Origin of the sequence: Streptomyces sp. ISL-66 (assembly GCF_018614135.1) — a bacterium.
GTDB lineage: Bacteria > Actinomycetota > Actinomycetes > Streptomycetales > Streptomycetaceae > Streptomyces.
Map to the genome: position 1 here is coordinate 1 of NZ_JAGGOW010000109.1, position 48,490 is coordinate 48,490.

Consider the following 48,490-nt stretch of genomic DNA (forward strand, 5'->3'; position numbering starts at 1 on the left):
GGCCAACGCCGCCGCGCGGGCCGTCGCCGACGCCCGCCCGCAGGCCCCCGCGCGTGCCGCGCGCGGAGCCGAGCGCGACGGCCTCCAGGGCCTGCCCGACGTCAGCGAGCGGACCCGCGCGAAGATCCCCGCGGACGCCCGTCAGCTCGTCCTCGTCACCGGGAAGGCGCGGGACTCCTCCGAGTCCACCGCGGCCCTGTACACGCGCCCGGCGGCCGGGGCCGACTGGGCGAAGAGCGCGAGCTGGCCCGCGCGGAACGGGGCGAAGGGCTGGTCCACGGAGCGCACGTACGGGGACCTGACCTCCCCAGAGGGAGTGTTCGCGCTCACCGACGCGGGCGGGCTGCTGGCGAAGCCGCCGGGCACGAAGTTCCCGTACGACCAGGACGACTCCTTCGTGGCGACCGGGCGCGGGGTGGAGGGCGAGTCCCTGCGGGGTTCCTTCGACTACGTCATCGCCATCGATTTCAACCGCAAGCCGGGGGTGAGCCCGCTCGACCCGACGAAGCCGGAGGGCGAGGACAAGGGCGGCAACATCTGGCTCCACGTGGACCACGACGGCCCCTCACAGGGCTGCGTGGGCATCCCGAAGGACGCGATGAAGAAGGTCCTGGAGACCCTCGACCCGGCGGCGAAACCGGTCATCGTGATGGGCCCGAAGGGCTTCTGAGCCGCCGCATCCGACCGCCCCCGCATCTGACCGCCGTCCGCATCCGACCGCCGCCCGCATCCGCCCGCCGCCGGCCCGCCCGGCCGGCCCGTCACGTCACGGATTCGGAGTCCTCGATCAGCGCTCGGAGCGGTCGCGCTCCAGCTGTTGTCCGGTCCGTGCCGCCGCTCCCGGGCCCGCCCGCCGCCTCGCGTCCTGCCGGCCGTCTTGCCGGCCGTCTCGTCCGCCCCCTTGCCTGACGGACCGTCAGCTATGACGATGGCCCGGCACCGGTATGACGAATCGGCAGGCGAGGACGAGGCGGTTACGGCCCATGGCGCGCGTGTTTCCGGAAGGTCGGCTGGTCTACGGGATGCAGCTCCCGATCCAGTCGCAGAGCACCATCTACGCCGAGCCCTGGGAGGCGGCGGCCGGCGCGGCCGATCTCGCCGCGGTCGCGCGGGCGGCCGACCGGGCCGGCTTCGGCTACCTCGCCACGTGCGACCACGTGGCCATCCCGCGGCGACTGGCCGGCCCCATGAGCACCGTCTGGTACGACCCGGTGGCCACCCTCTCCTTCCTGGCGGGGATCACCGAGAACGTCCGGCTGCTGAGCCACGTGGCGATCCTGGGCCTGCGCCACCCGCTGCTCAGCGCCAAGCAGTACGCGACCGTCGACCACCTCTCCGGCGGCCGGCTGATCCTCGGCGTCGGCGCCGGGCACGTGCAGGAGGAGTTCGAGGTCCTCGGGGTCGACTTCGCGGGCCGCGGGGCGGTGCTCGACGAGACCCTCGACGCCCTGCGCGCGGCCCTCGGGCCGGAGGAGTACCCGGAGTTCGAGGGCGAGCTGTTCTCCTTCAGGGACCTCGGGCAGCTGCCCCGCCCCGCCCAGGCGCGCATCCCCGTCTGGGTCGGCGGATCCTCGCCCGCCGCCGTCCGCCGGGCCGCCGTGCGCGGCGACGGCTGGCTTCCGCAGGGCGACCCGCGCGACGAGCTCTCGGGGCGGATCGCCCGGATCAAGGAGCTCCGCGAGCGGGCCGGGGTCACCGGCCCCATCGAGTTCGGCGCGATCACGGAGCCGCTCTACGTCGGCGAGCCCGGCTGGGACACCGGCCGCCGCACCCTCACCGGCAAGGCGGAGGCGCTCGCCGAGTCGCTGCGCGCGTACAAGGCGCTCGGAGTCGACCAGATCCAGGTCCGCTTCCGCAGTCGCGACCGCGGCGAACTCATCGACCAGATCACGGCGTTCGGGTCCGAAGTGGGCCCCCTACTCAACGACTAGCCACTTAGGGGCAACGCATGGGCAAGCCAGGCAAGCTGGACGGACGCGTCGTCATCATCACCGGTGCGGCGCGCGGCCAGGGCGAGCAGGAGGCCCGCCTCTTCGCCGCCGAGGGAGCCAAGGTGCTCCTCGGCGACGTACTGGACGAGCAGGGCGCGGCGGTGGCCAAGGACATGGGCGAGGACCGGGCCCGGTACGTACGGATGGACGTGAGCCGCGAGGAGGACTGGGCGGCCGCCGTCGCCGCGGCGAAGGAGGCCTTCGGCCCGGTGAACGGCCTGGTCAACAACGCGGGCATCCTGCGCTTCAACGAGCTGACCTCGACGCCGCTGGAGGAGTTCCAGCAGGTGGTCCAGGTCAACCAGGTGGGCGCCTTCCTCGGCATCAAGACGGTGGCCCCCGAGATCGAGGCGGCCGGCGGCGGCACGATCGTCAACACCTCCTCGTACACGGGCCTGACGGGCATGGCCTACGTGGGCGCGTACGCGGCGACCAAGGCGGCGATCCTCGGCCTGACCCGGGTGGCGGCGCTGGAGCTGGCGGCGAAGAACATCCGGGTCAACGCGATGTGCCCGGGGGCCGTGGACACCCCCATGGCCAACCCGGGGCTGCTGGACCCGGAGAACATGACCGACGAGGCCCGCGACGCCATGGCGGAGCTCTACAAGCGCGTGGTGCCGATGGGGCGGGTGGGTCGGCCCGAGGAGATCGCGAAGCTGGCGCTGTTCCTGACGAGCGAGGACTCCTCGTACATCACCGGCCAGCCCTTCGTGATCGACGGTGGCTGGATGGCGGGCGTCAGCATCTTCTGACCGGGGCTCATCTGATGGGGCGTCAGGTATTGACGCTCCGGCCCCCGCGATGGAACAGTCGTGACATCGAATCTGACGCCACGTCAGAAAGAGAAGGACGGTGAACCCCCTTGGAATTCGGGCTCTTTGTGCAGGGATACGTGCCTGAGGCGCGGTCCAAGGTCGACCCCGAGGCAGAGCACAAGGCGCTGATCGAGGAGACCGAGTACGTCATTCAGGCGGACAAGTCCAACTTCAAGTACGCCTGGGCCTCCGAGCACCACTTCCTGGAGGAGTACTCGCACCTTTCGGCGAACGAGGTGTTCCTCGGGTACCTCGCTCACGCCACCGAGCGCATCCACCTCGGATCCGGCATCTTCAACCCGCTGGCCCCGGTCAATCACCCGGTCAAGGTGGCCGAGAAGGTCGCCATGCTCGACCACCTCTCCAAGGGGCGCTTCGAGTTCGGCACCGGCCGCGGCGCCGGCAGCCACGAGATCCTCGGGTTCCTTCCCGGCATCGAGGACATGAACGGCACCAAGGAGATCTGGGAAGAGACCATCGGCGAATTCCCCAAGATGTTCCTCCAGGAGGAGTACGAGGGGTTCCAGGGCAAGCACTGGTCGCTCCCGCCACGGAAGATCTTCCCCAAGCCGTACGGCAAGGCCCACCCGGCCATGTGGTACGCCGCCGGCTCGCCCTCCTCGTACGCCATGGCCGCCAAGAAGGGCCTCGGCGTCCTCGGCTTCAGCGTCCAGAAGGTCTCCGACATGGCCTGGGTGCTGGAGCAGTACAAGACCGCGATCCAGGAGGCGAAGGCCATCGGCGCCTTCGTCAACGACAACGTCATGGTGACCTCGACCGCGATCTGCGCCGAGACCCACGACAAGGCCGTCGAGATCGCCGTCAACGCCAACATGAACCGCTTCCAGTCGCTGGTCTTCCGCTACCACGACACCTTCCCGCGGCCCGAGGCCATCCCGGAGTGGCCCGAAACGCTGCCCGAGTACAACGCGGAGATCATCGAGCTGCTGATCGCCGAGGAGCTGCTGATCTGCGGCGACCCGTCCGAGGTCCGCGCGCAGTGCAAGCGCTGGGAGGAGGCCGGCGCCGACCAGCTCTCCTTCGGCCTGCCGACCGGAGTCTCGTACGAGGACACGATGACCACCATCAAGCTCATCGGCGAGCACGTGATCCCGCACATCGACACCGACCCGGTCCACCGCACCACGCGGTTCCGCGAAAGCGCGTAGCCGCCCGGGGAACGGGGGCGGCGTCTTCCCGGACCGCCGCCCCGCAACCGGCCCCGGCCGGAGGTCGTACGGGGCCCGCGGCCCCCGGACCCCCGACCGGGGCCCTCGGCGGCCCACCCCGCGCCACCGCAAAATCCAGCCCCGCCGGCGTTTGAGGCGCGGGGTCTGGGGCGGAGCCCCAGGAGCGGCGCCGCACACGCACCCCGCACCCCCGCACCCCGCACCGCTACGCGAACACCGGCAGAAGGGACGTCATGCTCGACCACCTGATCAAGGGCGCCACCGTCGTGGACGGCACCGGCGCACCCGCCCGCATCGCCGACGTCGGCCTGCGCGACGGCCGGATAGCCGTCATAGCCCCGCCGGGAACCGTCACCGAAGAGGCCCGGACCAGCGAGGACGCGACCGGCCTCGTCCTGACCCCCGGGTTCATCGACCCGCACACGCACTACGACGCCCAGCTGTTCTGGGACCCCTACGCGACCCCCTCCATGAACCACGGAGTGACCACCGTCGCGGGCGGCAACTGCGGATTCACCCTGGCGCCCCTCAACCCGGCCCGCCCCGAGGACGCCGACTACACCCGCCGCATGATGAGCAAGGTCGAGGGCATGGCCCTGGCGGCCCTCGAAGAAGGCGTCGACTGGACCTGGTCCACCTTCGGCGAGTACCTCGACGCGCTCGACGGCCGGATCGCCGTCAACGCCGGGTTCATGGTCGGCCACTGCGCGCTGCGCCGGCACGTGATGGGCGAGGACGCCGTCGGCGGACAGCCCACCCCCGAACAGATGCGGGCGATGCTCGACCTGTTCCACGACGCCATGAACGCCGGTGCCTGGGGCCTGTCGACCACCCAGTCCTCCACGCACTCCGACGGCTCCGGCGCCCCCGTGGCCTCCCGGCACGCCCGGCCCGCCGAACTCCTCGCCCTCTCCCGGGCGGTCTCCGAACACGAGGGCACCCAGCTCGAAGCCATCGTCGCGGGCTGCCTCGACCAGTTCGCGGACGAGGAGATCGACCTCTTCGTCGAGATGAGCGCGGCCGCCGGACGCCCGTTGAACTGGAACGTCCTGACCATCGACGCCTCCGTCCCCGAGCGCGTGCCGCGCCAGCTCGTCCCGAGCGAGCGCGCCCGCAAGGCGGGCGGCCGCATCGTGGCGCTCACCATGCCGATCCTGACGCCCATGAACATGTCGCTCGGCACGTTCTGCGCGCTCAACCTCATCCCCGGCTGGGGCGAGGTCCTCGCCCTGCCCGTCCCGGAGCGGATCGCGAGACTGCGCGACGCCGGCGTACGGGCCGAGATGCTGCGCCGCGCCGACAGCAAGGAGGCCGGGGTCTTCCGGCGCCTGGCCAACTTCGGGCGCTACGTCATCGGCGACACCTACAGCGAGGCGAACGAGGGCCTGTCCGGCCGCGTGGTCAACGACATCGCGGCCGAACGCGGCCAGGACGCCTTCCACTGCCTGGTGGAGATCTGCGCCAACGACGACCTGCGCACGGTGCTCTGGCCCATGCCCACCGACAACGACCCGGCGAGCTGGGCACTGCGCGCCGAGACCTGGCAGCACGAGGACGTCATGCTCGGCGGCTCCGACGCGGGCGCCCACCTGGACCGCATGTGCGGGGCCCCGTACACGACCCGCTTCCTCGGGGACTGCCTGCGCGGCCGCAAGCTGGTCCCGCTGGAGCAGGCGGTGCGGATGCTCACGGACGACCCGGCCCAGCTGTTCGGGCTGCGCGAGCGCGGCCGGATCACCGAGGGGTTCCACGCGGACCTGGTGCTCTTCGACCCGCAGCGGATCGAGGCCGGACCGGCCACGCTCGTGCACGACCTGCCGGGGGACAGCCCGCGGCTGGACGCGCGGGCGATCGGCATCGTGTCGGTGCGCGTCAACGGCGTGGAGACCATCCGCGACGACGAGATCACGGGGGCGGTCCCCGGGATCGTGCTCCGTTCGGGCCGGGACACGAGGACGGTGAGCACCCGATGAGTCCGGGACGGCCCCAGCGGCTCTACATCGGCGGCGAGTGGGTCGAGCCGGCCGGTGGCCACTACGAGGTGGTCAACCCGGCGGACGAGTCCGTCGTCGGCCTGGCCCCCGAGGCCTCGCGCGCCCAGGTCGAGGACGCGGCGCGCGCCGCGGCCGAGGCCTTCGGCAGCTGGTCGCGTACGAGCCCCGAGGAGCGGGCCGCGATCCTGGACCGGGCCGCCGACATCATCCAGCGGGAGTACGAGCCGTGGGCGGCCCTGGCCCGGGCGGAGACGGGCGCCCCGACCGCGATCGCGCGCGGCATGCAGGTCGGCGTGGGCGTGGCGCGCTTCCGCCGGTACGCGAAGGGCGCGTTGGAGCCGGTCGAGCGCGGACTGCCGCCGCAGGTCACCGAGGCGGGCCCGATGGGCGCGGCGAGCGTGCTCGGCGCGCTGGAGGTGCGCCAGCCGGTCGGGGTCGTCACCTGCATCACCTCGTACAACAACCCGTGGGCCAACCCGGCGGGCAAGGTGGCCCCGGCGCTGGCCATGGGCAACACGGTGGTCGTCAAGCCGGCACCGCAGGACCCGCTGTCGGTGTTCCGGATGGCGGACGCCCTGCACGAGGCCGGGGTCCCGGCGGGCGTGGTGAACGTGGTCTGCGGCACCTCGGTGGAGGTGGGCGAGGCGGCCGTGGACTCCCCGGACGTGGACATGGTGTCCTTCACCGGTTCCACCGGCGTCGGGCAGCGCATCGCCGAGGTCTGCGGGCGCACGATGAAGCGGCAGCTGATGGAGCTGGGCGGCAAGGGCGCGGCGATCGTCCTCCCGGACGCCGACCTGGACGCGGCGGTGATGGGCATCGGCACCACCTTCTCCTTCTACTCCGGGCAGATCTGCACGGCTCCGACCCGGGTGATCGTGCACCGCTCGGTGTACGAGCAGCTGGTGGAGAAGCTGACGGGCTATCTGGCCTTCATGAAGGTCGGCGACCCGGCGGTGCGGGGCACGGTGGTGGGCCCGGTCATCTCGGCGGCGCACCGGGACCGCGTGGAGTCGTACGTGGAGCTGGGGAAGAAGGAGGGCGCGCGGATCGCCTTCGGCGGCGAGCGCCCGGTGGTCGGGGAGGGCGCGGCCGCGGGCAAGGGCTTCTACGTGGCCCCGACCCTGCTGGTCGACTGCACCAACGACATGCGCGTGGTCCGGGAGGAGATCTTCGGACCGGTCGTCGTGGTCGTCCCCTTCGACGGTGACGGCGACGGCGGCGAGGACGAGGCGGTGGCGCTGGCCAACGACAGCGACTTCGGCCTGATCAGCTACGTGTGGTCCGGGGACGCGGCGCGCGCCTTCCGGGTGGCGCGGCGGCTGCGGGCGGGCGGGGTCGGCGTCAACACCATCGGGCGGAACATGGAGGCGCCGTTCGGCGGCTTCAAGCGCAGCGGGGTGGGCCGGGACGTGGGCTCGTACGCGCTGCACGCGTACAGCGAGATGCAGTCGATCGTCTGGTCGGGCTGACGGCTGCGGGGCTGCGGGGCTGCGGGGCTGGGGGCGCCGGGGCGGGATCCGAGTCGGTGAAAGTCACACGGGAAAGCTTGGAAACGCCCAAAACGGACATGGCTGCGGTTTCCGCATATCGGAAGGTGATGTCCGCTGCCTGTTGAATCGCGCCCGGATGTGAAATGAACCTTGTATTGCGAGCTCGTTAAGCGTTTTCGGTTCAAGTTTCAAAGGCCATTCCGGCTGGATCTATGTGGACTCAAGTCCTCCAGATGTGGAAAACGCAGCGTCTACCGTCCTTCCCATGACACAGCTCGACGTTCGGCCCCCGGTCGGTGACCCGGTAAGCGGCGCCGCCCCCGAGGGCGGCGCCGACGGTGATGTCCGCGGCAAGGGCCTGGGCAAGGGCTCCGTCGGCCTGGTGGGAAGCGCCGTCATCGGCATCTCCACCGTCGCCCCGGTCTACTGCCTGACCTCCACCCTCGGCTCCACCGCCGGCGAGGTCGGCGTCCAGATGCCGGCCGTCTTCCTGGCCGGCTTCCTCCCGATGCTGCTGGTCGCCTTCGCGTACCGCGAGCTCAACAAGGCCGTGCCGGACTGCGGCACCTCGTTCACCTGGACCGTGAAGGCCTTCGGTCCCCGGATCGGCTGGATGTGCGGCTGGGGCCTGGTGATCGCCACGATCATCGTGCTCTCCAACCTGGCCGGCGTCGCCACCTCCTACTTCTGGCTGCTGGCCGGCGAGATCACCGGCAACGCGGCGATCTCCGCCCTCGACGACGACAAGCTCGTCCACATCACCACCTGCCTGACGCTGATCGCCGTGGCGACCGCCATCAGCTACCGCGGCATGACGGCCACCAAAGGCGTCCAGTACGCGCTGGTCGGCCTCCAGCTCGTCGTCCTCGCGATCTTCGTCGCCATGGCCTTCCAGAAGGCCTCGGCCGGCACCTTCGACACCGGCCTGGACTTCTCCTGGCAGTGGATGAACCCCTTCGCGGTCGAGTCCATGGCGGCCTTCACCGCCGGACTCTCGCTCTCGATCTTCATGTACTGGGGCTGGGACGCCTGCCTGGCCACCAACGAGGAGACCACCGGCTCCGAGAAGACCCCCGGCCGGGCCTCGCTCATCGCGATGCTCGTCCTCGTCGGTTCGTACCTCGCCACCGGCATCGCGGCGCAGATGGCCGTCGGCTCCGGCACCGTCGGCTTCGGCCTCGGCAACCCGGAGACCTCCGGCAACGTCTTCGCCGCCCTCGCCGGCCCGGTGATGGGCCCAGCGCTCGGCATCCTGCTCTTCGTCGCCGTCCTCGCCTCCGCCACGGCCTCGCTCCAGACCACCTTCATCCCGGTGGCCCGCACCGTCCTGGCCATGTCCACCTACGAGGCGCTGCCGGCCTCGTACGCCAAGGTCCACCCGAAGTTCAAGACCCCCGGCCGCGCCACCGTCATGGCGGGCGTCGCGACCGGTGTCTTCTACACCGTGATGACCCTGGTCAGCGAGAACGTCCTGACCGACACGATCTTCGCGCTCGGCCTGATGATCTGCTTCTACTACTCCCTGACGGCCTTCGCCTGCGCCTGGTACTTCCGCGGCGACCTGCGCACGTCCGCCCGCGACCTGTTCTTCAAGGGCGTCTTCCCGGTCCTCGGCGGCCTGCTGCTCGCCGTCGTCTTCTTCAAGACCCTGATCGACATGTGGAACCCGTCGTACGGCTCCGGCTCCACGGTCCTCGGCGTCGGCAGCGTCTTCGTCATCGGCGTCGGCCTGCTGGCCCTCGGCCTGGTCGTCATGTTCGTCACCGAACGCCGCAGCCCGGCCTTCTTCCGCGGCGAAGTCCTGACGAAGTCCACCCCGGCCCTGGTCGTCGAGGACTGACCCCACCCCCTCCGCCCCTTTGCCGTGTCATGCCCGTGGCCCCGGATCGATCCCCGATCCGGGGCCGCGGGGCGTCGTGGCCCGCTTGCTGGACTCGGCCGACATCCCGTCGAGCCATCTGCCGGGAAGCCGACACCGCATCGTGCGACTCGCCGACGTCCTCGCGTTTCAAGAGCAGCGGGCACGCCGCCGAGAGGGTCGTCGACGTATCGCCGAGGCGGCGGAAGACGCTGGGCTGTCGTACTGAACGGCCTGAGCGAGGGGGTTCCGATGCGTGTCTTCGTCGATACGAACGTGCTGTTCCCGTTCTCCGACAGGGCGCGGCTGGGCGTCCGGGTCCTTGACCCGGACACGTACCTCTGCGAGCTGCACGCACAGTGGCCGAAGGAGGTCTTCGCCACCGTGACCGGGTTGGCGGCGGGCAAGCGGAACCCGCCGTTGACGTTCGGCGACGTCCTGGCCAGGCTGGGCAAGGCGGGGTGGACGCGATTCGCGGACCGACTGGGGCTGACCGGTGACCCGTAGCGGCGTGGGGTCGTTGGGCGGGGCATGAACGCCATCAAGCGCAGCCTTGCCGCACTGGTCCTGTCCGGGGGAGCGGCCCTCGCCCTCACCCCCGCCGTCGCGCACGCCGCCGACGAGCCCGCCCTCCAGGGGCCCCCGATCACCCAGCGCGTCGGCGAGATCGTCGACCACCCCGGGGGCGCCGTCAGGGACGCGAAGACGGCGGTGGAGGTCACCGCCTCGGCCGCCGGGTCCGCGTCGAAGGCCACCGACGCCTCGCTCGCCGGAGCCGGGACGGCCCTGTCCGCCGGCCTGCCGAAGACGCCGAAGGTGAAGGCCGGCTGAGCTCAGGCCGTACTCGCCGAGGTCTTCGGGGTCGCCGGGGTCTCCGAGGTCGCCAGGGTCTTCGGGGTCGCCGGGGTCTCCGGGGTCCGGGTCACCAGCACCAGCGGGATCTCCCGGCCGGCCGCCGCGGCCGCCGCGTCCCGGTACGCCGCGTACGAGGGCATCGCGGCCACCACCACCGGCCACAGCCGCTCCGCCTCCGCCGGGGTCGCGGGGCGGGCGGTCGCGGGGAAGGTCTCCGTGCCGACCTGGAGGGTGACCGCCGGGTCGGCCACCAGGTTCAGGTACCAGGCCGGGTGGCGGTCGGCTCCGGCGTTGGACGGTGTCAGGACGTACGCCGCAGCCGCCCCGGTGCGCTCCCGGGCGGCCCCGGCGTCGTCGCCGACCGCGTCCGTGCCCGTGTCGGCGCCCGTGCTCGCGTCCGGGCCCGTGTCCGTGCCCGTGCCCGTGCCCGCGTCCGGGCCCGTGTCCGCGTCCGGGCCCGTGTCCGTGTCCGTGTCCCGTACGTACGCCAGTGCCGTGCGCCGCAGCACCCTGGAGCGGCGCCCCCGCGTGGTCAGCAGCAGATCGCTGATCCCGGGGCGCGGCTGCCCGCCGGTCTCCTCGAAGCGGCGGATGTGGTCGGCGACCCAGGGGTTCGGGCTGTCGGTGCGGGCGGGAAACCGGGCCGGGGCCGCATCCCGGGCCGTGTGCGCATCCCGCGCCGTGGCCGCATCCCGCGCCGTGGCCCGGGCCGTGGGACCGGTCATGAGGCCGTCACCCCCGCGTGCACGTGGTGCACGGTCGGGGACAGGGCCTCGTCCAGGACCGCCCGCGCGAAGTCCGCGTTCGTGATCCGGGCCTCGGCGTCGGCCGCCGCGAAGGCGTAACCGTCCCGGGGGTCCTCCTCGGCGGTGAAGTCACCGGCCGGGCTCAGGACCGCCCAGTCCAGGCCCGCAGGCGCGGCCGCCCGCAGGGCCTCGGTACCGGCCGCGTGGCCGACGTAGAACTCCCGCCACTCCTGCGGGTACCCCGGGGTGTCCATCAGCAACGCCCCGGACTCCGTGGGCAGGACCGACGCCAGCCCGACGGACACGAGGCGCCGTACCCCGGCCTCGGGCAGGCCCGCCGCGAGGGCGCGGGCCGCCGCCGGGAAGAACGCGCCCGGGACGGCCCCCATGTCGTACACCGCCGCGACCGCCACGTCGTGCCCGGCGGCGAGCCGCGCCACGTCCGCCGCCGAGGGGACGTCCCCGTCGCCCCGCCCCGCCTCGGTGACCTCGTACCCCCGCGCCCGCGCCTCGGCGACGACGGCCCGGCCGACGCGGCCCCGTGCGCCGAAGACGATGAACTTCCCGGATTCCTTCTGCTTCTGCGTCATGCCACGGACCCTAGGGGGAGGGCTGGTTACCGATCGGATACCGGCCTACGGTGTGGATCATGACGCAGACGCCGCCGCTCACGCCCCCGTCTCAGGTCCCGGTCCCGCCCCTGGACCCGGAGATGTTCGACCCCGTCTGCCCTTCGCCCTTGGTGCCGTTCAAGATCGGCGACAAGTGGGCCACGCTGATCCTGCGCTGCCTCCAGGACGGCCCCCGCCGCTTCTCGGAGCTCAAGGTCCCGCTGCGCGAGATCACCGCCAAGTCCCTGACGCAGTCATTGCGCGGACTGGAACGGGACGGCTTCGTGGCGCGCACCGAGTACGAGGGCCCCGCGCGCCGCGTCGAGTACGCGCTCACCCCGCTGGGGCGCGGCCTGCTGGGCCCGCTGGACGCGGCGTGCGAGTGGACGCGCGAGCACTGGGACGAACTGCTGGACGCGCAGGAGGCGGGGGGCGCCGGCGGCGACTCGGCCTAGGGCCTGTATCCGGTGCTGCCGCAGCCGCTCGGGATACGGCCCGGCCGACCAGCCGATCGCTCCCGCTTCCCTCCTGCTCCCGTTCTCGATGTGTCGTACACCCAGTCGTACAACCATCAGCGCGGCTGGTGGGTCTCGTACCGCGAAAGAACGTTTCCCAGGGGGTTTTGTCTGTGAAGTTGTCCCGGATCGCCGCGGCGGTCACCACTGCCGCTCTGGCTCCTGTCGTCCTCATCGCGTCACCGGCCTTCGCCGCCGGCGAGGAGACCGCCACGGCCACCCACCCGACGTCTCCGACCGCACCCGACCGGGCGGCGGGAGACCAGGCCGACACGGACCAGGCCGGCAAGGACCAGGCGGAGCAGGACCGCAAGACCATCCGCGCGATCATCGCCGATCCGATGGCCAGCCAGTACATGAAGGAAGCCGGTCAGAAGGCCATGGCCGAGGGTCCCGCGGCCATGCGGAAGTTCATCGAGACCGACCAGCACAAGATCCGCCTCGACGACTACCGAGTGCTGATCGGCCGCCTCCTGAACGGTGCCGGTCCCGGCCTCAAGGAAGGCATCAACCAGCTCCTCCGGAACGACAGCGGGAACCTGGAGCAGCTGCGCCGCTTCTACGAGGTCACTCAGCACGAGCTGCGCGACGACGACAACAAGGTCGACATCTCAAGGCTGATCGGCGCCGGCGGCTCCCAGGTGAGGGAAGAGGGCAAGAAGGCCCTCAAGGGCACTCCCGCCGACCGCACCGCCTTCCTGCAGACGGGGCGGTACCTCGCGCAGGCCTCCGACGACCGGGTCGAGCTCGCCCGCATCGACGAGGCCTGGGACGGCCCCATCCTGAGCAAGGAGATCGGCAAGCTCCTCAGGGGTTCCGCGACCCCGGCCGAGCTGCGCCATTTCCTCGAGGTGACCCAGTACACGCTGCGCGACGAGGACAACCGCATCGCGATCGCGCAGATCCTCGACGGCGGGGGCACGGAGCTGATCAAGGCCGGCCGCGCCGCGCTGCACGGCACCGCCGCCGACCGCACCGAGTTCCTGAAGACGGGCCAGCACGAGGCCCGCGCCAAGGACAAGAAGGCGCAGCAGGAGAACGGCAAGGACCAGGGCAAGGACCAGGGCAAGGACCAAGGCACGGGCCAGGGCACGGGCCAGCAGGGCCAGAACAACGCCGGAACCGGCACCGGTTCGGGCGCTGGCACCGGCACGGGCTCCGGCTCCGGGACGACCACCGGCAACACCGCCGTTACGCCCCAGGGCGGCAGCGGCGCCCACCTCGCCGCCACCGGCGCGGGTGACTCGGCTCTGATCGCGGGCGGTGCGGGCACCGCACTCGTCGCCGGTGCGGGCCTCCTGCTCGCCGCGCGGATGCGCCGCGCCGCTTCCGCGCGCTGAGCCGACGGCCGCCGACGGTCGGGGACCGTCGGCGGCCGGACACGTGCTCGGTGGGCCGACGGAGTCGGCCGGTAGGACCTCGTCCTCCGGGACGACCGCGCACGCCCGGCCGGGAGGGCGCGATCGGCTACTTCCAGGGGTCCTCGAAGTCGTACGCGACACAGCCCAGCTCCCCGCAGCTGCGTATGCGTGTCCCTTAGGCCCTCGATGCCCTTGCCGATGTCCGCCCAGCCGGCGGCGGACACCTCCTCGGCCCGCTCCGGTTCCATTTTCGGTATGGCGAGGGAGGAGGCGGCGGCCACCTGGTGCAGGCCCGTGTCGAGCAGTTCGAGGGCCTTCGTCCACGATTCCATCGTCTGCGCGTTGGGGATCCGGGCGTACGCCTTGGCCTCTTGCAACTGGGTGGAGAGGAAGCTCAGGTCGATGACGTACTTGCCCGCCTCATGGTCGGCGTACACGCTCCTCGCCGCCGAGATCGTGAGGTTCACCCGTTCTTTGCCGCCGGACTGCCACCACTGGATGACGCCCACGCCGCTGGGCGTCGGCGCGGGCGCGGTGTAGGTCGGGGCGGGCTTGAAGCTCACGTGCGTGTCCGGCGGCTTGCTCTCGGGCTCACCGCCGCAGCCGGCGAGCAGGATCGAGCCGACGGCGGCCAGTACGAGTAAGCGGGCACGCATGCTTCCCCCAAGGGTGGTCGGATACTGCTTCGAGTCAGTCTTTGCGTCCGGTCGCGGCGACGGTGACGCCGAGACCGATCATCGCGAGCCCACCGGCCCCGCCGATCGCGGAGAGCCGCTGCGGCGACCGCGAGAACCAGCTACGGGCGGTCGCGGCGACCATGCCCCAGGCGCTGTCGCAGACCACCGCGATGAGGTTGAACACCAGCCCCAGAAGCAGCATTTGGGCCGTCACGTGGCCCTGGTCGCGGTCCACGAACTGCGGGAGGACGGCGGCGAAGAACACGATGGTCTTGGGGTTGGCCACCCCGACGGCGAACCCCTCCCACAACGACCGCCACGTCCCGTACTCGGCCCCGCCCGCCCCGAACTCCGCCTGAAGGGTGCGCCGCTGCCGGAAGGCCTTCACCCCGAGGTACACGAGGTACGCGGCGCCCGCGAGCTTGAGCGCGGTGAACACGATCACCGACCGCTCCACCAGAGACCCCACGCCGAAGGCCACGGCCACGACGAGCACGTAGGCACCCAGCGTGTTCCCGGCCACCGTCGTCAGCGCCGCCCGCCATCCCTGGGACAACGCCCGCCCGATGACGAAGAGCACGCTCGGCCCCGGAATGACGATCAGCAGCAACGACATCGCGGCGAAGGCGAGCAGTCGGTCGATGGACACCATGCGGGTCATCGTTCCGGACGGGTGCCGGGCAGGGAAGGGGTTTTCGGGTGGGGATGGTGGCGGGGCGGGGCGGGGCGGGGCGGGGCGGGGGTGTCGGTGGGTGTTGGGCTGAGGGGCTGGCGGGGGTGTTGACGGCGACTCGGGAGGCCGGGGCTTTGGCTGCGGCCTATCGGGTGCGTTGATGGTCCCTGGGGGCGTCCCGGAAGTCCAGCGTCCTTCCGGGGTGGGCCGGTCCGTCAAGAGCGCTCCTCCTTCGTCGTCGCGTCGCTGCGTGATGGCCTTCGGCCACTCTTGACTGACCGACCCACCCCGGAACGCCACAAGACTTCCGGGATCCCCCCGGGGGATGGCCTGGGGGTGACAGACGGAGGGACGGCCGTGGCCAGGGATGTGCGGGCCTGGTCCCGCCGGTCAGCCGAAGGTTTCTCCGGTCGGGACCGCCCCGCCTGCCCGGGGCCGGGGGCGCGGGACCCCCGGGACACCCCCACGGGGCCCATCGAGGCCCCTTCCCGGCGCTCCGCCCGCCAACCCGCACGAGAGGTCGTTCCAGTGGTCATCTGGGGCCCTGAGGCGCGTCAGATCGCTACACAGTTGCTGTCGGCTCAGCGACTGCGGCCCGGCAGGGGCTGGACATAGGCCGCCCGCCCTGGGAAAGCGTCTGAGGTGATGGGGCGGCGACAAGGCCGGCCGTGGGAGCCGCGCGAACCGCCGACCTGCGGGCGAGCCGCTTGTACCGCGCCTGCGGCCGGTCTCCTCGTCGCCTGACTACCGCAACCGCCCACCGTGCCGCCCACCGTGCCGTGTGCCGCCTGCCGCCTGCCGCCTGCCGCCTGCCGCCTGCCGCCTGCCGTGTGTGCGGCCGTTCACCAGCCGAGCCCCAGACGGTGGTCAGTCGCTATGCCGAGAGTGACCGTGTAGCGATCTGGCGCGCCTCAAGGCATCGGAGGGCGGTCTTGTCGTCCTGTTGTGCGGGTTGGCGGGCGGAGCACCGGGAAGGGGCCTCGATGGGCCCCGTGTGGGTGTTCCGGGGGTCCCGCGCCCCCGGCCCCGGGCAGGCGGGGTGGTCCTGAGCGGCTGGGGTGCGGCTGACCGGCGGGACCGTGGCATTGAGGGCTGTGATCCGGCCGTCCCTCCGTCTGTCATCCCCAGGCCATCCCCCGGGGGGATCCCGGAAGTCTTGTGGCGTTCCGGGGTGGGTCGGTCAGTCAAGAGTGGCCGAAGGCCATCGCGCAGCGACGCGACCGAAGGGAGCGCTCTTGACGGACCGACCCACTCCGGAAGGACGCTGGACTTCCGGGACGCCCCCAGGGACCGTCAACGCACCCGACAGGCCGCAGCTCAGGCCCCCGTGACTCCGCTTACGAACGTGGCCCAGGAGCCGGGTGTCACCGCCAGTTCGGGTCCGGCGTCCACCTTCGAGTCCCGGATGTGGACGGCGTCGGTGCAGGCCGCGACTTCGACGCAGTTGTCACCTTGACTACCGCTGCACGTGGACTTGTGCCAGGGCAGGGCGACCTCGACGCAGCTGCCGCTGTAGCTCGACTTCTGCCACGACAGGGCCACCTCCACGCAGTTGTCGCCCTCGCTGCCGCTGTAGCTGCTCTTGAACCACCGGAGTCCGGAGCTGTTCACAGGGATCCTCGCAATCGCATCAACAGGCCCGCACTGTCCGCGGGATTGAGGGCCTGGATGCGAAGTTTGGCATACCGCTGGTGGAGCACGCTGACGTCTTTCGGGTCATAGATGACCCGGCCCGTCTTCTGGCCCTCGCTGTACCCCAGCCACTCGTGATCCTCGGTTTCGAGGAGACAGAAGGTGCCATCGGGGCCCGCGTGTACCGGGCTGACCGTCGGCATGATCTGGAGATCAACATTGGGTAACCTGCCGCACTCCAGCAGGTGGTCGATCAGCTCGCGCGTCACCTCCGGGCCACCCGTCTGCCGCTCGATCACCGCCTGCTCGATGATGAAGCTGAATGCGATGAACGGCGTCCTGCGCAGCAGGGCCTGGCGGCCCAGCCGGAGAACGACGCGGGCCTCGGCGTCCTCCGGTGTCGCCAGCGGGGGTACGTCCCTGATCTGTGCCCGCGCGTACGCCTCCGTCTGGAGCAGGCCGGGGATCGAGCGGCACTCGTACGTGTTGAGGGCGATCGCCCGTTCCTCCAGCTCCGCCCACAGCCGGAACCACTTCGCGAGCCCCCGCCGTCGGGTCAGCTGGTTCGCCGCGATGCGGATGACGCCGAAGGCGTCCAGTTTCTCCTCCACCCGGTCGACGAACTTCGTCGACGGGTGACGGCGGCCCTGCTCCACGGACCCGATGTACTGCACCGAGTAGCGGATCAGGGGAGCGAGCTGTTCCTGCGTCAGGCCGGCCCGTTTGCGGAAGGCCTTGACCGTGTCGCCGAAGTTCCTCAGGTCGGCGTCGGGCTCGACCTCGCCGTCACCGCTGTCATCGACCCTCGCCATGGAGGTCACCTCCCCGCAGCTATGTTCACTGTCGGTGACCGAGACTGTCCAGAGCGCGAACTCGTACAGTTGAAAAGTAGCGGTTCGGTTGCTGTGGAACACCCCCCTTACCGCGGGACGTTGTCCTCATGACAGCGCCCTCAGGATCCCCCGCATCCCTCGTACGCGTGTTCACGCAGCGTTTCACCTGCACCCGTCGCGGTGCCCGGCTGGCCCGCCAGTTGGCTCTTGTCGAGCTGCACGGGTGGGGCGTCGCCGACCGCACGAGGCTCTCCGAGGAGGCCGGGCTCCTCGTCGCCGAGCTCGCCGCCAATGCCGTGACCCAAGGGCGGGTCACCGGACGGGACTTCGAGCTGCGGATCACCCTCTTTTCCGGGACCCTGCGCATCGAGGTGTCCGATGCCCGCCGTGACCGGCGACCGGTCGTGCGGCCCCGTTCGTACCAGGCGGGCGGCGGCTACGGGATGAGGATCGTCGACGCCGTCGCTGCCGACTGGGGGTCGTGGACCGGGTGGTCGGGAAGACGGTCTGGGCGGAGTTGAAGCGCTAGGGCCCTTCTCCGCCCGGACGGTTTCGGCTCAGTAGCTGGTCGGGAGGTAGGTGTGGCAGTAGCCGTCGCCCGCGCTGCGGCCGCTGTAGTACGGGTCGCCCTCGAACATCAGCATGTCGCCGGTCTTCGGGCCCACGATGCCGTCGGGGTTCAGGCTGCCGCCCGTGCCGTTTTGGACGCCGACGACGGCCTGGCGGGTCTTCGGGCCCCATACGCCGTCCTCGGCGACCTTGGCGACACCCCAGTAGCGGCCTCGGTCGATCGCGTAGTTGATCATGTGCTGCACGCACCACACCGCGTGGGTGTTGTTCGTGTAGCCGTTGCCGATGTACGGGGCGGTGGTCGAAGCGCTCGCGCTGCCGGCCGTCATCACGCCGGTGAGCAGGGCGGCGGACGCCGCGAGCACGGCGATCTGGGAAGTGAGCTTCCTGAACATGCGTGTCTCCTGTGGCAGTCGGAAGGTCAGCAGCCGCGCGAGATCTGCTTGGTGCCCACGTACAGGTCGCCCCCCCAGTTGAGGTCGACCGTCGTGCCGCCTCCGCCCGTCGTGTTCGAAGCCCACACCGCGTATCCGTTCTGGTTGTAGAGCACGAAGTTGCCGTCCTGCTGGTACGTCGCGTGGTTGGCGCCCGATCCGTAGGTGTTCGTTGCCCAGCACGGCGTGCGGGTGACGTCGCCTTGGGTCGGGTCGCCGCTGATGCGGTACTCGACGAGGTTGCCGTCGGGCTGCATCGTCACCAGCCAGAAGGTGTTGCTGCCGGTGGTGCGGATGATCGAGTCCCCCACGTTGAGGGTCTGGCCGCGGTACAGGGCAGATGTGACGTTCGCCGCCGAAGCGGTTCCGGCCAGGCCGACGAGGGATGCGGCCGCCGCAGCGATCGCGATGAGCATTTTGGTCGTCTTGCGCATGGAGTTCACGAATCCATCCCCGTTGATGCCGTTGCCACGCCTGCTCGTGGCCGGCTTGATGGAACGAGCATGGGCGAGGCCTCCAACGGGCCTCCAACGGGCCACCAACAGGGAACTAGCCGGGGCGCCTGTTGTGCGCACCCGCACCCGCACCCGCCCCCGCCGCCGCAGCCCCCGCCGCAGCGTCAGGGCGCGGCGGGGGAGGCGGCGGATCCGGTCAGTGGGCCGGCTCACGCAGGGGACGTGCTCCCGCCGTGCGCGGAGATGTCCCGCCACCGTGGGAGCCGGTCGTCCGGGGTCTCCGGGCTCGAGAAGTGGAACGGGACTCCCAGGTGGGCCGCGAGGGCGGTGCCGGCGCGGGTGGCGGCGGCGTGCGGACGCAGGGGGCCGGGGTCGGCGCCCTCGGCTTCGAGGGCGCGGGCGCCCGTACGCCAGTAGACGGTGGCCAGGTGGTGTTCCCCGGCGGGTTCCTCGGTGAGGGCTTAGAGCACCACGAACCAGTCGTGCACGGTGTCCCCGTCCCAGACGGCCTCGACCGCCGCCACGCGCGCCGGGATGTCGGCGGCGCGGGCGGCGAGGGATTCCAGGTCGAGCGGGGAGTCGGGGGTCCGGGCCACCTGGTCGCCGAAGTGCGCGTAGCGGGCCGAGACGAGCTCTTGGGCGAGGTTGAGGCCCACGCCCTGGGCGCGGCCCGCCTCCCACACGATGCGGACGGCGTGCAGCGGCCGGTCCTGGAGGACGTACCCGTCCGCCTCCCGGCGGATTCCCTCCGGGAGGCGCTCCCACCAGTCGGTGCCGTCGGCTCTGTCGGTCATGGCGATGTCTCCGGGACGAAGAGGCTGACCTGGTACGTGGTCGGGTGCACCAGGCGGCCGCAGGAGGTGTCGATCCGCAGCAGGTTCGGGTCGCTCACGGTGCCCTCGGCGGAGAGGCGGCGGATGTACGCCCGCAGTTCCGCCTGGTCTCCCGTCGAGAACAGCGGCTCCCAGCGGCCGGGGGTGTCCGCCGTCCGCCGGTGGGCCCGCTCCCCGCTGCGCTTGCGCTTTCGCTGTCCCGGCATGAGGTCATTCTCCGGGCGTGCGGGCGGCGTTGACCAACGGGTTTCGCGCGGGTCCGGGGGCAGCGGTTCGAGCATCCGGAGTCCGGAGTCCGCCGGTGCGGAGGTCCGGACGCCCGGCCGATCGGATCAGAGGAACTGGGCGAACTGGTCGAGGATGCCGAGGATCTCCGACTCGCCCGCCGAGGGGAGCTGGAGGACGACCTCCTCGATGCCCAGGTCCGTGTAGTGGGCGATCTTGCCGGGGCTGGGCTGGACCGCGTACGGGACCACTTGGAGGGATTTCGGGTCGCGGCCGGCGGCTTCCCAGACTTGGCGCAGGACGGGCAGGGACTCCGTCAGGCCGCCGCCGCCGATCGGGAGCCAGCCGTCGCTGTGGTCGGCGATGGCCGCGAAGAGCTTCGGGCCGGCCTGGCCGCCGATCAGGGTGCGGGGACCGTACAGCGGGACGCCCGGGGCGAGTTCGCGCGGGGCCTGGACGGGCTTGGGGTGGGCGGAGCTGGCCCGGACGGAGGAGAACTCGCCCACGTACGCCGTGGGCTGCGGGGACCACAGTGCCCGCATCAGGGCCATGTGGTCGCGGACCAGTTCGCGGCGGGTGCCCCACTCGACTCCGTGGTCGGCGGCTTCCTCCACGTTCCAGCCGTAGCCGATGCCGAGGGTGAAGCGGCCGCCGGACAGGTGGTCCAGCGTGGCGATCTGCTTCGCGAGGTCGATCGGGTCGTGCTGGGCCACGAGCGTGATGCCGGTGCCGAGTCGGAGCGACTCGGTGACGGCGGCCGCCTGGCCGAGGGCCACGAAGGGGTCCAGGGTGCGGCCGTACATCTCGGGGAGCTCGCCGCCCATGGGCGCGGGCGTGACGCGGGCGGCCGGGATGTGGGTGTGCTCCGGGAGGTAGAGGCCGGAGAACCCGCGTTCCTCAAGGGCGCGGGCCAGGCGTACGGGAGAGATCGTGCGGTCGGTGAGGAAGACGGTCGTGGCGATCCGCATGTGCGCTGGCACCTCCGAGACGTGGGAGGGCCACGGTACGGCTTCGCGTGCGAGGAGGGCAGGGGCGCGTGTCGGCCAGGCCCGGGCGGGCCGGGGACCGCCGAGGCCGTGCCGCCGGGCCGGGCAGCGCGCGCCGAGACGGTGCCGCCGGGCCGGTGGCCGAGCCGGAGGCCGCCGAGGCCATGACCCCGAGGCCATGACGCCGAGGCCGGGCCGGAGGCCGCCGGGGCGGTGTCGCCGCCGGTCAGCCTCGGGGGTAGCGGGTCAGCCAGCCCGGGGAGGAGAGGGACGGGCCGTGGAGGGCGGGGCCCTGGGTCATCTCCAGGGCGAAATCGTCGGCGAGCTCCAGAATCGTGGCGCGGCCTTCGAGCTCCGCGAGCCAGCCCGCCGGAAGGGCGGTCTCGCCGTGCTGGGCGCCGAGCAGGGCCCCGCACAGCGCGCCGGTGGCGGTGGAGTCGCCGCCGTGGTTCACGGCGAGGCGCAGTCCGTGGGCCACGTTCTCGGCGACGAGGGCGCAGTACACGGCGATGGCGAGGACCTCTTCGGCGTCGCGGCCCGGATGGCTGGATAGCCCGGCGTGGTCCTTGCCGGGGGACAGGGCCTCGACCGTCTTCGGGGACGGGGCGCCGAGGGTGACGGCCGCGAGCGCGCGTTGCAGGGCGTCGGTGACGGGCTGGTGGCCGGGGCGGGCACCGAGCAGGCCGAGCGCGCGCTGGACGGCGGAGTCGAGGGACTCGCCCCGGGTCAGGCCGTGGACGATGACGGCGAAGGCACCGGCCGAGAGGTACGCCGTGGGGTGCCCGTGGCTCTGCGCGGCGCATTCGACGGAGAGCTGGAGGACGAGGGCGGACTCCCAGCCGACCAGCAGTCCGAAGGGCGCGGAGCGGGTGGCGGCGGCCGCGTCCAAGGAGGTGGGGTTCTTCGGCTGGTCGGGGGTGCCGAGGAGGGGGTCGGCGAAGCCGGTCAGGCAGGCGCGGGCGGGGTCGCGGCGGGTGTAGAGCCACTCCTGTTGCGCGAGCCAGCCGTTGTCCTGGCGGCGCTCGTCGGGACCCCAGTCGTGCTGGGTGGCCGCCCAGCGGAGGTACGCGCGGTGGACGTCGGTCGGCGGGTGCCAGGCGCCGGTGTCCCGGCGGACGTGGGCGCGGATGAGGCCGTCGACGGTGAAGAGGGTGAGCTGGGTGGCGGCGGTGATGCTGCCCCTGCCCTGGCCGGGGGGCACGTGGCCGTGGTTCAGGCCGTGGCCCTGGCCCTGGCCTCGGCCCTGGCCCTGACCTCGGCCCTGGCTCGGGGTGGCCGGTTCCGTCAGGCCGGCCAGGCCGTGGGCTTCGTGGATGGCGTCGAGCGTGAGGGCGGCCACGGGGGCGCCGAGGGCGTCGCCGAGGGCGGAACCGAGGAGGGCTCCGCGGACGCGGCTGCGGAAGTCCTGCTGCTCGGCGCGTCCCCACAGACCGGTGGTGACGGCGCTGCGACCGCTGAGGGTGTCTCCGGCGGTGGGGCCGGTGGCGGGACCGAGGCCGGTGTCCGTGCCGGTGCCCGTGCCCGTTCCCGCCGTGGGGAGGGGGGCGGCCGTGCCGGCCAGGCCTTGTTGCGTCCCGGACGTTTCCGTCGCCGTGTCCATTCCGATCCCCCCGGACTGCCCGCGCGTGCTCTCGCGTGCTCTGGCGGCACTGTAGTGGACAGGATCGGTCGGGTCCGGAAGTAGTCGGTCATGCGGCGGGTATCCGGGCCGGGAACGGCCGGATCCAGTCGGTCCCGACGGGGGCCTTTCGGGGCCTGCTCCCGGCCCGGGGGCCGGCCCCCGGACCCGCGCTGGCGGGGCCAGGGGCCGATCCCTTCGGCCGACCCCTTCCCGTACCCGTCAGTCCAGGACCGGGAGCAGTTCCGGCAGATGGCCGTCCGAGGCGCGGGCCGCCGCCTGGCGCTCCTCGGCGACCTCGCCGTAGAGGGTCGTACGGGCCTTCGCCGGGCGGCCCGCCGCTCGCGCCACCGCGATCAGGTCCTGGACGGACTTGTACGAGCCGTAACTCGACCCCGCCATGCGGGAGATGGTCTCCTCCATCAGCGTGCCGCCCAGGTCGTTCGCCCCCGAGCGGAGCATTTCGGCCGCGCCCTCCGAGCCCAGTTTCACCCAGCTGGTCTGGATGTTGGTGATGTGCGGGTGCAGCAGGATCCGCGCCATCGCCGTCACCGCCCGGTTGTCGCGCACCGTCGGACCGGGGCGGGCGATGCCCGCCAGGTACACGGGGGCGTTGGTGTGGATGAAGGGCAGCGTCACGAACTCCGTGAAGCCCTCCACCCCCTTCGCCCGCGCGTCCTGCTGCATGCGGGCCAGCGTGCGGAAGTGGCCGAGCCAGTGCCGGGGCTGGTCCACGTGCCCGTACATCATCGTGGAGGAGGAGCGGATGCCCAGCTCGTGGGCGGTGGAGACCACGTCGATCCAGTCGGCCGTGGGCAGCTTCCCCTTGGTGAGGACCCAGCGGACCTCGTCGTCCAGGATCTCCGCCGCCGTGCCCGGGATGGAGTCGAGGCCGGCCTCCTTGGCCGCCGTCAGCCAGTCGCGCACCGACATGCCGGTGCGCGTCGCGCCGTTGACCACCTCCATGGGGGAGAAGGCGTGCACGTGCATGCCGGGGACCCGGGCCTTCACCGCCCGCGCGATGTCGAAGTAGGCCGTCCCGGGCAGGTCCGGGTGGATGCCGCCCTGCATGCACACCTCGACCGCGCCCACGTCCCAGGCCTGGGCGGCCCGGTCGGCGACCTGGTCGAGGGAGAGCGTGTACGCGTCCGCGTCGGTGCGGCGCTGCGCGAAGGCGCAGAAACGACAGCCGGTGTAACAGACGTTGGTGAAGTTGATGTTGCGCGTGACGATGTAGGTGACGTCGTCGCCGACCACCGATGCGCGCAGGTCGTCCGCGATCCGGCAGAGCGCGTCCAGCGCCGGGCCGTCCGCGTGGAGCAGGGCGAGGGCCTGGTCGTCGCTGAGCCGCGTCGGGTCGTCGGCGGCCTGCGCGAGCGCCGCCCGTACGTCCGTGTCGATGCGCTCGGGAACCATCCCGGGCGCCGCCGCCTCGCGCAGGGCGTCCCAGTCGCCGTAGACGTGGTCGAAGTCCTCGCGCCGGTCGCCGGTACGGCCCTGCGTGTCGATGGTGGTGTGCAGATCGGTGCGGCCGTACGCCGTGAAGCCCTCGTCCGGTTCCTGCCACGGTCGGCCCTCGACGGTCGCGGACTCGTTCGCGAGGCCCGTCCCGGCATCGGCAAGTGCCCGTACGTGCGGCAGCAGCCGGGGGTCCAGCCACGGTTCGCCGCGCAGCAGGAACTCCGGGTAGATCGTGAGGCGTTCGCGCAGCTCGAAGCCGGCGGCGGCGGTGCGCTCGGCCAGGTCGTCGATGTGCGGCCAGGGGCGCTCGGGGTTGACGTGGTCGGGGGTGAGCGGGGAGACCCCGCCCCAGTCGTCGATGCCGGCGCCGATGAGCAGCGCGTACTCGGCGTCGGCGAGGTTCGGCGGGGCCTGGATGCGGGCGGACGGGCCGAGGATGAGGCGGGCCACCGCGATGGCCGCGGCCAGCTCCTCCAGCTCGGCGTCGGGCATCGCGCGCATGGCCGTGTCCGGCTTGGCGCGGAAGTTCTGGACGATGAACTCCTGGATGCCGTGGTAGCTGCGCTGGATCCGGCGGAGCTCGAAGAAGGCGTCCGCGCGCTCCTCGTAGGTCTCGCCGATGCCGATCAGTACGCCGGTGGTGAAGGGGACGTTGGAGCGGCCCGCGTCCTCCAGGGCGCGCAGCCGGACGGCCGGGTCCTTGTCGGGGGAGCCGTGGTGCGGGCCGCCGGGCTCGGACCACAGGCGGGTGGCCGTGGTCTCCAGCATCATGCCCATCGACGGGGCGACGGGCTTGAGGCGCTGGAGCTCGGACCAGGTCATGACACCGGGGTTGAGGTGGGGGAGGAGACCGGTCTCCTCCAGCACGCGGATGGCCATGGCGCGGACGTAGGCGAGGGTGTCGTCGTAGCCGTGCGCGTCGAGCCACTCGCGGGCCTCGGGCCAGCGGTCCTCGGGCCGGTCGCCGAGCGTGAACAGGGCTTCCTTGCAGCCCATGGCCGCGCCCTGGCGGGCGATGTCGAGGACCTCGTCGGGGGACAGGTACATGCCGTGCCCGGCCCGGCGGAGCTTGCCCGGGACGGTGACGAAGGTGCAGTAGTGGCACTTGTCGCGGCACAGCCGGGTGAGGGGGATGAAGACCTTGCGCGAGTACGTGATGACGCCGGGCCGGCCGGCGGCTTCGAGTCCGGAGTCCCGTACGCGGGCGGCGGAGGCGGCGAGGTCCTTCAGGGCCTCGCCGCGCGCCTGTAGGAGTACGGCCGCCTCGGTCGCGTCGAGCGCGACGCCGTCGCGGGCGCGGCGGAGCGCGCGGCGCATCGAGTTCTCGGTCGGAGCGTCACTCGGAGTGGTCATGGGCCGAGCATACGATCCGCTCGAAGGGGGGTGGGCGGGCTCATCGCATCAGCTCACCGGCGTTGACCAGCAGGGACTGGCCGGTTATCGCCCGCGCCCGGTCGGAGGCGAGGAAGGCGGCGGCGTCGGCGACGTCCCCGTCAGTGGCCAGGTCGGGCAGTGCCATGCGGTCGGTGAGCCGGGCGTGGACCTCGGCTTCGGGGACGCCTTCGGTGTGCGCGGTGAAGGTGACGAAGGCCTGGACGGGCGGGCCCCACATCCAGCCGGGGAGCACGGTGTTCACGCGGATGCGGTAGGGGCCGAGCTCGCGGGCCATGGAGTACATGGCGGAGGTCAGGGCGCCCTTGGAGGCGGCGTACGCGGCCTGCCGCACCTCGTTGGGGGCGGCGATGGCGGACTGGGTGCCGATGATGACGACGGAGCCACCGGTCCGCTTGAGCGCGGGCAGGCAGGCGCGGGTCATCCGCAGCGTGCCGAGCAGGTTGACGTCGAGGATCTGCTGCCAGGTGCCGAAGTCGGCGTCTTCGAGGCCGCCGAAGGAGGAGTCCCAGGCGGCGACGTGGACGACGGCGTCGACGCCGCCGAAACGCTCCTGGGCGAGGGCGGCGAGGGCCTCGCACTGGCGTTCGTCGGAGATGTCGGTCGGCAGGTACGCGGTGTGCGTGCCGTCGGGGTCGATCTCGGCGGCGGCCTTGGCGAGGTTGGCCTCGGTCCGCGCGCCGAGCACGGCGTTGCCGCCGTCGCGGACGACGGTGGCGGCGACCTGGTGGCCGAGGCCGGCCCCCACGCCGGAGACGATGACGGTCTTCCCTTGCAGCAGCGGCATGGCGGGGGCCTCCTGGGGCGGGGCGGTGACCTATATCTGACGGGGCGTCAGGCTACGGCGCGGGGCGTGGTGAGGGAAGGGGCGGGATCCGTCCGACCGCCGGGCCCGTGCCGTGCCGGGGCCGTGCCGTGCCGGGACCGTGCCGTGCCGTGCCGGGCCCGTGCCGTGCCAGTGCCTGCGCGGCGCCGTTGCCGGGGGCCAGCCCCCGGACCCCCGCGCCTCAAATGCCGGCGGGGCTGGATTCGCCGGCGTCGTCCGCGTGCCAGGCGGAGCGATTTGCCCGGCGTCGTCCGCGCGCTGGGCGGGGCTGGATTGCCCAGCGCCGTGCCCGCGTGCGGCAACGGTGCCACTGCCGGGGTCTCGCCATCTGGCGTGCTATCAGCTAGACCGTCTTCCATGACAGCAGCAGACGAGCGCGACACCCGCGCCGACGACTACGCCGAGCTCGCCGCGGTCGGCCCCTACGGGGTCCGCCCCGGCCACGCGCTGATCACCATGGTCGAGCCGCACGCCGGGCACGAGTTCGCGTACAACCGCTGGTACGAGGACGACCACTACTACGCCGGGGCCATGGCGATGCCGTGGATGTACGCCGGCCGTCGCTGGGTCGCCACCCGCGAGCTCCAGGAGCTGCGCTACCCCGAGAAGTCGGCCGTCGCGCAGCCCGTCACGGCCGGGTGTTACCTCTCCACGTACTGGGTCACCGAGGGCCGCTACGACGAGCACATGAAGTGGACCGTCGGCATCAACAAGCGCCTGAACCGCGACGGCCGGGTCTACCAGGACCGCACGCACGTCTTCACCGCGTTCCAGGACCACGAGGTCACCGTCTACCGCGACGGCGCCGCCGGCCCCCGCGACTTCCACGCCCTCGACCACCCCTACGGCGGGCTCGTGCTCCAGGTCGTCGACGCGGAGGGGCCCGAACGGCGGGCCGAGCTGCTGGAGTGGTTGCGCTCGCGGGCCCTGCCGGAGCGGCTGGCCGGCTCCCCGGCCGCCATGGTCACGGTCTTCCGGCCGACGCCGCTGCCGGGCGACCGGATGACGTACGTGAAGCAGGTGGAGGGGGTCGACACGCGGCTGACCCTGCTGTGGTTCCTGGAGGCCGATCCGCGCGACTGCTGGGACCGCTTCCAGGGGCTCGACGCGGAGGTCGCGGAGACGGGGCTGGGGCGGGTGGAGCTGGTGGCGCCGTTCGTCCCGACGGTGCCGGGGACCGACCGGTACGTCGACCAGCTGCGGTAGCCGGACATGGCCGAGCCCCCTCGGCCAGGACGGCGGGCCAGTCGAGAGGGCTCCAGTCAGTGCTGCGGTGGTGCTGTTCGTGCTGTTGGCGCTGTACTCGTGTCGGCCGGCTGGGGTGTGCGCCTCGATGTTCAGACGAGGCGTCCCAGCCGGCCCTCGGTCACATCGGCGACGAAGGAGGTCCAGGAGCCGGGCGCGAAGGTGAGCGACGGGCCGTCCTGCACCTTCGAGTCGCGGACGGCGATGGCCTCCACGAGGGGGGACCTGACTTCGACGCAAGCGCCGTTGGCAGAGTAGGAGGACTTGGTCCAGATTTCCGTGGCGCCCTGACGAATAGCCATGTTTCTCTCCGGTTCAGCGAGTAGTTCCGGTGTCTGCCGGCCATTGCTCCTGCCGACGTGATCGACGCTACCCGCAGCGCCCCATCGGTGATGGGGGCGTTCACCCGACCGAGTGGCATATTCCATTCAGGTCTTCTGCGGCCGGGGAGTGACGGTGTACCGTACCGGCCTTCCGCGGAAGGGGACCTCGATTTCCCTTGCTCCTGCCTACTTTTTCTTGCCCGCGAACTCCTCGATGATCCCCGTGATGAACTGCCTGGTCTGGTCCACATTGAGGGCCTGCGCCCGCAGATGTTCGTACATCACGCTGTATTTCTGAACATCATTGGCCTTTTCCAGGTACAGATCGCTCGTCACGCCCTCGATGTAGACGACGGTCGAGTCGGAGGCGTCCGGGAATTCCAAAATGGCGTACTGGCCGTTGACCCCCGGGTGGGCGCCCACCGCGAACGGCATCACCTGCACCGTCACGTGCGGCTTCTCCGATTGCTCTATCAAGTACTCCAGCTGCCGGACCATCAACTGGGGATCCCCCACGTGCCGCTGGAGGGCGGCCTGGTCGATGACCGCCCACAGGCGCAGCGGCCCGAGCTCGGGGTTGTTGTTGTCGGTCTCGGAGAGCCGCTTCTGGCGGTGCATCCGGACCTGGACGCGCTTGTCCACGTCGGCCGGAGCGGTCTCCGGCCACGCGCCGCGGACGAGTGCCTGGGCGTACTCCGGGGTCTGGAGCAGGCCCGGGATCACCAGGGGCTCGTAGGTGCGCAGGCTGGCCGCGTCGGTCTCCAGGCCGATGTAGACGCTGTACGGGATGTCGCCGAAGGCGTGCCACCAGCCCTGCTGACGGGAGTCCTTGGCCATCTGCATGAGGGAGTCGACGAGCCGCCGGTCCTCGACCTCGTAGACGTCGCACAGATCGCGGACGTCGCGCTGACTGATGGAACGACGGCCGTTCTCCAGCCTGCTGATCTTCGACTGGGAGACGAGCAGGCGCTCGGCGACCTGCTCGGCCGTCATGCCCTTGTCCTCGCGGAGCTTGCGCAACTCCATGCCCAGTCGGCGGCGTCGGACGGTGGGATTGACATTGGACGCCACGTGAACGGCACCTCCGCCTTCTTCTGTTGCTGTCTCTCTGCGTGTCTGATGGTGAGCAGACTGCCACCGAAACATGCGGCCGCGCTGGGGAACGGTCCGGAACGGGCACGCGACCGGGCCCCGGCCGGGACGCGAACGCGAACGCGCGGGGTGGCGGGGCCGGTGGACCGGCCCCGCCACCCCGCGCGCCGGCGGCTCCCGGACCGGGTCCTGGGGACGTCGGTCACGGTGGTGGCGTTACGTGTGCTGCGTGCTGCGTGCTGCGTGCTGCGTGCTGCGGTGCTTCGGTGCTGAGCGCTGCGTGTCCCGCCGGTGGATCAGTGCGCGGCCGCGCGGGCCATCGCACCCGTCCGGCGCGGCTGCAGCGGAACGGCTGCCGTCGCGGCCCGGGCGGCCGGCTGGGCCGGTGCCCGGTCACGGCGCGGCTGTACCGCCACACCGTTCTGGACGTCCATGACGGCGTGCGCCACCAGTCCGCCCATCGGGTCGTGCCGGATCAGATCCCGCAGCCGGGATCTGGACGACCGCCCCTCGTTGCCGGGGTACAGGTGCTTGCCGAGTCCGACCGCGTGGGCCAGTGCGGCAAGCGCCGCGGTCCGCGGGTCCGGTGGTACACCGGTGCGGATCGCACTGTCCAGCCGGGCACGGATCTCCCGGCTGATCGCCGTATCGGTCGCTTGGTAGCGAGTCGTCGGCAGCACCCCGCACATCTGGCCCGCGACGGCACTGACCATGCCGCAACGCTCCAAGTGGGCGAGGTACACCTGGCGGAGCCCCAGTCGGGGTCCGCCGATCCAGTGGACCGCCCGAACCGGACTGCCACGCCTGCGCAGCAGCTCCAGTGCGGAGTCCAGAGTCGGATCTCCTGTCGGCCGTGGCATCACCACGGCGATACGATCCCCATCAGGGGCTATCCGTCCTGCCAGAGCCAGCTCCACTAGCTGTGCCCCGGCCAGGCCGAGGTCGAGCGACTGCGGCTGCGCCGTGGTACCCGTGGTCGGGTCCAAGGCGAGCAGCAGAAGCTCCTCCGGAATTGTTCTGCGGCTCCTGCCCATCCATGCCTCCCCGCGTGGATGAGTGACAGGGTGACGCCTCTCACATTCATCTGTCGAGAGCGCCTGACCGCTTTGCGGGGGAACCGTCAGCTATGTCGTTCTCGTCTAGCACGGGGGCGATGCCCCCTAGACGGGACACTGTTAGACATTCGGACAGCCGGACGTGGTGGCGATCGAGGAGGAACTGGTGGCGGGCGAGTCCCCCGACAAGTCGGTTGATGAAGGAACGTCGGGGGCGGCGGAGTCCTCGGAGGGGCGCGACCCGAGGGTGTCGGTGTTCCGGCCCCGGGACCCCGAAGACGGCTCCGGCCGGTCCGCCGGTTCCACGGCGCGCGACCGCGATCCGCTGAGGGAGGCGGTCGCGGCCTGGGTCGCCACCGCGGAGCCCTCCGAGGGCGAGCCGGACGAGGCCGCCCCGGGCGGGGAGACCGAGATCTTCAAGGCCCTGCCCGAGGACGCGGCGGACGGCGTGGATGCCGTGGATGCGGCGGATGCCGTGGGTTCCGCTGCGCGGGGCGAGGGTGGCGGGAGGGATGCCGCTGCCGGCTCGGACGTGGGCGTGGATGCGGGTGTCGGTGCGGGAGCTGACTCCGGCTCCGGCTCCGGCTCCGCTTCCGGCTCCGACGGCGCGAAGGGCCGTTCCGGTGCTGCCGGCGGGCCTTCGGTCGAGCGGGCCGCCGGACCGGCCGACAGTGACCGTACGGCCGTGTTCCGTGTGCCGACGCCTCCGGCCGGCGTTGCCGAGAAGCCTGCCGCCGCTGATTCCGATTCGGATTCCGCTTCGGCTTCCGGCGCCGCTTCCCGCATTGCCTCCGCCGCCGGGTCGGGCGGCCCGGTCAAGGATTCCGGTTCTGCGGCTGAGGACGCCTCCGGCGAAGCCGGGGCCGCGGACGGGCCCGTCGCGGGATCCGCCGGTGAGCCTGCCGCGAGCGACCGTACGACCGCCTTCCGGGCCGTCAAGCCTGCGGCTGCGGCCGAGCCCTCCGGGCCTGCCGAGCCCGCCGCGCCCGCCAAGCGCGCCGAGCCTGCCGCGCCCGTCGACAGTGAGCGCACGGCCGTGTTCCGGGCCGTGAAGCCCGGCTCCGCCGATGGTTCCGCTTCTGCCATCGAGCCCGGGGACAGCGAGCGCACCGCCGTGTTCCGTGCGGTGAAGCCCCCGGTTCCGGTTGAGCCGTCCGCACCCGCCGCCGATGAGCCCGTCGACAGCGAGCGCACCGCCGTGTTCCGGGCCCTCAAGCCCGACTCGCCCCGGCCCGGGACCTCCAAGGAGGTGACGCCCGGCGCCGTCGGCGGGGAGCGGGCGAGCACCTTCGTGCCGCTGCGGACCGATGACGCGCCCGCGCGTCCCGCCGCCGGACAGCCGGCCAGGACGGCGCCCGCCGGTAGCGGTGCCGGTACTGGTACCCGTACCGGTGCTCCGAAGCCGACCCCGGCCTCGATGCCCGCCCCGGCTCCGAAGCCCACGCCCGCCCCGACGTCCACGCCCGCGTCGAAGCCCCCGCGGCCCACCCCGGCCTCGATGCACTCGCCCGAGCGGACCACGCAGCAGCCGCTGCCGCCCAAGCCGCCGCTCGACATGCTCGCGGACCTCACCAACAACCCGCCCCCGCCGCCGAGCGCGATGCGCACGACGCTGCGGCGGTTCAAGATCTACGCCCCGATCGTCGCGCTGCTGGCCGTGGTCCTCGCCGTCGTGCAGCTGGTGCGACCGCTGCCCGAGCCGGTCCTGAAGATGACCGCGAAGGGCTCGTACACCTTCGACGGCGCGGCCCCGTCCCTGCCGTGGCCGAAGGAGGGCCAGGCGTACATGGCCGCGGCCGGCCTCGGCCCCGTCGGCACCTTCGGCGAGCAGAAGCCCGTGGCGATCGGCAGTGTCGCGAAGGCGATGACGGCGTACGTCATCCTCAAGGACTTCCCCCTCAAGAAGGGGGAAAAGGGTCCGATGATCCCGATCGACAAGACCGCGGTCGACGACGGCAAGAAGGAGACCGAGGGCGAGTCCACGGTCAGCACGCTGAAGGAGGGCGACAAGATCTCCGAGTACGACGCCCTCGCAGCGATCATGATCCCGTCCGCCAACAACGTCGCGCGGCTGCTCGCGCGCTGGGACAGCGCCGGCGCCGGGCAGGAGGCGTTCGTCAAGAAGATGAACGACGCCGCCAAGGAACTCGGCATGACCAACACCACGTACACGGACCCCTCGGGTCTGGACGCGACGACGGTCAGCACCGCCGAGGACCAGGTCAAGCTCGGCCTCAAGATCGTCGAGATGCCCGAGCTGCTCGCCATCACCAAGCTGCCGAACTGGACCGACCCCTCCGGCAAGCCGTGGCGGAACTACAACACCCTCATCCCGTTCAACGGCTCGGTCGGCATCAAGACCGGCTCGACCACCAAGGCCGGCGGCAACCTGCTCTTCGCCGCCGAGAAGAAGGTCGGCAAGACCAACCAGCTGATCGTGGGCGCGGTGCTCGGCCAGCACGGCGTGCCCATCCTCGATACGGCGATCGCGGCGAGCAAGGACGTCATGCTCGCCACGCAGAAGATGCTGACGGCCGCGGCGGTCGTCAAGAAGGGCGACGTCGTCGGCTACGTGGACGACGGCCTCGGCGGCCGCGTCCCGGTCGTGGCCACCGCCGACGTGGAAGCGGTCGGCTGGCCGACGCTGACCGTCGCCGTCAAGCTGGGTGACGGCGCGGCGAAGATCCCGCAGACCGCGAAGGCGGGCTCGGAGATCGGAATGCTGACCATCGGAGAGGGCGCCAGCCAGGTGAAGGTTCCGGTGGCCCTGCAGAGCGACCTGGCCGCCCCGGGCATCGCCGAGAAGCTGACGCGCGTCGGCTGACGGCTGACGGCTCCGCCGTCGTCGGATGCGAGCGCGGACGGCCGATCCGGCGTCCCGGGACAACCCCGGGACGCCGGATCGCGTCTACGGACTGAAGGGCTGACCGAACAGCGGGCCGCGGAGCGGACCGAGGAGCGGGCCGAGGAACGAACGACCGGAGACTCATCGTGCTGGGGAGTACGGCGGCGTGACCATCGCTGAGTGGCATGGGCCCGGTCAGGGGCGCGGGCGCGGGCACGGGCACGGGCAGGAGCCGGCGCTGGAGCCGGAGCCGGAGCAGGGCCCGCGGGCGGAGCCGGGCGAGCCCACCGAGCCGGGCGAGCCCACCGAGCCGGCCGGGCAGCCGGGCCCGGTGGTCCCCGCTGCCGGTCCGGTCCGGCGCGCTCTGGGCTGGGCGCGGCGGCGTCCCGTCGTCGTGGCCACCGGGGTGGCCGCGCTGCTGCACGTGGTCTGGTTCTTCGCCGTCGCCAACAGCGGCGGCGATCTGGCCGCGCAGGACGCCTGGGCCGAGTTCGTGGGGCGCCATCCCGACTCGGCGTACAACCTCGCCTGGTACGGCGGCATGCACCCGGTCTCGTACAGCGTCGTCTCGCCGTACGTGATGCACGTGCTCGGTGTCCGGACCACGATGATGATCGCCGGCACGGTGTCGGCCGGGCTGCTGGCGTTGATCCTGACCCGCTGCCGCCGAGCCGTGCGCGAGCCGCTGTGGCCCGCCCTCGCCGGGGTGTACGGGCTGCTGTGCAACGCCCTGTCGGGCCGGGTGACCTTCGGGCTCGGCGTGATGTTCGCGCTCGGGGCCGTCGCCGCCGTCTTCTGCTGGCCGCGCAAATGGGCCGAGCGGCGCTGGGCCAAGGCCGCCGTCGCCGCTCCCCTCGCCGGAATCGCCACCGCTTCCAGCCCGGTCGCCGGTCTGTTCCTCGGGGTGATCGCGGCCGCGCTGTTCCTGAACGGGCGGCGCCCGGGAGCGTACGCGCTGGGTCTGGCCCCGGCGGCGGTGGTCGGCCTGTCGGCGTGGCTGTTCCCGTTCTCCGGGACGCAGCCGATGAAGGTGCTCTCGGCGGCGCTGCCGTTCGCGTGCGCGCTGGCCGCGCTGTTCCTCGTACCGAAGGGCTGGAAGACGGTCCGGACCGCGTCCGCGATCTATGCCCTCGGTGTGGCGCTGACCTGGGCGATCGACTCGCAGGTCGGATCGAACGTGACCAGGCTGGCGATGCTGTTCGGCGGGGCGGTGCTGCTCGCGGCGCTCCCGTACGCGTCCCCGGGGCGGGTGCGGGGGGCTGGGGGCGGGGTCGGGGTCGCGGTCGGGGGTGCGGCCGGGGATGTCGGGGCAGGGGGCGCCGGGGACGGGGGCGCCGGGGCCGCCGGAGCCTCCTCCGCCAGGCCGGCGCGCGGGCGCACGCGCCGGTGGTACGGGCTGGTGCTCGCCCTGACCGGCGTGACCGCCTGGATCACCGTCAACAGCGTCACCGACATCGTCCGCACCACCCCGCTGGCCTCCTGGAGCCGGGAGCTCGCCCCGCTGGTGGACCAGCTCCAGAAGGCGGGCGCCGACCGGGGCCGCGTCGAGGTGGTCCCGGCCAGCAGCCACCGCGAATCCTCGGCCTTCCCCGCGTACGTGAACCTCGCGCGCGGCTGGAACCGCCAGGCCGACCTGGAGCGCAACCCGCTCTTCTACGACGACACCCTCACGGCCGGCACCTACCGCGACTGGCTGGAACGGTGGGCCGTGCACTACGTGGTACTGCCCGCCGACAAACCCGACGAGGGCGGGCGCGACGAGGCGACGCTGGTGCGCGAGGGGCTCCCGTACCTCCAGCAGGTGTGGGGCGACACGAACTGGCAGCTCTTCAAGGTGGTGGACCCGACGGACCTGGTCGCCGGACCGGCGACGGTGGTGCGGGCGAGCGCGGACCAGCTGGTCATCGACGTGAAGCGGGCCGGGCGGGTGCTCGTACGGGTCCCGCACTCCCCGTGGCTGGGGCTCCTGGACGCCGAGGGCAAGCCGGTGGCGCCGCCGCAGGAGACGGCGGAGTCCAAGGAGGCGGCGAAGGAGACGCCGAAGCCGGGCGAGAGCCCCGTACCGAAGCCGAAGGAGTACGCGAACACGGCCGGGTGCCTGTTCAAGGCGGCCCCGGACGGCACCGGGGACGTGTGGACGGAGCTGCTGGCACCGGCCCCCGGGGAGTACCGGGTGGCGGCGAAGTACCAGCTGCCGCGGGGGACGCCGTGCCCGGACGAGCTGGTCTACGAGGTGCTGGACCCGGCGGAACGGCCGGCTCCGCCGCGCCCGTGAGCGGGAGGGGAATGCTCCCGGCCAATAAATTCTTTACGTCCGGTCCGGGTGCGTTGGTCCGCATATCTGCATACCATCCGAGTAGTCCAATCGGGTATCCCGAGTCTTGAGGGAGTTGACGGCGGGATGAGCAAAGAGCAGAAGCAGGACTTCCAGGCGACTGTGGCGAAGGCCGTGGAGGCGACCCACATGCCACGTACCACCCAGTCGCACGGCTTCGACGGTCCGCTCCGGAGCAAGGTCAAGGGCGGGGCGCACACGAAGGCGGAGCTCAAGCGGGCCGGGACCCCGCAGGGTGACCGCATCGGCGAGCGCAGCAGGGGCCTGAGCTGAGGGCCGCGGCCGGGCCCCCGCCCGGCCCCCTTCGGTCGTGACGCATCGCTGACGCGGCCCTCCCGGCTCCGGCCGGGAGGGCTTTTCGCGAGCCCGTGCCCTGTCGTGACGGCTGTGATGACTGTGACGGCTGAGACGGCTGAGACGGCTTCGCGGTGCCGTGACGGCTTCGCGGTACGGCGTCAGGCCAACTGTTACGTCGCCGAGGCCCGACGAGAACACGACCCTCGTAACCTCTGGGTTGTCACCGAGAAGCTGCCGGGACGCCCTCCCGCAACGGGGTGGGAAGCCGGCACAGGGACGACCTACCACCAACCACCTACCACCTACCGCCAACCACCTACCACCCGCGACGCCGACCCGAGGGGAAACACTCATGCGCGCCACCTTCCCTCCCGCCGCGCCGGGCACCCGTCGTGGGCCCGTCCCCCGGGTGGGGCCGGGAACCCGCCGGGCGGCCGTCCCCCGGGTGGTCGCCTCGACCGCCCTCGCCCTGGCCGTCGCGGGAGCCCTGTCCGCCTGCGGCAGCGGCGCCGCCAAACTCCCGCCGGACCCCAAGGTCGGCAGCACGGCCGCCCCGGCCCCCGCCGCCGCGGCCGCGACCCCCGCGCTGCCGAAGTCGAAGCCGACCGGCATGAAGATCGCCGCTGCGGGCGTGGACGCGAAGAAGATGGTGGACCTGAAGGTGGACCCGGCGAGCGGCGAGCTCGGCGTCCCCAGCGCCGAGACCGACGCGAACAACCCCGGCTGGTGGACCGAAGGCGTCACCCCGGGCGAGCAGGGCGTCTCGGTCCTCGTCGCGCACTTCGACACGAAGTACGGCCCGGCCCTGATGAAGAACGTCAAGGACATCGAGCTCGGCGACGTCATCGAGGTGCCGCGCGAAGACGGCAGGACGGCCCGTTTCAAGATCCGCGAAATCGAGGACGTAGACAAGAAGCAGTTCCCGACGGACAAGGTCTACGGCGCCACGAACCACCCCGAGCTACGCCTACTGACCTGCGGCGGCACCCTCAAGAACGGCCACCGCACCAACAACGTCATCTTCTACGCCGACCTATTGGCGTGAGATGGGAAGACGTGGGGCGCCCTGGGGTGGAGATGTGGCGTCCGAGACAAGGAAGGCCCCCCGGCCGATCATGGCCGGGGGGCCGAACGCAGGCCTCCTACTTGTGCCCTCGGCAGGATTCGAACCTGCGACACCCGCTTTAGGAGTGGGATCGAATCCCTGCCGGGCGGTCCCGGGTTGTGCCGCGTGGTGCTGAACGTCCTGGTCAGCGCCACGCGGCACGATGCCGTATCCGGCGTGTGATGCCTGATGCCACACCGTCCGCTCACGCATCGCGCACGCATTCAGGGGCGCCGACCTGGGCCCTCGTGCCCATCATCAGGTGACAGATCAGCGGTCGCCCCCGCTTCGCACCACGACCTCAGCCAGGCGCAGGTGAATTGGGTCAGGGACCGCCCGAGCCGAGGCGGATGCATGCCCCGGGAAGCGGCCGTCTGGGATGACGCTCAGGCGGTCTCGCCAAGAGCCTGGGCGGCAGTCGTGTCCGCGCTGACCTGGTGGAGCAGGCGCAGCACCTTGGCGTAGACGCTGTCCGGGTCACCGGTCTCCAGGATGAGCAGAGCCACGAATTCGAGGGCACGGCTGATCTCTCCGCCCGTGCTCTTGTTGGCTTGCTCGATCTGATCCAGGGCACGGGCCACCTTGGGTCGGGCAGCAGCGAAGCTGGCGGGGAGACGGGCGCGGGCGTCAGCCAGGTCCCAGCCCTCCGGGACGAAGTAGACCGCCTGGTTGGGGTCCTCGCGACTCTTCACGACGGGTTCGGTGATCAGCCGCCCACTGGTGGTCTCGACGTTCAGGAGCAGCTTGGAAGCTGCGTAATGAAGGGCCGTCAGGTCCGGCGCGTGACCTTCGAGGATCACCTCGGAGACGGTGATCCCGTCGATGGAGAGGCGGACGCGGGCGAGAGAGACGGCTGCTTCAAGGGAGGCCCGATCCGGGTCGTAGGTGACCGTGAAGGCGTCCCCGTCGTGGTGCAACCTGATGGCCATGTCCTGCGAGGCCCCGCCTTGGCGCAGGTGGAGTGATGCAATGCGAAGGTGCGTGAGGGACTGATCCGTCATGTCGAATGCTCCGTCCGCTGCCATGCCCGCGCAAGGGCATCTCGGTGGTCGCCGTTGTGGCTGTGCTGCCGGGTGCACGGCAGGCGGTCGGCGAACGTGTCGTCGGTGTCGGGCCGGCCGAAGAGCCTATCGCCGGTCAGGGGGTCGCGGTCGGGGCGCCGCTGGAGGCATTGCGAGCCGGCAAGGCCGGTGAGGGCTGTGCGCAGCGGGCTGAGCTCGCTGGTCGGGCGCTGATTGGCGATCTCTCTCATCTGCTTGGGGATGCTCTCTCGGAGCACATCGAACGCGGCCTGTGGGTCGTGGGATTGTTTACAGATGGCGGTTAGATCTTTAGCCACCCTCGCGATGATCAGTTCCCCGATCGGGGTGATCTGGCCGTTCCATGCGGCGAGGGTGTCTGGAGGCAGCGCATCGAGGTCGATGCCGACGTCGGTCATGTCACTCCTCGGGCCCGTCGGGGTGGCCACAGCACACTGCGAATGTTCGCGTGGCCCCATTGACGCATCCACAGGTTGAACTGAGATTGGCTGGTACCACAGAAACCGCTGCCACTGCGCTGACTAGTTCCTTGGCGCTGGCGGCTCGCTGAATATGCTTCAGGCTGTCGAAGGTCATTCCTTGCAGATTCCGGCCAATGCTCACGAACAATGCGCCGCACTTTAGGGACCTATACCAGCGTGGGTAGTAGTTGAGATTGTTCATGCGGAAGAGTTCTGCACCTTCCGAGGAGATGAGCATTTCGCCAGACTCGAAGTGTGCGGTCAGTCCTGGTGTGTGCTCAGTCTCGTCGATTGCCTGAGCGGCCTCACTGTCCTCGCGATCGATCCAGTCCGGGTAGTCGAACCCGAACCTGGCGAACCCGGCGAGCAGCGTGTCGTGCACTTCGCCGGATCCTGTGACCTTGTAACCCCCGTAGGCGTCCACGATGAGTGCGGGCACAGCACCTCGTTCTCCGGCCATGAGAGCGCACTCGATTTCGAAATACACCCGGCTGTCGTCTGGTGCGATGCTCGTGGTGTAGATTCCCGAGTTCCCGCATTGTGGATGCACGAGTGCAGCCCATTTGATGCGGCTCTCGCGGTGAATAACGGCGATCAGGTTGGCGGGGCTGTTTGAGCCGATTGATTTTCCGCACGCCCGGCAGCATTCCTTCTTGGTTGCCAGGCGTCGCTTGATTCCGGGTAGATCCACACCCTTGAATTGTTCGCGAACAAGGGCCGCTACTTGGATTCTTCGCGCCATAACGCCTCCCTCTAGGTTGCACGCCTGAAACTAGGGTCACGGTCGGGTCAGCAATTGCTCACGTCACCCGTTCAGTCGGGAGCGCGTTAGGGTGCCGGAGTCGTACAGCGCGCCCGACGTCGCTTCTGGGGGCGCAGCGAAGCCAGCCCATCTGACGGGTGAGCTGATCGCCCCGTGGCGCCGGCAGGCTCCGATGGCAAGGGTCGGCCGGGTCCGCCGCACGATCAGGGGGTCTGCCGCTCGATCCGCTTCGGACCGGGTCTTCGCATCGCATCCACTCCTGCACCTGACCTGCACGGCTCTCGCCGCAGTGGCACAAGTAGTTCGCCCGGAGATCCGGGTCTGCTAGCCACCCACTGGCTTGGTTAGGCAGCTCTTATACGTAAGTGCACTCGATCGTGTGGATCGTCCTTCCTAAGCGCCGCCCGGCACTTGGCCTAGCCTCGCAGTGTGCCGAAGAAGTCTCCCGTGGGAGCGAAGATCCATAAGGTGCTGGCCGAGGCCCGCACGATTGAGCCGTACCCGGTCTGGATGACCTGGGAAGGTGTTGCTCGCCAGGTGTACGGCTACTCGTTGGACACACGCAACGCGCAGCAATGCGTCAGCAGGTTGTCCTCGGTCGGCGTGGTGCGCTACACAAACGGCCGTACAGCAGGGCCGAGGATCTGGCCCAGTCTCGCCGAAATGTGGATGCTCCATCAGGTGAGTCGGGTGTTCGCCAACGCCGTGCTCCCCGTTGACAATCCGCGTTACCGGCCGCCGACGAATGAGGAGGTCGTGGAAGCGTTTGTCAGCGGCTTGCGCGACCAGAAGGTGTCGGTGAACCTCGGTGAGGTCGTCTCCCTGGTCAATCAGCACTGCAAGACATCGTTCGATGCCGCAGAGGTGATGTGGTGGCGTTTGGGTTTGGAGAGGCGTCGAGCGCAGGAGCGAGAGGTCTGCTTGCACCGCCTGGGCGTCGCGATGAGGAATCTCTGTACTAAGAGGGAGCGGCAGGAGATCGAGGCGCGCAAGGTGTGGCTAGGCCCGTGGCGCGTGGATCCCGAGCGACTGACCGAGTGCCCGTGTTGCCATCAGGAGATCGCAGCGCCCTCGGTGTTCTCGCAGGGGGTACGAGCGGGGTAAAGAGGGCACTCCTGCTGACATGTAGTGCCACACCCCTGTGTGGGGACAGGGGAGATCGCCGGGTCTGATGCAGGTGGCCGCCGACTTGGGGGTCCACGCGATGACGCTGTGGAACGGGGTACGCCGGCGGACATCGACGACGGGTCCAAGGCCCAGGCGCGGGTGGGTGATGTTCTCGTGAGCGCGTCGAGCTTGCCGCGGGTGTTCTGGCTAGCTGCCCGGGGCGAGGCGGCCGGTGTAGCTCTCTCGGGTGGTGCTTGGCTCAGCTGAGAACCAGGGAGCTACCCAAGACGTGTTGTGCGACGACACGGCACCAGCTGAGTTGAGCATCGCTTCCCGTTGGAATCGTCCCCTCTCGGAGGACTTCACATGACGAACGAGACGCGCACCACAAGCTTCTGGGGCACCGACAACGAGAGCTTTCAGGAGGAGCCTGCACCTTCCGTAACCTCCGTGGGCCTTGGGGAGGGGCGCGGCGTCGTGACCATCTCGTCGCTGGAGTACGAGCGGATCCAGGCGGCTGCCGAGCTATGCGTCTACGCCGAGAGGCGGGGGCTACGGCTGGTGCGGGCCGATGGCCCGAACGGACATCTGGTCTCCCAGGCGCTGGTACTCGCTGACATCCTTCTGCTCCCGCTCGGCCGCCACCCGAGGGACGCGCTGCTCGACCTCAGGGCTGGTTCGGGAGTGGCTTGCTAGGCCGGATCAGCCGACGGAGTTAGTCGGGCAGCGAATGCGGCGAACCACGCACGGTCTTCTTGCGGATCGGGTAAAGGGGAAGGGTGTCAAACCCGAACACGTCCGCCCGGCGCTGATCTTGGGCGGCGGCCTGAGCATGAGGTGTGGGATCAATGCATCGGTGGGCTTCTTTGAACGAGCGGCAGTTGGAGCTCCTACGAAGGCTGCAGGGTGACGAAGGCGTCGGTTCAGATCCAGGGCTGCGGCGTACGGCCTACGCGCTACGGGACCGGGGGCTGCTCGCAGTGACCCGGCAACAAGGCGCAGGCGTAGGGACGAAGGTGACGGAGGCCGGCGCCTTCTACCTGGAGTACGGCTACCACCCAGATGATCCGAGGCATGCCGTAGCTGAACGGAAGGAAGGCGCAGGGGCGAGGTCGGTGTCCTACGCGGACCGGCCGGTCGCGCGGGCTCGGCGGGCCAAGGCGGAACAGTTGGTCGAGCGGCTGGTCGTCGAGCGCAGGGTGGTCTTCCCCAACCCCGATGAGGCCGAGGTGGGTGAGTGGCGGAGGGTGGTCGACTATGCCAAGCGTCACGGGCTCGTTCCTTCGGGCCGGCGCATCGAAAAGCAGCGGCTGTGGAACCGGGAGCGTGACCTACAGATATCCCTTGAAGAAGGACCGCACCCCAACGAGAAGAGCCAGCGGCCGGGGGAGGCCCCTACCGTCCGGGTACCGCCACAGATCCGCAAGCCGCATCGTGCGATGGCCGCCTTCATGGAGGACGACGCCTGGCTGCACATGCCTTCTGCACCCCGGGCACGCTCGCTCCGGATCCTTCAGGCTCTGTGCTCCGAGGCTGACCGACGTGGACACCAGGTCGCCGGACCGGCCGTCCGAGGGCGCACCCAGCGTTCCACCGCACACGGAAGATGGGCCGCGCAGCGGGAAGGGTACGTGGAGCTCACCGTCGACGGCTTCTCTTGCCGAGTGACGATCAAGCGAGAGTATCCGGAGTCGCTGGATCCGGATCGGGCGGTCGTGCTGATGATCGAGCTGCCCTACAGCCGTTCGGGGCGTCAGAGCAAGTGGGCCGATCGCAAGCGCTGGAAACTGGAGGACGTCCTCGGAATCGTCCTCCGAGAGATCGAACTGCGAGCCGTCGATGACGGGCAGCGGAAGGCGGACGAGGAGCGGGCTGCGGCTGAGCGCAAGGCCCTGTGGACAGCGGCCATGGATGAGGCCCGGGGCCGGGCAGTCGAAGCGCAGCTCGCAGGAGTCCTGCGCGAGCAGTCAGAAGCCTGGCGGGGTTCCCGGCTCCTGCATGAGTACTGTGACGCGCTGGAGCAGCGTCTTGCTGCGGCGGAGCCGGAGGAGAGCGGGCTGGTAGACGCTCGGCGGTGGCTTGACTGGGCCCACCAATACGCGCGATCCCTCGACCCGCTCGTTCTCCTGCCCGGCATGCCGAAGACCCGTGAGGTGGAAGCCGAAGACCTCAAACCGTTCCTCCAAGGGTGGAGTCCGTACGGGCCGAGCCGACATGGAGGTTCCTGAACGGCGCCCGTGTGCAGAGAGGAGCGATTCGGCCGCCCGGTCCGGAACTGATCAAAAAAGGACTGTCCGGCAGCCATGGCCGAGGTGTGCAGTGGGGAGCAGGACAGCAGAGATCGGCAGCGTCGGGGCCTGGCGATCCGGAGGGGGAGCTCATGACGGTCAACGTGGTTCTGGTGTCGGGTGAACAAGCGGAGCTGATCGATGCTGCTGTGGCACTCGGGGACCGCTACACGAAGCGGCTGGGGCTGCTGACCCCACCCGCATACCGGCAGGCCGCGGACGAGGGCGGCCTGCTCGTAGCCCTGGAGGGCGAGCAGGTCATCGGTTACGCGCTCTTCGGACTGCCGAAGCGGAGCCCGTACGTAAGGCTGGCTCACCTATGCGTGGCCGAGGAGCACCGCGGCAAGAGGGTAGCGCGCCAACTGGTGCAGACCATCCGGGAGCGTCAGGCCCACCGCCTCGCCATCAAGGTGAGGTGCCGGCGCGACTACGAGCTCAGCGGAATGTGGACCAGCCTGGGCTTCGTACCCCGTGGTGAGGGGCTGGGGCGAGGCCTGAAACGGAAGACCCTGGACTCCTGGTGGCTGGACCTCGGGCATCAGGACCTGTTCTCGGAGGCCGAGAGCGAAGCTCTGCTGGTGGTGACTGTGGACCACTCGGTGTTCGACGGCCTGAGCGGACGCGGCTCCGAACGCGAGGTCGAGGAGGCCCGCGCTCTGGAGGCAGGCTGGCTCACCGATCTGGTCGAGCTGGCATTCACGCCACAGCTCCTTCATGACGTGCGCGAAATGGCCGACAGTGCCGAGAGGCAGCACCGGCGCGCCGACCTGTCGAGCCTGCGGCTGATCACCCCGGACCCGGATGCGGTGGCGGCCCGGTACGCGGAACTCATGGCAGCTCTGTCCGGCGCACTCCCTGACGTGCCGGCCGATGCGCGAACCCGTGCACGGCTTCGGTACGTGGCTGAGACCTCCTGCACCGGCCTGCAGCTGCTCGTGACGCGCGACCCAGGGCTTGCAGATATGGCTGATGTCGCCTGGGACGTCGCTGGAGTCAAGGTGGTGGCGCCCTCTGCCGTCACCCTCCATGTCGATGAGCTCAGGCAAGCGCAGGTCTACCGGCCCAGGGACCTGTTGGGCACCGTGTTCTCGGCGGAGGAGGTCACTGTCGGCAGCGAGGCCGATCTGGTCCCGTTCTTCGACGAAGGGCAGCGTGAGGGCGGGCCCGTTTTCGAGCGGCGTCTGCAGAGCTTTGGCCCGGGCGCGATCCTGTGGCGACGGGAGCTGCTACGGGACGGAGAGGGGCAGCCGGTCGGTTTGTACGTATGGTCTCTCGACGGCAGGACCCTGAACGTTCCCGTTCTGCGCACTGCCGGCCACGTTCTGGAAGAGACATTGGCCCGGCAGTTGCTCTTCATGCTGAAGCGTCTCGGCCGTGAGCGCGGGGCACAGGTCATCCGGATCACCGACCCGTACCCGTCGGCGGCAGCCAAGGCGGCGGCGGGCGCGGACGGATTCGCCGCTCATACAGACGGTCTCACCGCCCTGCTCGTGGATGTCTGCGGTGCCGCCTCGGAGGTGTCCGGCGCCGCCGCTGACATCGCGCAGCGCCTGGCTCTCACGGTGCCCGACCTGCCCGCTGACCTGTCTGCCGAGGTAGCGAGTGTCGCCGAGCGCGCTTGGTGGCCGGCGAAGGTCATGGATTCCGGACTGCCGTCGTTCATCGTGCCCATCGAACCCCGCTGGTCTGCCGACCTGTTCGACTTCCCCACCATGCTGTTGCCGAGGGACGAGGTCCTCGGCATCAGCCGCGAGCACGTCTACTACCGCTCCCCTGGCCACCGGAACGAGAGCGTTCCGGGCCGCCTTCTCTGGTACGTAAGCCGGGGGAACCCCGGTGAGCAGGGACAGATGGTGATCGGTTGCTCCCGCCTCGATGAGGTGGTGATCGACGAGCCCGACACCCTCCACTCGCAATTCGAACACCTGGGCGTATATGGTCGGGAGCAAGTTCGGAAGGCGGCCGAACCCTATGGCAGGGCAATGGCGTTGAGGTTCTCGGACACCGAGCTCTTCCCCGAGCCGGTGCCCTACAGGCGTCTGTGTGTGCTGGCTGAGGATCTGGGGCTAGCGTTGTCGCTGCAACAGCTGTCGAAGATCAACAACGCGCTGTTCCAGGCGGTCTACGAAGAGGGGCACCGAAAGACGTGAACGATCCGGAACGCGCGATGCTGCTGTCCGTCCACCCTCGGTTCGCGACCGCCATCCTCGCCGGGAGCAAGACGGTGGAAGTGCGGCGGCAGCGTATCGCCGCGCCTCCCGGCACCGCTGTCCTCCTGTACGCCACCGCGCCGACGATGGCCATCGTCGGCGCGGCCCGCATCGCTTCGGTCCAGGTGGCGTCCCCTCGCGAAGTGTGGTCGACCAGCCGTACCCGCGCGGGCATCAGTCGTCGTGAGTACGACGCGTACATGAGTGGTGCGAGCCGGGCCAGTGGCCTCACGCTGACTGAACCGGTGACCTTCCAGGAGCCGGTCCCGCTCGCGGCCCTCCGAGCGGTCGGTTCCTTCCACCCTCCGCAGAGCTACCGCTACGTCAAGCAGATCGATCTCCGTCAGATGGCGGAGGCCGCACCGAACGGCGTCGACGTGGCTCTGCGTGGCCTACTCGGCGACATGGTCCCTGCCTGAGAGACGCATAAGCCACAACACCTTCCTGGTGAAGGCTGGTTGAGCGGTTTGATGGGGATGCAGCAGACGCCAGGTTGATGAAGGCCTCCCGCTTCGCGTCGACGTCGCGCAGCCAGTCGGCCTCACCTCCCCACCGCGCCAGCCCGGCGGCCTTCAAGCGCACCCCACCCGTTGGCCATCCCGACGGGTACGAACCCCCTCGCCCTGCTGAGGCCCGCAGGTAGAGCGCGACGCTGACAGACGATCACGCCGTTGCCGCCTCACGCGCCCGATGGTGTGATCCAGTGGCGCGTTTCATGACTCAGAAGTCATCTGTGCGCTTATGGGACGGAGTTGACCTGGTCGGAAAGGTTTCCCCAGGCCGCTGTTGCGGGGTTAAAGTCCGGCAATGGCGGATCGGGAACCAGGGGAGGGGCCGACATGCTGGAGATCATCGCGCTCAGTGCACTGACCGCATTCCTCACCGCGGTGGGAAACGGCGCGGCAGGTGAAATGGGCAAGCAACTGCTGCTGTCGACCGGCGCGCTGGCGAGAAGGGCCACGGGGCGCGAGACGCCCTTGCCCTCCAGTAGGGAAGGTTGGGAGGCGCTAGCCGGCCACGTACACACCCGCCTGGGTGATGATCGGCGCCAGGCGGACGAATGGTCCCTCCTCCTCCGGAGCCTTCCGGAGTCAGCTGCCGCCCTTCCTTCCGTAAGCGGGCTTCCCCCGGCCACACGCCACTTCACGGACCGCAAAGACGTCGTCAAGCAGTTGAAGCGGGAGGCGACCCGCCCGGCCGCCGGGCGTCCGCGCGTAGCTCTGCTGTACGGCCCCCCGGGAATCGGCACCAGCGCCGTGGCCCTGCACTTGGGTGCCGTGTGCCGTGACCGGTTCCCCGACGGACAGTTCTACATCGACCTCCGTGACGGCTCCGGACAGCTGGCTCCGGCGCCGTCAGCGGTCCTGCTGCGGCTGCTCAGGCAGATGGGCGTGGAGGCCGAGCGGATCCCGCCCACCGAGGCGGGCCGGGAACAGCTCTACCGGCGGCTGACGGACGGCCGTCGGGCGATGGTGGTGGTCGACCACGCCTCCACGGTCGCTCAGGTCCGCAGCCTCATCCCGGCCACGCCGGAAGTCTTTCTGCTGGTGGTCGTTTCCGGCCCTCGCTTCGCTCTGGAAGCGGAGGCCGTTCCCGTGTCCAGGCTGAGCGACCGGGACGCCCTGGAGCTGATGAACAAGGTCGCGGGCCGGGAGAAGGTCGCGCGCGCCAAGCCGCGGATGCCGGGTGTACTGGCCCACTGCGCCGGAAACGCCTTCGCTGTGAGGGCGACGGCGATGCGCCTGTTGACCGACGACATGGAACTGGACCTCCTGGACCGGGCGGCGGGAGGGCCAGGAGCCGATCCCGTACGCGCCACGACCGAGGCTGGCTGCCGCCGGGTCCGACCGGAGACCGCACGGCTCTGCCGGCTGACGGCCCTCGGCGGCTGGCCGTCCGTCACCGCACCCCTCGCCGCGGCCGCCGCAGGCGTCACCGAGGACGAGGCCGCCCGCATGCTGGCGGAAGCGGCTGACTTCCAGCTCATGGAAGCCCTGCCCGATGAGCGCTACCGGTTCCGGCCCGAAGTGCGCCGCCACCTGGCCGATGCTGCCGGACCGGAGCACGGGATCCCCGAGTGCTCAGCGGCTGTCGCCCGGACCCTGGACTTCCTGCTCAACCGGGCCCTGCACGCGGCGCACGCGGCCCTGCCCCAGAGCTGGCGGACCGAGCCGGCACCCGCGCGTGGGGAGCCGTACCGGGACGAAGCCGAGGGCGTGGCAGCGCTGGTGGCGGAGGTCGGCAACCTGGTCCGCGCCGTGTTCGTGGCCCGTGAGTACGAGCACACCACCACGGCGCTACGGCTGGGGCGCGCGCTCTGGCCCCTTCAGCTCAAGGCGGGCCACTGGGACGACGTACTGCCCGCCCTGCGCCTCGCGGCCCGCTGCGCCGACGAGCACCAGCCGGCCTCCCGCCTCGCGGGTGCCCTGCACTTCCAGCTTGCCCACTGCCTCGGGGAGCTGGGCCGCTGGGACGAGGCGAATCGGGAGGCGGGCGCTGCGGCCAGGGCGGAGCGCGAGGCCGGCCACCTGCGCGGTGAGGCATCCTCCGTGGAGCTACAGGGTCTGCTGAACCTGAACCGCTGGCTGTACGAGGCGGCGCACGAGCGGTTCGTCGCGGCAGATGCCATCTACGGCTCGATCGAGCCGGATCATGAGGGCGCGCACGACCTGCCGCGCGCACGCGCCCTGTCCCAGCGCCACCAGGGACGGGCCCTGCGCGGAATGGGGAGGCTTGACGAGTCGCGCGGTCTGCTGGAGGCCGCGGTGGACTTCTTCGCCGAGCAGGGCGAGCCGTACAACCAGGCTCGCGCTCTCACCGACCTGGCCGAGACCTTGCACGATGCAGGAGACAACACCGAGGCACTGATGCGGATCGCGGACGCGGAGCGGCTGCTCACGCCGGCCGCGATCCCACACCTGGGGTACCTGGCCGCCCTACGGCTGCGCTGCGAGGTCGCTCGGTAGCACCGGCTCGACCGACACCGGGTGTACTCCACCGGCGACCCGCATTCGAAGCGTGGTCCCACCTGGGGGCACTCGGCCACCCGTGGCGAGCCACCCGGCGAGCGAGGACGCGTACGCCGCCGGGTCGGCATCCGACTCCGGGTCGGCCGTCAGCCGGTACACGCCGTGCTCCCGGCTGCGGACGGTGCACGTGTGCGGCCCGGTCACGTACGCGGCGACCGTGCAGTGAGGATGCCGGCCGAGCACCTCGGACGTCCATGCCCGGGGGCTGCCCAGCCGGGGATCGTCAGGGCGGCCGTCCCGTGTGATCACATCGGCCGACTCCAGGATGCCGGGGTCGAGGGTGTCCTCGTGGACCGCGAGGTGCGTGACGCCGCAGGCCCCGTACGGATGCGCCGTGGAGCGTTCGACCGCGACCTGCGCCCCCTGGACCTCGGTCCGTACGTGCAGCGGGGCGGTACGCAGAGGGGGATCGTACGGCGGCAGGGGCAGCGGCTCCAGCAGTGCGGGTACCTCCGGCTCTGGAAGGTCCATCAGAGCGTAGAAGTGCCGCCGCAGCAGCGTCGCCGAGGCGCCCGGCGCCGAGCTCGTGAACTCGGCCGGCCCGGCGAGCGGCCGGTGACCGGCGATCACCCTCTCCACCTGCTCCCTCAAGGCGCGGTGCGGATCGAGCCGGGGCGCGTCCCGTACGAACGATGAGAGCGGCGCCTCCGGGTCCAACCGCTCCTGTCCGGTGGCCGCCAGCATCACGGGGATGTCGAGGGCCGCCGCGTAGTAGGAGACCGCGCCGAAATCGCCCAGGACCACGTCAGCGGCAAGCAGGGCCTGCCGCCAGGCATGAACGGGGTTGATCAAGGCCAACCCGCTCCTCCGTGCCTGATCCAGCCAGGCGCGGACCTGGCCCGGCCCGTGCCCGTACCAGACGTTCGGGTGCAGGATGGCAGCCAGCCGGTAGTCGTCGGCAGGCAACTCGGCGGTGAGCCGGGGCAGCAGGCTCGGCAGGAGGTCCTCACCGCCCCCGTTCCCGAAGAACCCTTCCGGATTCCAGGTGGAATTCAGTACGACGAGACGCTGCCCACGGCGTACTCCGAGGGCTCGGCGGAACCTATCGCGGTACTTCCGTGCGGCCAGCATCCGGTCGTAGCAGGGGTCCCCGGCGAGCACCGCCGCGTCCTCGGCTTCCGGGCATGCGCGGCGCAACCGCTCCAGCTGCTCCGGGTGGGACAGTACGAGACCGTCGACGAACGGCTTGCCATCGTTGAGGAGCCAGTCCGCCGACAGACCGAAGGTCGGCTCCCGGCTCCCGGCTCCCGG

The 48,490-nt window shown here is 70.9% G+C and carries 44 protein-coding genes; 24 read left to right on the plus strand and 20 right to left on the minus strand.

Features of this window, described 5'->3' with window-relative positions; genetic code table 11:
* The 9 genes from J7E97_RS20725 to J7E97_RS20765 all read left to right on the plus strand — a co-directional run.
* Positions 1-670, plus strand: a 670-nt coding sequence (locus J7E97_RS20725) for a hypothetical protein (RefSeq protein ID WP_251054883.1), incomplete at its 5' end; no start/stop codon positions are given.
* A 313-nt stretch (positions 671-983) separates the two neighbouring features.
* On the plus strand, positions 984-1,931 hold the full coding sequence (locus J7E97_RS20730; RefSeq protein ID WP_215029381.1) for an LLM class F420-dependent oxidoreductase: 948 nt from the start codon (positions 984-986) through the stop codon (positions 1,929-1,931).
* A 17-nt stretch (positions 1,932-1,948) separates the two neighbouring features.
* On the plus strand, positions 1,949-2,743 hold the full coding sequence (locus tag J7E97_RS20735) for an SDR family NAD(P)-dependent oxidoreductase (protein ID WP_215029383.1): 795 nt from the start codon (positions 1,949-1,951) through the stop codon (positions 2,741-2,743).
* A 110-nt stretch (positions 2,744-2,853) separates the two neighbouring features.
* Positions 2,854-3,975 carry an LLM class flavin-dependent oxidoreductase gene (locus J7E97_RS20740; RefSeq protein WP_215029385.1) on the plus strand — a complete coding sequence of 374 codons (1,122 nt, stop codon included), beginning with the start codon at positions 2,854-2,856 and terminating at the stop codon, positions 3,973-3,975.
* 254 nt (positions 3,976-4,229) lie between these two features.
* On the plus strand, positions 4,230-5,969 hold the full coding sequence (locus tag J7E97_RS20745; RefSeq protein ID WP_215029388.1) for an amidohydrolase family protein: 1,740 nt from the start codon (positions 4,230-4,232) through the stop codon (positions 5,967-5,969).
* Positions 5,966-7,462, plus strand: coding sequence for an aldehyde dehydrogenase family protein (locus tag J7E97_RS20750; RefSeq protein ID WP_215029391.1), 1,497 nt, complete (start codon positions 5,966-5,968; stop codon positions 7,460-7,462). Before J7E97_RS20745 ends, J7E97_RS20750 begins: the two co-directional genes overlap by 4 nt.
* Positions 7,463-7,748: 286 nt before the next feature.
* The gene (locus tag J7E97_RS20755; protein WP_215029394.1) at positions 7,749-9,323 is read left to right on the plus strand and encodes an APC family permease; all 1,575 of its coding nucleotides are present in this window, start codon (positions 7,749-7,751) and stop codon (positions 9,321-9,323) included.
* 270 nt (positions 9,324-9,593) lie between these two features.
* Positions 9,594-9,848 (plus strand): hypothetical protein, encoded by a 255-nt coding sequence (locus tag J7E97_RS20760; RefSeq protein WP_215029395.1) that lies wholly within the window; start codon positions 9,594-9,596, stop codon positions 9,846-9,848.
* Positions 9,849-9,872: 24 nt separating this feature from the next.
* Positions 9,873-10,172 (plus strand): hypothetical protein, encoded by a 300-nt coding sequence (locus J7E97_RS20765; protein ID WP_215029396.1) that lies wholly within the window; start codon positions 9,873-9,875, stop codon positions 10,170-10,172.
* Positions 10,173-10,174: 2 nt separating this feature from the next.
* Here the strand turns inward: J7E97_RS20765 and J7E97_RS20770 are convergent, their stop codons facing one another.
* Together J7E97_RS20770 and J7E97_RS20775 are read right to left on the minus strand one after the other, a co-directional pair.
* Positions 10,175-10,921 carry a nitroreductase/quinone reductase family protein gene (locus J7E97_RS20770; RefSeq protein ID WP_215029397.1) on the minus strand — a complete coding sequence of 249 codons (747 nt, stop codon included), beginning with the start codon at positions 10,919-10,921 and terminating at the stop codon, positions 10,175-10,177.
* Entirely contained in the window at positions 10,918-11,532 is a 615-nt protein-coding gene (locus J7E97_RS20775) for an NAD(P)-dependent oxidoreductase (RefSeq protein WP_215029398.1), read from the minus strand. Before J7E97_RS20775 ends, J7E97_RS20770 begins: the two co-directional genes overlap by 4 nt.
* 59 nt (positions 11,533-11,591) lie before the next feature.
* Between J7E97_RS20775 and J7E97_RS20780 the strand changes: the two genes are divergently transcribed.
* From J7E97_RS20780 to J7E97_RS20790, 3 genes are all read left to right on the plus strand, one after another.
* The gene (locus J7E97_RS20780) at positions 11,592-12,008 is read left to right on the plus strand and encodes a helix-turn-helix domain-containing protein (protein ID WP_215029399.1); all 417 of its coding nucleotides are present in this window, start codon (positions 11,592-11,594) and stop codon (positions 12,006-12,008) included.
* Between the two features lie 173 nt (positions 12,009-12,181).
* A complete protein-coding gene (locus tag J7E97_RS20785; protein WP_215029400.1) occupies positions 12,182-13,408 on the plus strand; it encodes an ALF repeat-containing protein in 1,227 nt (408 codons plus the stop codon).
* Positions 13,409-13,831: 423 nt separating this feature from the next.
* The gene (locus tag J7E97_RS20790) at positions 13,832-13,969 is read left to right on the plus strand and encodes a hypothetical protein (RefSeq protein WP_215029401.1); all 138 of its coding nucleotides are present in this window, start codon (positions 13,832-13,834) and stop codon (positions 13,967-13,969) included.
* A gap of 150 nt (positions 13,970-14,119) precedes the next feature.
* On the opposite strand, the gene J7E97_RS20795 is transcribed toward J7E97_RS20790, so the two are convergent.
* The 3 genes from J7E97_RS20795 to J7E97_RS20805 form a co-directional block, all read right to left on the minus strand.
* Complete coding sequence (locus J7E97_RS20795) at positions 14,120-14,767, minus strand: LysE family translocator (protein ID WP_215029403.1); 648 nt, start codon at positions 14,765-14,767, stop codon at positions 14,120-14,122.
* 1,329 nt (positions 14,768-16,096) lie between these two features.
* A complete protein-coding gene (locus tag J7E97_RS20800) occupies positions 16,097-16,390 on the minus strand; it encodes a DUF397 domain-containing protein (protein WP_215029405.1) in 294 nt (97 codons plus the stop codon).
* A complete protein-coding gene (locus tag J7E97_RS20805) occupies positions 16,387-17,223 on the minus strand; it encodes a helix-turn-helix transcriptional regulator (RefSeq protein ID WP_215029408.1) in 837 nt (278 codons plus the stop codon). Before J7E97_RS20805 ends, J7E97_RS20800 begins: the two co-directional genes overlap by 4 nt.
* Positions 17,224-17,351: 128 nt before the next feature.
* On the opposite strand from J7E97_RS20805, the gene J7E97_RS20810 reads away from it, so the two are divergent.
* The gene (locus J7E97_RS20810; protein ID WP_308346602.1) at positions 17,352-17,765 is read left to right on the plus strand and encodes an ATP-binding protein; all 414 of its coding nucleotides are present in this window, start codon (positions 17,352-17,354) and stop codon (positions 17,763-17,765) included.
* Between the two features lie 36 nt (positions 17,766-17,801).
* Here J7E97_RS20810 and J7E97_RS20815 read toward each other — a convergent pair whose 3' ends face one another.
* The 8 genes from J7E97_RS20815 to J7E97_RS20850 all read right to left on the minus strand — a co-directional run bounded on the left by J7E97_RS20815 (position 17,802) and on the right by J7E97_RS20850 (position 26,005).
* Positions 17,802-18,209: a peptidoglycan-binding protein gene (locus J7E97_RS20815; protein WP_215029411.1), complete on the minus strand. Its 408-nt coding sequence runs from the start codon at positions 18,207-18,209 to the stop codon at positions 17,802-17,804.
* Between the two features lie 26 nt (positions 18,210-18,235).
* Positions 18,236-18,691, minus strand: coding sequence for a hypothetical protein (locus J7E97_RS20820; RefSeq protein WP_215029414.1), 456 nt, complete (start codon positions 18,689-18,691; stop codon positions 18,236-18,238).
* 473 nt (positions 18,692-19,164) lie between these two features.
* Positions 19,165-19,497 (minus strand): hypothetical protein, encoded by a 333-nt coding sequence (locus J7E97_RS36830; protein ID WP_308346603.1) that lies wholly within the window; start codon positions 19,495-19,497, stop codon positions 19,165-19,167.
* Positions 19,494-19,742, minus strand: coding sequence for a hypothetical protein (locus J7E97_RS20830; RefSeq protein WP_215029416.1), 249 nt, complete (start codon positions 19,740-19,742; stop codon positions 19,494-19,496). The genes J7E97_RS36830 and J7E97_RS20830 overlap by 4 nt, the downstream gene beginning before the upstream one ends.
* A gap of 126 nt (positions 19,743-19,868) precedes the next feature.
* Positions 19,869-20,729: an LLM class F420-dependent oxidoreductase gene (locus J7E97_RS20835; protein WP_215029419.1), complete on the minus strand. Its 861-nt coding sequence runs from the start codon at positions 20,727-20,729 to the stop codon at positions 19,869-19,871.
* 244 nt (positions 20,730-20,973) lie between these two features.
* On the minus strand, positions 20,974-22,347 hold the full coding sequence (locus tag J7E97_RS20840) for an ADP-ribosylglycohydrolase family protein (protein ID WP_215029422.1): 1,374 nt from the start codon (positions 22,345-22,347) through the stop codon (positions 20,974-20,976).
* Positions 22,348-22,587: 240 nt separating this feature from the next.
* Positions 22,588-25,179, minus strand: a complete 2,592-nt coding sequence (locus J7E97_RS20845; RefSeq protein WP_215029424.1) for a bifunctional FO biosynthesis protein CofGH — start codon at positions 25,177-25,179, stop codon at positions 22,588-22,590.
* Between the two features lie 40 nt (positions 25,180-25,219).
* Positions 25,220-26,005, minus strand: a complete 786-nt coding sequence (locus tag J7E97_RS20850; protein ID WP_215029426.1) for an SDR family oxidoreductase — start codon at positions 26,003-26,005, stop codon at positions 25,220-25,222.
* Positions 26,006-26,401: 396 nt separating this feature from the next.
* Between J7E97_RS20850 and J7E97_RS20855 the strand changes: the two genes are divergently transcribed.
* Entirely contained in the window at positions 26,402-27,250 is an 849-nt protein-coding gene (locus J7E97_RS20855) for a hypothetical protein (protein ID WP_215029429.1), read from the plus strand.
* Between the two features lie 131 nt (positions 27,251-27,381).
* On the opposite strand, the gene J7E97_RS20860 is transcribed toward J7E97_RS20855, so the two are convergent.
* The 3 genes from J7E97_RS20860 to J7E97_RS20870 all read right to left on the minus strand — a co-directional run bounded on the left by J7E97_RS20860 (position 27,382) and on the right by J7E97_RS20870 (position 29,738).
* Positions 27,382-27,591 (minus strand): DUF397 domain-containing protein, encoded by a 210-nt coding sequence (locus J7E97_RS20860; protein ID WP_215029431.1) that lies wholly within the window; start codon positions 27,589-27,591, stop codon positions 27,382-27,384.
* Between the two features lie 207 nt (positions 27,592-27,798).
* The gene (locus tag J7E97_RS20865; RefSeq protein ID WP_215029433.1) at positions 27,799-28,683 is read right to left on the minus strand and encodes a helix-turn-helix transcriptional regulator; all 885 of its coding nucleotides are present in this window, start codon (positions 28,681-28,683) and stop codon (positions 27,799-27,801) included.
* Positions 28,684-29,000: 317 nt separating this feature from the next.
* Positions 29,001-29,738, minus strand: a complete 738-nt coding sequence (locus J7E97_RS20870; protein WP_215029434.1) for a GPP34 family phosphoprotein — start codon at positions 29,736-29,738, stop codon at positions 29,001-29,003.
* A gap of 163 nt (positions 29,739-29,901) precedes the next feature.
* On the opposite strand from J7E97_RS20870, the gene J7E97_RS36020 reads away from it, so the two are divergent.
* The 4 genes from J7E97_RS36020 to J7E97_RS20890 all read left to right on the plus strand — a co-directional run bounded on the left by J7E97_RS36020 (position 29,902) and on the right by J7E97_RS20890 (position 36,281).
* On the plus strand, positions 29,902-32,583 hold the full coding sequence (locus J7E97_RS36020) for a hypothetical protein (RefSeq protein WP_308346604.1): 2,682 nt from the start codon (positions 29,902-29,904) through the stop codon (positions 32,581-32,583).
* A 259-nt stretch (positions 32,584-32,842) separates the two neighbouring features.
* Positions 32,843-34,879, plus strand: coding sequence for an MFS transporter (locus J7E97_RS36025; protein ID WP_374224200.1), 2,037 nt, complete (start codon positions 32,843-32,845; stop codon positions 34,877-34,879).
* A gap of 126 nt (positions 34,880-35,005) precedes the next feature.
* On the plus strand, positions 35,006-35,212 hold the full coding sequence (locus J7E97_RS20885) for a hypothetical protein (protein WP_215029437.1): 207 nt from the start codon (positions 35,006-35,008) through the stop codon (positions 35,210-35,212).
* A gap of 376 nt (positions 35,213-35,588) precedes the next feature.
* A complete protein-coding gene (locus J7E97_RS20890) occupies positions 35,589-36,281 on the plus strand; it encodes a sortase domain-bontaining protein (RefSeq protein ID WP_215029441.1) in 693 nt (230 codons plus the stop codon).
* 446 nt (positions 36,282-36,727) lie between these two features.
* Here J7E97_RS20890 and J7E97_RS20895 read toward each other — a convergent pair whose 3' ends face one another.
* Genes J7E97_RS20895 through J7E97_RS20905 form a run of 3 tightly spaced genes read right to left on the minus strand, consistent with a single transcriptional unit; the run spans position 36,728 to position 38,584 of the window.
* The gene (locus tag J7E97_RS20895) at positions 36,728-37,342 is read right to left on the minus strand and encodes a hypothetical protein (RefSeq protein ID WP_215029444.1); all 615 of its coding nucleotides are present in this window, start codon (positions 37,340-37,342) and stop codon (positions 36,728-36,730) included.
* Positions 37,339-37,779 carry a hypothetical protein gene (locus J7E97_RS20900; protein ID WP_215029447.1) on the minus strand — a complete coding sequence of 147 codons (441 nt, stop codon included), beginning with the start codon at positions 37,777-37,779 and terminating at the stop codon, positions 37,339-37,341. The genes J7E97_RS20895 and J7E97_RS20900 overlap by 4 nt, the downstream gene beginning before the upstream one ends.
* A 1-nt stretch (position 37,780) precedes the next feature.
* Entirely contained in the window at positions 37,781-38,584 is an 804-nt protein-coding gene (locus tag J7E97_RS20905) for a hypothetical protein (RefSeq protein ID WP_215029450.1), read from the minus strand.
* A gap of 468 nt (positions 38,585-39,052) precedes the next feature.
* Between J7E97_RS20905 and J7E97_RS20910 the strand changes: the two genes are divergently transcribed.
* The 6 genes from J7E97_RS20910 (at position 39,053) to J7E97_RS20935 (ending at position 47,176) form a co-directional block, all read left to right on the plus strand.
* Positions 39,053-39,709, plus strand: a complete 657-nt coding sequence (locus J7E97_RS20910; protein WP_215029452.1) for a hypothetical protein — start codon at positions 39,053-39,055, stop codon at positions 39,707-39,709.
* 369 nt (positions 39,710-40,078) lie between these two features.
* Positions 40,079-40,408: a hypothetical protein gene (locus J7E97_RS20915; protein WP_215029454.1), complete on the plus strand. Its 330-nt coding sequence runs from the start codon at positions 40,079-40,081 to the stop codon at positions 40,406-40,408.
* A gap of 419 nt (positions 40,409-40,827) precedes the next feature.
* Complete coding sequence (locus J7E97_RS20920) at positions 40,828-41,940, plus strand: hypothetical protein (protein WP_308346605.1); 1,113 nt, start codon at positions 40,828-40,830, stop codon at positions 41,938-41,940.
* A 152-nt stretch (positions 41,941-42,092) separates the two neighbouring features.
* Positions 42,093-44,150 carry a GNAT family N-acetyltransferase gene (locus tag J7E97_RS20925; RefSeq protein WP_215029457.1) on the plus strand — a complete coding sequence of 686 codons (2,058 nt, stop codon included), beginning with the start codon at positions 42,093-42,095 and terminating at the stop codon, positions 44,148-44,150.
* Complete coding sequence (locus J7E97_RS20930) at positions 44,147-44,629, plus strand: ASCH domain-containing protein (RefSeq protein ID WP_308346606.1); 483 nt, start codon at positions 44,147-44,149, stop codon at positions 44,627-44,629. The genes J7E97_RS20925 and J7E97_RS20930 overlap by 4 nt, the downstream gene beginning before the upstream one ends.
* 420 nt (positions 44,630-45,049) lie before the next feature.
* On the plus strand, positions 45,050-47,176 hold the full coding sequence (locus tag J7E97_RS20935; RefSeq protein WP_215029458.1) for an ATP-binding protein: 2,127 nt from the start codon (positions 45,050-45,052) through the stop codon (positions 47,174-47,176).
* Here J7E97_RS20935 and J7E97_RS20940 read toward each other — a convergent pair.
* A partial coding sequence (locus J7E97_RS20940; RefSeq protein WP_308346607.1) for a hypothetical protein occupies positions 47,147-48,490 on the minus strand: 1,344 nt, incomplete at its 5' end. The two genes, J7E97_RS20935 and J7E97_RS20940, sit on opposite strands and share 30 nt — an antisense overlap.

Bases quoted from the DNA above. Each gene is read 5' to 3' on its own strand.
- J7E97_RS20730 (WP_215029381.1), top strand. From the start codon at position 984: ATGGCGCGCGTGTTTCCGGAAGGTCGGCTGGTCTACGGGATGCAGCTC.
- J7E97_RS20735 (WP_215029383.1), top strand. From the start codon at position 1,949: ATGGGCAAGCCAGGCAAGCTGGACGGACGCGTCGTCATCATCACCGGT.
- J7E97_RS20745 (WP_215029388.1), top strand. From the start codon at position 4,230: ATGCTCGACCACCTGATCAAGGGCGCCACCGTCGTGGACGGCACCGGC.
- J7E97_RS20750 (WP_215029391.1), top strand. From the start codon at position 5,966: ATGAGTCCGGGACGGCCCCAGCGGCTCTACATCGGCGGCGAGTGGGTC.
- J7E97_RS20755 (WP_215029394.1), top strand. From the start codon at position 7,749: ATGACACAGCTCGACGTTCGGCCCCCGGTCGGTGACCCGGTAAGCGGC.
- J7E97_RS20760 (WP_215029395.1), top strand. From the start codon at position 9,594: ATGCGTGTCTTCGTCGATACGAACGTGCTGTTCCCGTTCTCCGACAGG.
- J7E97_RS20765 (WP_215029396.1), top strand. From the start codon at position 9,873: ATGAACGCCATCAAGCGCAGCCTTGCCGCACTGGTCCTGTCCGGGGGA.
- J7E97_RS20770 (WP_215029397.1), bottom strand. From the start codon at position 10,921: ATGACCGGTCCCACGGCCCGGGCCACGGCGCGGGATGCGGCCACGGCG.
- J7E97_RS20775 (WP_215029398.1), bottom strand. From the start codon at position 11,532: ATGACGCAGAAGCAGAAGGAATCCGGGAAGTTCATCGTCTTCGGCGCA.
- J7E97_RS20780 (WP_215029399.1), top strand. From the start codon at position 11,592: ATGACGCAGACGCCGCCGCTCACGCCCCCGTCTCAGGTCCCGGTCCCG.
- J7E97_RS20790 (WP_215029401.1), top strand. From the start codon at position 13,832: ATGACGTACTTGCCCGCCTCATGGTCGGCGTACACGCTCCTCGCCGCC.
- J7E97_RS20795 (WP_215029403.1), bottom strand. From the start codon at position 14,767: ATGACCCGCATGGTGTCCATCGACCGACTGCTCGCCTTCGCCGCGATG.
- J7E97_RS20805 (WP_215029408.1), bottom strand. From the start codon at position 17,223: ATGGCGAGGGTCGATGACAGCGGTGACGGCGAGGTCGAGCCCGACGCC.
- J7E97_RS20810 (WP_308346602.1), top strand. From the start codon at position 17,352: ATGACAGCGCCCTCAGGATCCCCCGCATCCCTCGTACGCGTGTTCACG.
- J7E97_RS20815 (WP_215029411.1), bottom strand. From the start codon at position 18,209: ATGTTCAGGAAGCTCACTTCCCAGATCGCCGTGCTCGCGGCGTCCGCC.
- J7E97_RS36830 (WP_308346603.1), bottom strand. From the start codon at position 19,497: ATGACCGACAGAGCCGACGGCACCGACTGGTGGGAGCGCCTCCCGGAG.
- J7E97_RS20830 (WP_215029416.1), bottom strand. From the start codon at position 19,742: ATGCCGGGACAGCGAAAGCGCAAGCGCAGCGGGGAGCGGGCCCACCGG.
- J7E97_RS20835 (WP_215029419.1), bottom strand. From the start codon at position 20,729: ATGCGGATCGCCACGACCGTCTTCCTCACCGACCGCACGATCTCTCCC.
- J7E97_RS20840 (WP_215029422.1), bottom strand. From the start codon at position 22,347: ATGGACACGGCGACGGAAACGTCCGGGACGCAACAAGGCCTGGCCGGC.
- J7E97_RS20845 (WP_215029424.1), bottom strand. From the start codon at position 25,179: ATGACCACTCCGAGTGACGCTCCGACCGAGAACTCGATGCGCCGCGCG.
- J7E97_RS20850 (WP_215029426.1), bottom strand. From the start codon at position 26,005: ATGCCGCTGCTGCAAGGGAAGACCGTCATCGTCTCCGGCGTGGGGGCC.
- J7E97_RS20855 (WP_215029429.1), top strand. From the start codon at position 26,402: ATGACAGCAGCAGACGAGCGCGACACCCGCGCCGACGACTACGCCGAG.
- J7E97_RS20860 (WP_215029431.1), bottom strand. From the start codon at position 27,591: ATGGCTATTCGTCAGGGCGCCACGGAAATCTGGACCAAGTCCTCCTAC.
- J7E97_RS20870 (WP_215029434.1), bottom strand. From the start codon at position 29,738: ATGGGCAGGAGCCGCAGAACAATTCCGGAGGAGCTTCTGCTGCTCGCC.
- J7E97_RS20885 (WP_215029437.1), top strand. From the start codon at position 35,006: ATGAGCAAAGAGCAGAAGCAGGACTTCCAGGCGACTGTGGCGAAGGCC.
- J7E97_RS20890 (WP_215029441.1), top strand. From the start codon at position 35,589: ATGCGCGCCACCTTCCCTCCCGCCGCGCCGGGCACCCGTCGTGGGCCC.
- J7E97_RS20895 (WP_215029444.1), bottom strand. From the start codon at position 37,342: ATGACGGATCAGTCCCTCACGCACCTTCGCATTGCATCACTCCACCTG.
- J7E97_RS20900 (WP_215029447.1), bottom strand. From the start codon at position 37,779: ATGACCGACGTCGGCATCGACCTCGATGCGCTGCCTCCAGACACCCTC.
- J7E97_RS20905 (WP_215029450.1), bottom strand. From the start codon at position 38,584: ATGGCGCGAAGAATCCAAGTAGCGGCCCTTGTTCGCGAACAATTCAAG.
- J7E97_RS20915 (WP_215029454.1), top strand. From the start codon at position 40,079: ATGACGAACGAGACGCGCACCACAAGCTTCTGGGGCACCGACAACGAG.
- J7E97_RS20925 (WP_215029457.1), top strand. From the start codon at position 42,093: ATGACGGTCAACGTGGTTCTGGTGTCGGGTGAACAAGCGGAGCTGATC.
- J7E97_RS20935 (WP_215029458.1), top strand. From the start codon at position 45,050: ATGCTGGAGATCATCGCGCTCAGTGCACTGACCGCATTCCTCACCGCG.